At 64.4% G+C, this 55491-nt stretch carries 58 protein-coding genes (2 of these 58 only partly in view); 21 read left to right on the top strand and 37 right to left on the bottom strand.

What is annotated here, in order from left to right; all coding sequences use genetic code 11:
* The 4 genes from cysD to ACFQ24_RS21985 all read left to right on the top strand — a co-directional run.
* Positions 1-427: the end of a sulfate adenylyltransferase subunit CysD gene (gene cysD, locus ACFQ24_RS21970; protein ID WP_380915182.1), read on the top strand. 497 nt of this gene lie to the left of the window's left edge; the window shows 427 of its 924 coding nt (coding positions 498-924); its start codon lies off the left edge, out of view; the stop codon is at positions 425-427.
* 133 nt (positions 428-560) lie between these two features.
* The gene (gene cysN, locus ACFQ24_RS21975) at positions 561-2474 is read left to right on the top strand and encodes a sulfate adenylyltransferase subunit CysN (RefSeq protein WP_380915183.1); all 1914 of its coding nucleotides are present in this window, start codon (positions 561-563) and stop codon (positions 2472-2474) included.
* 23 nt (positions 2475-2497) lie between these two features.
* Positions 2498-3247: a 3'(2'),5'-bisphosphate nucleotidase CysQ gene (locus ACFQ24_RS21980; protein ID WP_380915463.1), complete on the top strand. Its 750-nt coding sequence runs from the start codon at positions 2498-2500 to the stop codon at positions 3245-3247.
* Positions 3248-3358: 111 nt separating this feature from the next.
* A complete protein-coding gene (locus ACFQ24_RS21985) occupies positions 3359-4435 on the top strand; it encodes a mechanosensitive ion channel family protein (protein WP_380915185.1) in 1077 nt (358 codons plus the stop codon).
* Here the strand turns inward: ACFQ24_RS21985 and ACFQ24_RS21990 are convergent.
* Both ACFQ24_RS21990 and tyrS read right to left on the bottom strand, forming a co-directional pair.
* Positions 4407-4763, bottom strand: a complete 357-nt coding sequence (locus ACFQ24_RS21990; protein WP_380915187.1) for a PilZ domain-containing protein — start codon at positions 4761-4763, stop codon at positions 4407-4409. The two genes, ACFQ24_RS21985 and ACFQ24_RS21990, sit on opposite strands and share 29 nt — an antisense overlap.
* Positions 4764-4837: 74 nt before the next feature.
* Complete coding sequence (gene tyrS, locus ACFQ24_RS21995; RefSeq protein WP_380915189.1) at positions 4838-6055, bottom strand: tyrosine--tRNA ligase; 1218 nt, start codon at positions 6053-6055, stop codon at positions 4838-4840.
* Positions 6056-6110: 55 nt separating this feature from the next.
* On the opposite strand from tyrS, the gene ACFQ24_RS22000 reads away from it, so the two are divergent.
* Positions 6111-7196, top strand: a complete 1086-nt coding sequence (locus tag ACFQ24_RS22000; RefSeq protein ID WP_380915191.1) for an anhydro-N-acetylmuramic acid kinase — start codon at positions 6111-6113, stop codon at positions 7194-7196.
* A 4-nt stretch (positions 7197-7200) separates the two neighbouring features.
* On the opposite strand, the gene ACFQ24_RS22005 is transcribed toward ACFQ24_RS22000, so the two are convergent.
* Both ACFQ24_RS22005 and ACFQ24_RS22010 read right to left on the bottom strand, forming a co-directional pair.
* Entirely contained in the window at positions 7201-7638 is a 438-nt protein-coding gene (locus tag ACFQ24_RS22005; RefSeq protein WP_380915193.1) for a DUF1003 domain-containing protein, read from the bottom strand.
* Positions 7639-7880: 242 nt separating this feature from the next.
* On the bottom strand, positions 7881-9056 hold the full coding sequence (locus ACFQ24_RS22010) for a vWA domain-containing protein (RefSeq protein ID WP_380915195.1): 1176 nt from the start codon (positions 9054-9056) through the stop codon (positions 7881-7883).
* 146 nt (positions 9057-9202) lie between these two features.
* Between ACFQ24_RS22010 and ACFQ24_RS22015 the strand changes: the two genes are divergently transcribed.
* Complete coding sequence (locus ACFQ24_RS22015) at positions 9203-10567, top strand: methyl-accepting chemotaxis protein (protein ID WP_380915197.1); 1365 nt, start codon at positions 9203-9205, stop codon at positions 10565-10567.
* Between the two features lie 53 nt (positions 10568-10620).
* On the opposite strand, the gene ACFQ24_RS22020 is transcribed toward ACFQ24_RS22015, so the two are convergent.
* The 8 genes from ACFQ24_RS22020 to ACFQ24_RS22055 form a co-directional block, all read right to left on the bottom strand.
* Positions 10621-11673, bottom strand: coding sequence for a hypothetical protein (locus tag ACFQ24_RS22020; protein WP_380915199.1), 1053 nt, complete (start codon positions 11671-11673; stop codon positions 10621-10623).
* An 85-nt stretch (positions 11674-11758) separates the two neighbouring features.
* A complete protein-coding gene (locus tag ACFQ24_RS22025; protein WP_380915201.1) occupies positions 11759-12172 on the bottom strand; it encodes a GFA family protein in 414 nt (137 codons plus the stop codon).
* A 34-nt stretch (positions 12173-12206) separates the two neighbouring features.
* The gene (locus ACFQ24_RS22030; protein ID WP_380915203.1) at positions 12207-13052 is read right to left on the bottom strand and encodes an AAA family ATPase; all 846 of its coding nucleotides are present in this window, start codon (positions 13050-13052) and stop codon (positions 12207-12209) included.
* Between the two features lie 74 nt (positions 13053-13126).
* Positions 13127-13807: a DUF6975 family protein gene (locus tag ACFQ24_RS22035; protein ID WP_380915204.1), complete on the bottom strand. Its 681-nt coding sequence runs from the start codon at positions 13805-13807 to the stop codon at positions 13127-13129.
* Positions 13808-13962: 155 nt separating this feature from the next.
* Entirely contained in the window at positions 13963-16011 is a 2049-nt protein-coding gene (rpoD, locus tag ACFQ24_RS22040) for an RNA polymerase sigma factor RpoD (RefSeq protein WP_380915206.1), read from the bottom strand.
* Between the two features lie 46 nt (positions 16012-16057).
* Positions 16058-17932 carry a DNA primase gene (dnaG, locus tag ACFQ24_RS22045; protein WP_380915208.1) on the bottom strand — a complete coding sequence of 625 codons (1875 nt, stop codon included), beginning with the start codon at positions 17930-17932 and terminating at the stop codon, positions 16058-16060.
* Entirely contained in the window at positions 17929-18327 is a 399-nt protein-coding gene (locus ACFQ24_RS22050) for an endonuclease domain-containing protein (protein ID WP_380915210.1), read from the bottom strand. The genes dnaG and ACFQ24_RS22050 overlap by 4 nt, the downstream gene beginning before the upstream one ends.
* 59 nt (positions 18328-18386) lie before the next feature.
* Positions 18387-18839, bottom strand: coding sequence for a GatB/YqeY domain-containing protein (locus tag ACFQ24_RS22055; protein ID WP_380915212.1), 453 nt, complete (start codon positions 18837-18839; stop codon positions 18387-18389).
* Between the two features lie 156 nt (positions 18840-18995).
* On the opposite strand from ACFQ24_RS22055, the gene carA reads away from it, so the two are divergent.
* Positions 18996-20162, top strand: coding sequence for a glutamine-hydrolyzing carbamoyl-phosphate synthase small subunit (gene carA / locus ACFQ24_RS22060; protein WP_380915214.1), 1167 nt, complete (start codon positions 18996-18998; stop codon positions 20160-20162).
* Here the strand turns inward: carA and ACFQ24_RS22065 are convergent.
* Positions 20151-20660, bottom strand: coding sequence for a hypothetical protein (locus ACFQ24_RS22065; RefSeq protein WP_380915216.1), 510 nt, complete (start codon positions 20658-20660; stop codon positions 20151-20153). The genes carA and ACFQ24_RS22065 overlap by 12 nt on opposite strands.
* A 50-nt stretch (positions 20661-20710) precedes the next feature.
* On the opposite strand from ACFQ24_RS22065, the gene carB reads away from it, so the two are divergent.
* The 3 genes from carB (at position 20711) to ACFQ24_RS22080 (ending at position 25267) form a co-directional block, all read left to right on the top strand.
* Complete coding sequence (carB, locus tag ACFQ24_RS22070) at positions 20711-24046, top strand: carbamoyl-phosphate synthase large subunit (protein ID WP_380915218.1); 3336 nt, start codon at positions 20711-20713, stop codon at positions 24044-24046.
* An 80-nt stretch (positions 24047-24126) separates the two neighbouring features.
* Positions 24127-24603, top strand: coding sequence for a transcription elongation factor GreA (gene greA / locus ACFQ24_RS22075; protein ID WP_380915220.1), 477 nt, complete (start codon positions 24127-24129; stop codon positions 24601-24603).
* Between the two features lie 4 nt (positions 24604-24607).
* Positions 24608-25267, top strand: a complete 660-nt coding sequence (locus ACFQ24_RS22080) for a rhomboid family intramembrane serine protease (protein ID WP_380915222.1) — start codon at positions 24608-24610, stop codon at positions 25265-25267.
* A gap of 62 nt (positions 25268-25329) precedes the next feature.
* Here the strand turns inward: ACFQ24_RS22080 and ACFQ24_RS22085 are convergent, their stop codons facing one another.
* From ACFQ24_RS22085 to ACFQ24_RS22105, 5 genes are all read right to left on the bottom strand, one after another.
* On the bottom strand, positions 25330-25551 hold the full coding sequence (locus ACFQ24_RS22085) for a DUF4170 domain-containing protein (protein ID WP_380915224.1): 222 nt from the start codon (positions 25549-25551) through the stop codon (positions 25330-25332).
* A 105-nt stretch (positions 25552-25656) separates the two neighbouring features.
* Entirely contained in the window at positions 25657-26232 is a 576-nt protein-coding gene (locus tag ACFQ24_RS22090; RefSeq protein ID WP_380915226.1) for a hypothetical protein, read from the bottom strand.
* Complete coding sequence (locus ACFQ24_RS22095; RefSeq protein WP_380915228.1) at positions 26225-26545, bottom strand: hypothetical protein; 321 nt, start codon at positions 26543-26545, stop codon at positions 26225-26227. The genes ACFQ24_RS22090 and ACFQ24_RS22095 overlap by 8 nt, the downstream gene beginning before the upstream one ends.
* Positions 26542-26931 carry a phage holin family protein gene (locus ACFQ24_RS22100; protein ID WP_380915230.1) on the bottom strand — a complete coding sequence of 130 codons (390 nt, stop codon included), beginning with the start codon at positions 26929-26931 and terminating at the stop codon, positions 26542-26544. The genes ACFQ24_RS22095 and ACFQ24_RS22100 overlap by 4 nt, the downstream gene beginning before the upstream one ends.
* Before the next feature lie 57 nt (positions 26932-26988).
* Positions 26989-27603, bottom strand: a complete 615-nt coding sequence (locus tag ACFQ24_RS22105; protein ID WP_380915232.1) for a hypothetical protein — start codon at positions 27601-27603, stop codon at positions 26989-26991.
* 233 nt (positions 27604-27836) lie between these two features.
* Here ACFQ24_RS22105 and eno point away from each other — a divergent pair, with 233 nt between their 5' ends.
* The 4 genes from eno to ACFQ24_RS22125 all read left to right on the top strand — a co-directional run bounded on the left by eno (position 27837) and on the right by ACFQ24_RS22125 (position 32183).
* Positions 27837-29111 (top strand): phosphopyruvate hydratase, encoded by a 1275-nt coding sequence (gene eno / locus ACFQ24_RS22110; RefSeq protein WP_380915234.1) that lies wholly within the window; start codon positions 27837-27839, stop codon positions 29109-29111.
* 78 nt (positions 29112-29189) lie between these two features.
* Complete coding sequence (locus ACFQ24_RS22115; protein ID WP_066769331.1) at positions 29190-29501, top strand: FtsB family cell division protein; 312 nt, start codon at positions 29190-29192, stop codon at positions 29499-29501.
* Positions 29502-29721: 220 nt separating this feature from the next.
* Positions 29722-30798 (top strand): pyruvate dehydrogenase (acetyl-transferring) E1 component subunit alpha, encoded by a 1077-nt coding sequence (pdhA, locus tag ACFQ24_RS22120; RefSeq protein WP_380915237.1) that lies wholly within the window; start codon positions 29722-29724, stop codon positions 30796-30798.
* Positions 30798-32183, top strand: coding sequence for a pyruvate dehydrogenase complex E1 component subunit beta (locus tag ACFQ24_RS22125; RefSeq protein WP_380915239.1), 1386 nt, complete (start codon positions 30798-30800; stop codon positions 32181-32183). Before pdhA ends, ACFQ24_RS22125 begins: the two co-directional genes overlap by 1 nt.
* A gap of 45 nt (positions 32184-32228) precedes the next feature.
* Here ACFQ24_RS22125 and ACFQ24_RS22130 read toward each other — a convergent pair whose 3' ends face one another.
* From ACFQ24_RS22130 to ACFQ24_RS22140, 3 genes are read right to left on the bottom strand one after another with little or no spacing between them, the layout of a single operon-like run.
* A complete protein-coding gene (locus ACFQ24_RS22130) occupies positions 32229-33581 on the bottom strand; it encodes a TadE/TadG family type IV pilus assembly protein (RefSeq protein WP_380915241.1) in 1353 nt (450 codons plus the stop codon).
* 16 nt (positions 33582-33597) lie between these two features.
* Positions 33598-34131, bottom strand: coding sequence for a TadE/TadG family type IV pilus assembly protein (locus ACFQ24_RS22135; RefSeq protein WP_380915243.1), 534 nt, complete (start codon positions 34129-34131; stop codon positions 33598-33600).
* The gene (locus tag ACFQ24_RS22140; protein ID WP_380915245.1) at positions 34128-34679 is read right to left on the bottom strand and encodes a TadE/TadG family type IV pilus assembly protein; all 552 of its coding nucleotides are present in this window, start codon (positions 34677-34679) and stop codon (positions 34128-34130) included. Before ACFQ24_RS22140 ends, ACFQ24_RS22135 begins: the two co-directional genes overlap by 4 nt.
* Positions 34680-34783: 104 nt before the next feature.
* On the opposite strand from ACFQ24_RS22140, the gene ACFQ24_RS22145 reads away from it, so the two are divergent.
* On the top strand, positions 34784-35404 hold the full coding sequence (locus tag ACFQ24_RS22145) for a squalene/phytoene synthase family protein (RefSeq protein ID WP_380915247.1): 621 nt from the start codon (positions 34784-34786) through the stop codon (positions 35402-35404).
* 41 nt (positions 35405-35445) lie between these two features.
* On the top strand, positions 35446-35910 hold the full coding sequence (locus tag ACFQ24_RS22150; RefSeq protein WP_380915249.1) for an EF-hand domain-containing protein: 465 nt from the start codon (positions 35446-35448) through the stop codon (positions 35908-35910).
* Positions 35911-35926: 16 nt separating this feature from the next.
* Here the strand turns inward: ACFQ24_RS22150 and trmFO are convergent, their stop codons facing one another.
* Positions 35927-37264, bottom strand: coding sequence for a methylenetetrahydrofolate--tRNA-(uracil(54)-C(5))-methyltransferase (FADH(2)-oxidizing) TrmFO (trmFO, locus tag ACFQ24_RS22155; protein WP_380915251.1), 1338 nt, complete (start codon positions 37262-37264; stop codon positions 35927-35929).
* Between the two features lie 194 nt (positions 37265-37458).
* On the opposite strand from trmFO, the gene ACFQ24_RS22160 reads away from it, so the two are divergent.
* Positions 37459-37671 carry a hypervirulence associated TUDOR domain-containing protein gene (locus ACFQ24_RS22160; RefSeq protein WP_380915253.1) on the top strand — a complete coding sequence of 71 codons (213 nt, stop codon included), beginning with the start codon at positions 37459-37461 and terminating at the stop codon, positions 37669-37671.
* Positions 37672-37709: 38 nt separating this feature from the next.
* On the opposite strand, the gene ACFQ24_RS22165 is transcribed toward ACFQ24_RS22160, so the two are convergent.
* Positions 37710-39026 carry a dicarboxylate/amino acid:cation symporter gene (locus ACFQ24_RS22165; protein ID WP_380915254.1) on the bottom strand — a complete coding sequence of 439 codons (1317 nt, stop codon included), beginning with the start codon at positions 39024-39026 and terminating at the stop codon, positions 37710-37712.
* Positions 39027-39238: 212 nt separating this feature from the next.
* Here ACFQ24_RS22165 and ACFQ24_RS22170 point away from each other — a divergent pair, with 212 nt between their 5' ends.
* Entirely contained in the window at positions 39239-40585 is a 1347-nt protein-coding gene (locus ACFQ24_RS22170) for a M20/M25/M40 family metallo-hydrolase (protein ID WP_380915465.1), read from the top strand.
* An 82-nt stretch (positions 40586-40667) separates the two neighbouring features.
* Here ACFQ24_RS22170 and leuA read toward each other — a convergent pair whose 3' ends face one another.
* The 10 genes from leuA to miaA form a co-directional block, all read right to left on the bottom strand.
* On the bottom strand, positions 40668-42341 hold the full coding sequence (gene leuA / locus ACFQ24_RS22175) for a 2-isopropylmalate synthase (protein ID WP_380915256.1): 1674 nt from the start codon (positions 42339-42341) through the stop codon (positions 40668-40670).
* Between the two features lie 225 nt (positions 42342-42566).
* Positions 42567-43157 carry a YceI family protein gene (locus ACFQ24_RS22180; protein WP_380915258.1) on the bottom strand — a complete coding sequence of 197 codons (591 nt, stop codon included), beginning with the start codon at positions 43155-43157 and terminating at the stop codon, positions 42567-42569.
* Between the two features lie 2 nt (positions 43158-43159).
* On the bottom strand, positions 43160-43783 hold the full coding sequence (locus tag ACFQ24_RS22185) for a YceI family protein (protein WP_380915260.1): 624 nt from the start codon (positions 43781-43783) through the stop codon (positions 43160-43162).
* Positions 43784-43920: 137 nt separating this feature from the next.
* Entirely contained in the window at positions 43921-44844 is a 924-nt protein-coding gene (locus tag ACFQ24_RS22190) for a hypothetical protein (RefSeq protein ID WP_380915262.1), read from the bottom strand.
* 251 nt (positions 44845-45095) lie between these two features.
* Positions 45096-45407: a PadR family transcriptional regulator gene (locus tag ACFQ24_RS22195; RefSeq protein ID WP_380915264.1), complete on the bottom strand. Its 312-nt coding sequence runs from the start codon at positions 45405-45407 to the stop codon at positions 45096-45098.
* A 222-nt stretch (positions 45408-45629) separates the two neighbouring features.
* Positions 45630-46649, bottom strand: coding sequence for a ketol-acid reductoisomerase (gene ilvC, locus ACFQ24_RS22200; protein ID WP_380915266.1), 1020 nt, complete (start codon positions 46647-46649; stop codon positions 45630-45632).
* A gap of 207 nt (positions 46650-46856) precedes the next feature.
* Entirely contained in the window at positions 46857-47372 is a 516-nt protein-coding gene (gene ilvN, locus ACFQ24_RS22205; protein WP_380915268.1) for an acetolactate synthase small subunit, read from the bottom strand.
* Positions 47372-47743, bottom strand: a complete 372-nt coding sequence (locus ACFQ24_RS22210; RefSeq protein ID WP_380915270.1) for a hypothetical protein — start codon at positions 47741-47743, stop codon at positions 47372-47374. The genes ilvN and ACFQ24_RS22210 overlap by 1 nt, the downstream gene beginning before the upstream one ends.
* On the bottom strand, positions 47740-49491 hold the full coding sequence (locus tag ACFQ24_RS22215) for an acetolactate synthase 3 large subunit (RefSeq protein ID WP_380915272.1): 1752 nt from the start codon (positions 49489-49491) through the stop codon (positions 47740-47742). Before ACFQ24_RS22215 ends, ACFQ24_RS22210 begins: the two co-directional genes overlap by 4 nt.
* Before the next feature lie 99 nt (positions 49492-49590).
* Positions 49591-50535 carry a tRNA (adenosine(37)-N6)-dimethylallyltransferase MiaA gene (gene miaA, locus ACFQ24_RS22220; protein ID WP_380915274.1) on the bottom strand — a complete coding sequence of 315 codons (945 nt, stop codon included), beginning with the start codon at positions 50533-50535 and terminating at the stop codon, positions 49591-49593.
* On the opposite strand from miaA, the gene serB reads away from it, so the two are divergent.
* Positions 50534-51412, top strand: a complete 879-nt coding sequence (serB, locus tag ACFQ24_RS22225; protein ID WP_380915276.1) for a phosphoserine phosphatase SerB — start codon at positions 50534-50536, stop codon at positions 51410-51412. The two genes, miaA and serB, sit on opposite strands and share 2 nt — an antisense overlap.
* Before the next feature lie 7 nt (positions 51413-51419).
* On the opposite strand, the gene ACFQ24_RS22230 is transcribed toward serB, so the two are convergent.
* From ACFQ24_RS22230 to ACFQ24_RS22245, 4 genes are all read right to left on the bottom strand, one after another.
* The gene (locus tag ACFQ24_RS22230; protein ID WP_380915278.1) at positions 51420-52169 is read right to left on the bottom strand and encodes a MauE/DoxX family redox-associated membrane protein; all 750 of its coding nucleotides are present in this window, start codon (positions 52167-52169) and stop codon (positions 51420-51422) included.
* A gap of 70 nt (positions 52170-52239) precedes the next feature.
* Positions 52240-52647, bottom strand: a complete 408-nt coding sequence (locus tag ACFQ24_RS22235; RefSeq protein WP_380915280.1) for a Rap1a/Tai family immunity protein — start codon at positions 52645-52647, stop codon at positions 52240-52242.
* 5 nt (positions 52648-52652) lie between these two features.
* Positions 52653-53126 carry a Holliday junction resolvase RuvX gene (ruvX, locus tag ACFQ24_RS22240; protein ID WP_380915282.1) on the bottom strand — a complete coding sequence of 158 codons (474 nt, stop codon included), beginning with the start codon at positions 53124-53126 and terminating at the stop codon, positions 52653-52655.
* Positions 53127-53138: 12 nt separating this feature from the next.
* A complete protein-coding gene (locus ACFQ24_RS22245) occupies positions 53139-54260 on the bottom strand; it encodes a DUF3089 domain-containing protein (RefSeq protein ID WP_380915284.1) in 1122 nt (373 codons plus the stop codon).
* 128 nt (positions 54261-54388) lie between these two features.
* Between ACFQ24_RS22245 and gatC the strand changes: the two genes are divergently transcribed.
* Entirely contained in the window at positions 54389-54676 is a 288-nt protein-coding gene (gatC, locus tag ACFQ24_RS22250) for an Asp-tRNA(Asn)/Glu-tRNA(Gln) amidotransferase subunit GatC (RefSeq protein WP_380915286.1), read from the top strand.
* A gap of 118 nt (positions 54677-54794) precedes the next feature.
* Positions 54795-55491 carry the start of an Asp-tRNA(Asn)/Glu-tRNA(Gln) amidotransferase subunit GatA gene (gene gatA / locus ACFQ24_RS22255; RefSeq protein ID WP_380915288.1) on the top strand. Its footprint extends 788 nt past the window's final position, so 697 of the gene's 1485 nt are visible here — the first part of the coding sequence; the start codon lies at positions 54795-54797; its stop codon lies beyond the right edge, outside the window.

A 55491-nucleotide genomic window follows, 5' to 3' on the forward strand; every position in this document is an offset into this window, starting at 1 on the left:
GGAGCTGTGGAACCTCTACAATGCCCGCAAGAACAAGGGCGAGAGCATCCGCGTCTTTCCGATCAGCAACTGGACCGAGCTAGACATCTGGCAATATATCCACCTCAACGATGTGCCGATCGTTCCGCTCTATTTCGCTGAGGAACGGCCCACCTACGAGTGGGAGGGGCAGCTGTTCATGGCCGACGATGTCGAGCGGCTTGAGCGTGTGCTGGGGCGTCGGCCGGAGATCGTGAACCGCTCCATCCGCTTCCGCACCCTGGGCTGCTTCCCGCTGACCGGCGCGGTCGAAAGCGCGGCGCGCACGCTGCCCGAGGTGATCCAGGAGACGCTGCTCACCACCACCAGCGAGCGGCAGGGCCGGGTGATCGACAAGGATGCCGGCGGCGCGGGCATGGAGAAGAAGAAGCAGGAGGGATATTTTTGACGCGCCACGTCATCCGTGCAGCGGGTGACGAAGCGTCAACCCCGGCGCAGGCCGGGGCCTCGTGCCTCCCAAGGCGCGCCCTGTTAAAGAACAACGAGATGCCAGCCTTCGCTGGCATGACGGAACGGACGATATGACCGACACCATCGCCGACCCCATCTACCAGACCGACGCGCTGATCGCGGAAGATATCGACGCCTATCTGAAGGTGCATGAGCATAAGACGATGCTGCGCTTCATCACCTGCGGGTCGGTGGACGACGGCAAGTCGACCCTGATCGGGCGGCTGCTCTACGACAGCAAGATGATCTTCGAGGATCAGCTCGCCGCGCTCGAAGCCGACAGTAAGCGGGTGGGGACGCAAGGGCAGGAGATCGACTTCGCGCTGCTGGTCGACGGCCTCGCGGCCGAGCGGGAACAGGGCATCACGATCGACGTCGCCTACCGCTTCTTCGCGACCGAGAAGCGCAAGTTCATCGTCGCGGACACGCCGGGGCATGAGCAATATACGCGCAACATGGTGACGGGGGCGTCCACGGCCGACCTGGCGGTGATCCTGGTCGATGCGCGCAAGGGCATCCTGACGCAGACGCGGCGCCACAGCTATCTCGCGCACCTGCTGGGGATCCGCAACATCGTGCTGGCGGTGAACAAGATGGATCTGGTCGGCTATGACCAGGCGGTCTTCAACCGCATCGTCATGACCTATCGCGCCTTCGCGACCGAGCTGGGCGTCACGCGCTTCACCGCGATCCCGATCTCGGGCTTCAAGGGCGACAATATCACCTTGCCGAGCGGCAACACGCCCTGGTTCAAGGGGCCGACGCTGATCGAGCATCTGGAGACGGTCGAGGTCAACAGCGCGGCCGACGCGGAAAAGCCGTTCCGCATGCCCGTCCAGTGGGTCAACCGCCCCAATCTCGATTTCCGGGGCTTTTCGGGCCTGATCGCTACCGGATCGGTGAAGCCGGGCGACGCCGTGCGCGTGCTGCCATCGGGCAAGACCAGCACGGTAACGCGCATCGTCACGCTGGACGGCGATCTTGAACGGGCGGTGGCGGGCCAGTCGGTCACGCTGACCTTCGCCGACGAGATCGACTGTTCGCGCGGCGACGTCATTGCCCTGGCCGACAATCCTCCCGAGGTCGCCGATCAGTTCGAGGCGACGGTCGTCTGGATGGCGGACGAGGAGATGTTGCCCGGCCGTCCCTATTGGCTCAAGATCGGGACGCAGACGGTCACCGCGACGGTGCAGCAGCCCAAATATCAGGTCAACGTCAACACGATGGAGCAGCTGGCGGCGAAAACGCTGGAGTTGAACGCCATCGGTGTCGCCAATCTTTCGACCGACAAGCCGATCGTGTTCGAGGCTTATGCCGACAACCGGACGCTGGGTGGTTTCATCCTGATCGACAAGATCAGCAACGCCACCGTGGCAGCCGGGATGCTGCATTTCTCGCTGCGGCGGGCGCAGAATGTCCATTGGCAGGCGACCGACGTGTCGCGCGATCATCATGCGGCGCTCAAGAATCAGAAGCCCGCCGTGCTGTGGTTCACGGGGCTGTCGGGCGCGGGGAAATCGACCATCGCCAACCTGGTCGAAAAGAAGCTTGCCCGGATGAACCGGCACACGTTCCTGTTGGACGGCGACAATGTGCGCCATGGCCTGAACAAGGATCTGGGCTTTACGGACGCCGACCGGGTGGAGAATATCCGCCGCGTGGGCGAGGTCGCGAAGCTGATGACCGACGCAGGCCTCATCGTCATCACCGCCTTCATCTCGCCCTTCCGCGCGGAACGCGACATGGTGCGGCAGATGATGCAACCCGGCGAGTTCGTCGAGGTGCATATCGACACGCCGCTGGCGGAAGCGGAGGCGCGGGACGTCAAGGGTCTTTACAAGAAGGCGCGGGCCGGGCAGCTCAAGAACTTCACCGGCATCGACAGCCCCTATGAGCCGCCGGTCGACCCCGAGATTCGGATCGACACCACCGTCCTGACGCCAGAGGAGGCGGCGGACGCAATCGTCGCGAGGCTGATCCCATGACCGGGGGCATCGACACGGCGACCATGTCCGACGCCGCGCTCGCAGCCCATCTGGCGGAAGTGGCTGGACGCATCCTTAAGGACGTGCGCGGTTCCGGCGTGTTCAGTCCCAAGGCGCTGGGCAAGGCGGGGGACCAGACCGCCAACCAGTTCCTCGTCGCCGCCATTCGGGAGGCGCGGCCGCAGGACGGCCTGCTCTCCGAAGAAATGAAGTGCGATGGCACGCGCCTTGCCATGTCGCGTGTGTGGATCATCGACCCGGTGGACGGGACGCGCGAATATGGCGAGGCGCGCGATGACTGGGCGGTGCATGTCGGGCTGGCGATCGACGGCGTGCCGGTGGTGGGCGCGGTCGCGCTGCCCGATCTGGACGGCGGCACCGTCATGCGGACGGACGCCATCGTGGAGGTTCCGCCCGCGCCTGACACGCTGCGCATGGTCATTTCCCGCACCCGCCCGGCGATGGAGGCGGTTAAGGTCGCGGATCAGCTCTGCGCCGAACTGGTGCCGATGGGATCGGCGGGGGCGAAGGCGATGGCGGTCGTCCTGGGACAGGCGGACGTCTATCTGCATTCGGGCGGTCAATATGAGTGGGACAGCATGGCCCCGGTGGCGGTCGCCGCCGCGCATGGGCTGCATTGCTCGCGCATCGACGGCGCGCCGCTGATCTACAATCGCGAAGATGTCTACCTGCCCGACCTGCTCATCTGCCGGAAGGAACATGCCGGGCGCATATTGGAGCTGGTAGCAGCTATCTCCTCCGAACCGGACTGAGCGGCGAGGGCGTCCTGCGGGCAGCGCTGCCGGCGGAACGGCCGGCCGGTCGCCTGACCGAAAACATGCCGCACCTGCGAAACAATGGCTGGCGAACGGCGTTGCCCCGCCATGACCGACATCAGCCTCTCCCACGTCTCGCTAACGGCCGCGCTGTCGATCCTTCTGTCCGTCGCGGTCGCCTTTCTGATCCACTGGATGCTCTACTGGGTCGCGCTGCGGCTGGTGCGCCGGTCGAAGCTGGAGCCGACCCTGCTGCCCGCCATCTACCATCCCACGCGATGGCTGGTGGTGGTGCTCGCGCTCGGTGCGGGCCTCAAATCCATAGAACTCGGCCCGCGCGTCTCGGATATCTGGGCGATCGGATCGCGCATGATCTTCGCGCTGCTGGTTGGCTGGCTGATCCTGCGCGGCATGAGCGCGGCCAAGACCATGGTGGAGCGCGGCGCGGACATCAGCGTCGAGGACAATCTGAAGGCGCGGCGGCAACGTACGAAGATCGGCATCCTCTACCGCATCGCGCAATGCATCGTCGGATTCCTGGTGATCGCTATGATGCTGATCGCGATTCCGGGCGTGCGGACGATCGGCGTCACGCTGATGGCGTCGGCCGGCCTTGCTGGCCTCGCGGTTGGCGCGGCGGCTCAGCCTGCGCTCAAGAACCTGATTGCCGGCATTCAGATGGCCTTTTCCGAACCAATCCGCCTGGACGATGTGGTGATCGTGGAAGGAGAATGGGGCCGGATCGAGGAGATCAAGCTCACCTATGTCGTCGTGCGCATCTGGGACGACCGGCGCATGGTGGTGCCGGTGTCCTATTTCCTCGAAAAGCCTTTCCAGAACTGGACGACCAAGACGTCGGACCTGCTCGGCACCGTCTTCTTCCATGTCGATCCCGCGGCGGACGTCGGGCGCATCCGTGAGGTGTTCGTGGACGCAGTAAAGGCGAACAGCCGATGGGACGGCCGGGTCGCGATCCTGCAGGTGACCGAGCATCGGCCCGAAGCGTTGGAACTGCGCGGGCTGCTCTCCGCCCGCAACGCCGGCATCGCCTTCGACCTGCGGTGTGAGGTGCGCGAGGCGGTGATGGACTTCCTGCGGACGCAGATGCCCGACGCTCTGGTCCGTACCCGGCAGCGGATCGAAGCGGGGGAAGGCTTTACCAGGCTGTCTGACGCGGCGGGATGAGGCCAAGCAACGCATCGTAGATGCGCGGCTCGATCGGCTCCGCGAACTCCATTCCAGCCCGATGGTCCTCCGACCAGCGGATTTCGGCGGTATAATCCTGCAGGACAGGCAGCCATATGGTGAGGCGCTCGCCTTGGGTCAGCGCGTCCTCGCTGCGGCACATGAGGCCGAAGGGCGAGATATTGATGACCCGGACACCATGGGTCCGCCCCCGCACGGTGACGTGGCTCACCATGTCGACAAGGTCGCGCCTCGCCCGCCTCTGTTCGACCGAAGGATCGCGGGAGCGCATGACATGGCCAAGGCCGGCAAGGACGGAGGAGGTCATGCGGCCAGCCTAAGCGTCCGAAAGTGGACGCTTTCCTATCAAATAGCCTTAACCAACAACTAAGGCTGGATCGCTCAGGCGACGACCAGCCCGTGCCGCTTCGCGCCGAAACTCAGCTTGTCCCCCGCCTTCACCGTCACCGCCGGATCGGTGACGACATCCCCGTTCAGCCGGATCGCGCCTTCGGCCAGCTTGCGACGAACCTCCTTGTTGGACGTCGCAAAGCCAAGGCCGGTGGTCGCCTGCACCACGGTCAGACCGTCCGCGCCCAGGCTGACGGTCGGGAGGTTGGCGTCCGATGCGCCTTCCTCGAACGTCTTGCGCGCGGTTTCGGCGGCGGCGGCAGCGGCGTCCTTGCCATGCGCCATCGCGGTCGCGGCATGGGCGAGGATCTTCTTCGCCTCGTTGATCTCCGCGCCTTCAAGCGCTTCGAGGCGGGCAATCTCGTCCAGCGGCAGGTCGGTGAAGAGGCGCATGAAGCGTCCGACATCGGCATCCTGCGTGTTCCGCCAGAACTGCCAGTAATCATAGGGCGAGAGCGCGTCGGCGTTCAGCCAGACAGCGCCCTTCGCGGTCTTGCCCATCTTGCCGCCGTCCGCCGTCGTGATGAGGGGGGAGGTCAAGCCATAGACCTGCGTCCCGTCCACCCGGCGCGACAGTTCGATGCCGTTGACGATATTGCCCCACTGGTCCGATCCGCCCATCTGCAGCCGGCAGCCGGCGCGGCGCGACAGCTCCAGAAAATCATAGGCCTGCAGGATCATGTAGTTGAATTCGAGGAAGCTCAAGGACTGTTCCCGGTCAAGCCGCAGCTTGACAGAATCGAAGCTCAGCATCCGGTTGACCGAGAAATGCTGGCCGATGTCGCGCAGGAAGGGGATATATTCCAGCGCGTCGAGCCAGTCCGCATTGTCGACCATGATCGCGTCGGTAGGGCCGTCGCCGAACGTCAGGAAGCGTTCGAACACCCGCTTGATGCTCGCCACATTCTCGTTGATCTTCTCGACCGTCAGCAGCGAGCGCGCCTCGTCCCGCAGCGAAGGGTCGCCGATCTTGCCTGTGCCGCCGCCCATCAGCACGATAGGCTTGTGCCCCGCCTGCTGCATCCGGCGGAGCATCATGATCTGCACGAGGCTGCCGACATGGAGTGACGGCGCGGTGGGATCGAAGCCGATATAGCCCGGCACAATCTCCTTCGACGCAAGGGCGTCGAGCCCTTCTGCATTGGTCACGTCGTGGATGTAGCCGCGCGTGTCGAGCAGGCGCAGGAGTTCGGACTGATAGTTGCTCATGGCGCGCGCCTGTAGCATTGCGGGCGGGAGTGTAAAAGAGGCGGAGTTCCCTGCAATGTTGGCTATCGGCCTGATGTCTGGCACCTCGCGCGACGGGATCGACGCGGCGCTGATCGAAACCGACGGGGAAGGGGCGGTCACCCCCATTGCCTTCCACGCCATGGCCTATGATGACGGCTTCCGCCTGCGGCTGACCGAGGCGTGCGCGCGCGCGATGACGATGGAGCGGCGGGACTTCGAACCGCTGATCGCGTCGGTGGAGGCGGAACTGACCGAGCGGCATGTGCAGTCGGTGGCCGACCTGCTCGGCCGTAGCGGCCATATCGCGGAGGATGTAGGCGTGATCGGCTTTCACGGGCACACGGTCGCGCACCGGCCGGAATGGGGTTGGACCTGGCAGATCGGCGACGGCGCGGCGCTGGCGGGCGCGTTCGGCATCCCGGTGGTGGGCGACCTGCGCAGCGCGGACGTGGCGGTGGGCGGGCAGGGCGCGCCGCTGCTGCCGGTCTATCATCGCGCGCTGGCGGAAGGGCTGGCCAAGCCCGCCGCGGTGCTCAATCTCGGCGGCGTCGCCAACATTACCTATATCGGATCGGACGGCACGCTGATCGCCTTCGACACCGGCATGGCCAGCGGCCTTATCGACAACTGGATGCAGGCGCATGGCGGGGCGGCGTTCGACGCGGGCGGTGCGACCGCGGCCGCGGGCCGGGTGGATGAGGTGCGGCTCGCGGCGATGATGGCGGACGCCTGGTTCGACCTGCCGCCGCCCAAGAGCATCGATCGCGAACGTTTCGGCATCGCTGCCGTGCATGGCCTTTCGATAGAGGACGGCGCAGCGACGCTGACCGCGTTTACGGCGGTCGCCGTGGCGCGCGGCGTCGATCATCTGCCGCAGCGGCCCGCAACGATCCACGTCGCCGGCGGCGGGCGCCATAATGCCACGCTGATGGCGATGCTGGCGGACCGCACCGGCGCGGATGTGAGACCGGTGGATGGTCTCGGTTGGGACGGCGACGCGCTGGAGGCCCAGGGCTTCGCCTATATGGCGGTGCGGAGTCTGAAAGGCCTGCCGATCAGCTTTCCCGGAACGACCGGCGTGCCCCAGCCGATGACCGGTGGCGAACTGTTCAACGCCTGACTCCTCACGCCCTCTGCCCAACGGCATCGAGCCGTTCGAGCAGGCGGTCCATCTTGTCATGCAGAGCGGCGATTTCCGATTCGGCGCGAACATTGGTTTCATAATCGAGTCGCGCCTCCAGCCGGTCCTTCGCCGCCTGACGGTTCTGGCTCATCATGATGATCGGGGCCTGAAGCGCCGCGAGCATGGAGAGCATCAGGTTCAGGAAGATATAGGGGAAGGGATCGAACGCGTGCTTCGCGAGGATGACGGTGTTCAGCACGGCCCAGCCGGCAAGGAACAAGCCGAACCCTATGATGAAGCTCCACGACCCGCCGATGGCGGCGACACGGTCGGCAAGCTTTTCGCCGAAGCTCAGGCGGCTGTCGAACACCTCATACACATCACGTGATGCGGGCATACGGCGGAGCGGGGCGGTGAGGAAGCGGATGGCTGCATTCATATATCACCTCTTGAAACCGACCGTGCCGATGGGTCGCTTCACGAGGTGTCAGCCGTCAGCGGCGCGCCTCTGCTCCCATCGGGACGGTCGTTCGACTATGGTCGTTACTGGACATGGTCCCCTCTCGGGAGGTTGCGGAATGTGGCTGGGTGTAGCCCCTACACCCATGCGAGATGGACCGGGCGGCCGCGCGCGTCAAGACGGCGGGGCATTACAAATTGGTCATGTCGGGGCCGAACCGCTCACCTTTTCCGCGTCAGTTCACGCATGGCGGCGTCAATGCCGTCGATGGTCAGCGGATACATGCGATCGTTCATGAGCTCCCGGATGATGCGGGTGGACTGGCTGTGGTCCCAGGCGGACCGCTGCGTCGGATTGAGCCAGACCGTCGCCGGGTAGGTACGGGTGACGCGCTGGAGCCAGACCGCGCCTGGTTCACCGTTCATATGCTCGACCGATCCGCCAGCATGGCTGATCTCATAGGGACTCATCGCCGCGTCGCCGACGAAGATCACCTTGTAGTCATGGCCATATTTATGGAGGATGTCCCAGGTCGGGATGCGTTCCGACAAGCGGCGGCGATTGTCCTTCCACACGCCCTCGTACAGGCAATTGTGGAAATAGAAGAATTCCATATTCTTGAATTCGCCGGTGGCGGCGGAGAAGAGTTCCTCAGTAAGGGTAATGAACGGGTCCATCGATCCGCCCACGTCCAGGAACAGCAGCAGTTTCACCGCATTGTGCCGCTCCGGCCGCATCCGGATGTCGAGCCAGCCCTGACGTGCGGTTCCCCGGATCGTTTCATCCAGGTCCAGTTCGTCCGCAGCCCCTTCGCGCGCGAAGCGGCGCAGGCGGCGCAGCGCGACCTTGATGTTGCGGGTGCCCAGTTCCCGGCTGTTGTCGAGATTGGCGAACTCGCGCTTCTCCCACACCTTGATCGCGCGCTTGTGGCGGCTTTCACCGCCAATGCGCACGCCTTCGGGGTTATAGCCGCCATGGCCGAAGGGGGATGTGCCGCCGGTGCCGATCCATTTGCTGCCGCCCTGATGCCGTCCTTCCTGCTCCTCCAGCCGCTTCTTCAGCGTCTCCATAATCTCGTCCCAGTCGCCGAGCGACTCGATCTTCGCCATCTCCTCGGGCGTCAGATATTTTTCGGCGACAAGGCGCAGCCATTCGTCCGGGATGTCGGCTTCCATGCCATCCGCATCCAGCACGCCCCTGAAGACCTTGGCGAACACCTGGTCGAAGCGGTCGAACAGGCCTTCGTCCTTCACATAGGTCGCGCGGGCCAGATAGTAGAACTCTTCCGGCCGGCGGGCGATGACGTCTCGGTCGAGCGCTTCGAGCATCAGCAGATGTTCCTTGATCCCGGCCGGGATGCCGGCGGCGCGAAGGGCGTCGAGAAAGTCGAGCAACATGATGGCCCTTGTCGGCCAGCCTGTCCGGCGATGCAAGTCACAGGCGCACCGTCACGGCATCGAAATATTAAGTGTTGCAGTGCATGGTTAATGCTGCACTATCCAGATGCGGGCTGAGAGTGGGGGACTTGTTGGAAAACGGGGATTTGTTGGCTGATCTTGGGGAAAGATCGGGTGACATCGCTTTGCAGTGCAGCGAAACCGCCGGCTATCTGGGCGAGCTGAATCGTCGGATACAGTGCGATGTCGCGCGGCTGGGCGATTTGCAGGAGAATATGGATCGGCTGGCGGCAAGCCAGTCGGACAGCGTCACCGCTGCGCGCGAACTGAGCGTCACGGCAGGCCGCGCCGGGCAGGTCATCGCGCAGGGGCATGATGTGATAGGCCTGTCGCTGGATGGAGTGACGGAACTGGTCCAGCATGTGTCCGGTCTCGAAAGCCACCTTCGCCGGTTCCTGTCAGTGATCGAGACTGTAGGCGGCATATCGGAGGAACTGGGCATGATCGCCCGCCAGACCCGCCTCCTTGGCATCAACGCCGCGATCGAGGCGGCGCGCGGGGGAGAAGCAACCCGCGGGTTCGCGGTCGTGGCGGAAGAGATAAGGCGGCTTGCCGAGCAAGCAGGCGAGTCAGCCGGCTCGGTTGGCGAAAAGCTGGGTTTGCTGGATCAGGATGCCCGGCGGCTGATCGGTGGGGTGGAAGATAATATCGTCCGCAGCCGGGGGGTCGGCACGCATATCGACCGGCTCCGCCTGTCGGTTGCGGAGATCGCGTCGCTCGTGGGCCAGTTCGGCGAACGGTCGAACGCCATCGTCGCCTGTACCGACGCGGCTGACGGCGATGTCGCCGCGCTGCGCGCCGGCCTGTCGCAGTTCAGCCGGTCTGCCGGCGAGAATGCGGTCCGGGTGGACGCGTCGCGGGTCCAGCTGGAAGGGCTGGAGGGGATGGCGAACGCGATGCTGGACCGCGCGGCCCATGGCCCCGGCAAGACCCGCAACAGCCGCTATATCGCGCTCGCGGAAGAGGGGAGCAACGAGGTGTCGGCGTTGATCGAGGATGCTATCGCCGGGGGGCGGCTGACCGCCGGCGATCTGTTCGACGTCGATTATCGCCGGATCGAAGGGTCGGACCCGCCGCAATATCTGAACGGTTTCACCCACTTCGCGGACGCCGTGGTTCAGCCGCTGCTCGACCGGCGGACGGCGCAGGACGATGCCATCGTCGGCTGCTGCCTCATCGACATGAACGGCTATCTCCCCACCCATGTCAGCGGGCGCAGCGCCCCCCAGCGGCCCGGCGCGCGGGACTGGAACATGGAGCATGCGCGCAACCGCCAGATTTTCATGGACGGCCAGATCCGCCGCGCCCTGGACGGGGAAGGCGACTTCTTCCTCTGCACCTACCGGCAGGATTTGGGCGAGGGGCGCTACCGTGCGCTGCGCAGCGTCTTCGTGCCGCTGGTGTTCGGAGGCCGACGCTGGGGCGTTTACGAGGTCGGCTATCTCATCTGATCCGCAGGTTCGCCACTCATCGCTCCGGCCAGCAACAGCGGCAATGCGTCAGGTCAATGCCCCGCTCTGGGCAAGCGGCTGACCGTGACGTTCCCGTTGGCGGCATAGGCGGCGACGGCCTCTGCCTGCGCGGTTTGCGGGTCTTTTCCGTCGATGATCGCGGCGACCTGCGCGGGGCTCGGTACTTTGTCGTAGGTGCCGTAGAGATCGGTCTGGCCGACCATGTGAATGGACAGCCGATATCCTCTGGCGTCCTGCGCGGGGTCGAAGGCGAGCACGGTGCCGCTGTCATCCACCGGCACGATAATCGCGCCATTGGCCTGGCCTGCCTGTTGCAGCATGTCGAAGCTGCCCTCCGCAGTGACGACCTTGCCACGAACGCAGAGCCTGTCCTTGCCGTCGCGCGGGATTCGCACATCCTGGGGCGTGGCTGCATCACCCGGCGCGGCGGGAGTCAGGCGCGCGTCAGCCGCGTCGCTGGCCGGGCAGGCGGAAAAGCTGGCGGGCGCTACCGGATGGAGCTGCGCCATATCATCGACCTGCAAGGCCGCGAGCATGCCGTCGAGGCCCGCCACAACATCAGCGCGGCGCTCGGTCGGGCCGGTGACGCGCAGCTTCACCACCCAGCGGCCGGCATGGACGAATGCCGCCGCCGTCGTCAGCGCTCCGTCCGCCGCGTCGTCGTAGACCGCGCGGATCGCCCGGTCGGGCTGACCCGCGACGGGGACGCTGGCATAAGCGGTGCGGCGGGTTTTGGTGCCGAACCGCTCCATAATCGCCTTGTCGGTCATATAAGCGGCAAGCGCCGCGTCGGCATAGGTCGGCATATAGACGTAGAGCGTCGCCTGGACCGCGCCGTCCTCCGACAGATATTGCGCATAATTGTCCACGGCGCGCCCGCCGTTGGAGGCTTCGCCGCTTTTCGTGAGGGACAGGTTGGCTATGGTCTGGGGCAGGGCGATGCCGGCGGCCGGGGCGCGGATGGCGCTTTGTGTCGGCAGCCAGGCTTCCGCTTCATCGGCGGCGTGAGCATGCGCCGCAAACATCAGGCCTGCGGACAGCAAAAGCGTTGAAATCATCGTCCGGGTGCGCGCGCGCATCAGCATCCCTCTCCAGAACCAGACCGTCTTGACGCGGCCTTGAACTAAGACAGGGACGCTACAGGCTGGACGCCCGAGCGCAAGCGGCTTTTCAGGCGACGGGCGGGATTTGTGCCGGATAATGGGGCAGATCGGGATCATGATGCGCCCAATCCGGCGCAGCGCCGGTCCAGATGACCGCCTGCGGCGCGATCAGCGAGGGATCGTCGAGCGCGCCGGCGCGGATGAAGGTCATGTGCGGCCGTGATTCGGCCAGGCTGAAGATCGGCGTCCCGCATTCGGGGCAGAAGCCCCGCCGCATCGGCGTGCCGCTGTCTGCTGTGCTGCCATACCAGCGCACGTCGCCGCTGGTCGTGACCTTGTCGGACGGGAAGGCGACATTCACGGTCGCCGATCCGCCGCCCAGATATTGGCAAAGACGACACCAGCACATGCGGGCGGCGAGCGGTTCGGCGTCGATCGTGATGCGGACCTGTCCGCAAAGGCATCCAGCGCTGTGGGACATGAAAGCTCCTTGGGATGGCAAAATGTTGGGGGCCTCAGCGTCCTTGACGGCGCGCCATGAAGGCCAGGCGCTCGAACATCATGATGTCCTGCTCATTCTTGAGCAGCGCGCCGTGCAGCGGCGGGATGGCCTTGGCCGAGTCGGTGCTCTGGAGAACGTCGAGCGGCATATCCTCGTTAAGCAGCAGCTTCAGCCAGTCGAGCAATTCGGACGTCGACGGCTTCTTCTTGAGGCCCGGCACGTCGCGGATCTCATAGAAAATGTCCATGGCGCGGGACACCAATATCTTTTGTATGCCGGGGAAGTGGACGGCGACGATCCGCTCCATCGTCTCTCGGTCCGGGAATTTGATATAGTGGAAGAAGCAGCGGCGCAGGAAGGCGTCGGGCAGTTCCTTTTCGTTGTTCGACGTGATGACGACCACCGGCCGCTCCGCCGCGGCGATCGTCTCGCCCGTCTCATAGACGTGGAAGGCCATGCGATCGAGTTCCTGCAACAGATCGTTTGGGAACTCGATGTCGGCCTTGTCGATCTCGTCGATCAGCAGCACCGGCAGGCGCGGCGATGTGAACGCCTCCCACAGCTTGCCCTTGCGGATATAGTTGGCGATGTCGTGGACCCGCGGATCGCCAAGCTGCCCGTCGCGCAGGCGGGCGACGGCATCATATTCATACAGGCCCTGATGCGCCTTCGTCGTGGATTTGACGTTCCATTCGATCAGCGGCGCGTCGAGCTCCTTCGCGATCTCCTGCGCCAGCACTGTCTTGCCCGTGCCCGGCTCACCCTTCACCAGCAGGGGACGGCGGAGCAGGACGGCGGCGTTGACCGCGACCTTCAGGTCGTCGGTTGCGACATAATCCTGCGTGCCTTCAAAGCGCATCGTCCGTCCACTCCCGTTGCTGCGTGCAACGGGACTAGGCAATGCGGGGCATCGACGCAATCGTTAAAGGAGGATCAGCCGGTCTTGGCGCGCAGGTCCGCGCGGGCCGCGAGCAAGTCCCACAGGCCGCGATGCTGGTTCAGCAACTGGCGCGCGCCGAACTGGATCGCGCGGTCGATGGCGTCATCGCCGCCGATCGCGCGCGCGACTGCCAGCGTATCGGCCCGGTCGGGCAGGGCGCATGGCTGCGGTTCGATGCCGGCGCGAATCGCCGCCATGTCGAGCACATGGCGAACCGCGCGCCAATCGAGCACCAGCGCCATGGCCGCGCCCATGGCGCATCCGCGCCGATCGGACTGGGCGAGCATGTCGAGCGCATGGCGCTGCTGGCTGACCACCGTTTCGCAATCCGCCTGGCCGGCCGTGCTGGGCGCTGGCCCGGCCGCCACCGTCACCTGCGTCAGATAGGCCCGCTCGCGGGCGAAGCCGTCCGCTGCCTCGATCAGCCACTGGCGCGCTTCATTGTCGGCGGAGCGCGTCGCCGCATGATCGACGACGCCGGGATGGCGGCCGTGCAGCAGGCAGAGATAATAGGCGGCGTCCGCCAGATCCGCGAGCGACAGCAGCGCCGAGCGCGACACGCCGGTGGCGGCGCGATTGGCATAGGCATGAGCGGCGGTGCCGTCGGCGGCCACCAGCGCTTCGAGCACCCGCGCTATGTCGCCAAACTGGTATCGCGGTGCCGCTTCGCTCATGTACGAACCCCTGTTCTGCCCTGCACCTGCAGGATGTAGGGGCGCACCATAGGGCGTCTGGGTAAACGTCCGGTATATAAACGCGAAAAGGGCGGCCTTGAGACCCGCCCTTTTGCGTCAATGATGGTTAATTTCGCTTTACCGATTCCAGCAATTTACTGGTCGAGGAAGCTGCGCATCTTGCGGCTGCGCGATGGGTGCTTCAGCTTGCGCAGTGCCTTCGCCTCGATCTGGCGGATGCGCTCGCGGGTGACGCTGAACTGCTGGCCCACCTCCTCCAGCGTATGGTCGGTGTTCATCCCAATGCCGAACCGCATGCGCAGCACGCGTTCCTCGCGTGGGGTCAGGCTGGCAAGGACGCGGGTGACCGTTTCCTTGAGGTTGGCCTGGATCGCCGCATCAACCGGAATGATGGCGTTCTTGTCCTCGATGAAGTCGCCGAGGTGCGAATCCTCCTCGTCGCCAATCGGCGTTTCGAGGCTGATCGGCTCCTTGGCGATCTTCATCACCTTGCGCACTTTTTCGAGCGGCATGGAGAGGCGCTCGGCCATCTCCTCGGGCGTGGGCTCGCGGCCCTGCTCGTGGAGGAACTGGCGGCTGGTGCGGACCAGCTTGTTGATCGTCTCGATCATATGAACCGGGATGCGGATGGTCCGCGCCTGGTCCGCGATCGAGCGGGTGATCGCCTGCCTGATCCACCATGTGGCATAGGTGCTGAACTTGTAGCCGCGGCGATATTCGAACTTGTCCACCGCCTTCATCAGGCCGATATTGCCTTCCTGAATAAGATCAAGGAATTGCAGGCCACGGTTCGTATATTTTTTAGCGATGGAGATGACCAGGCGCAGGTTCGCCTCGACCATTTCCTTCTTCGCGATCCGCGCCTCGCGCTCGCCCTTCTGCACCATGTTGACGATGCGGCGGAACTCGGGGAGCGACATGCCGGTCGCCTGCGCGATTTCCGCCACCTCGTTGCGGATGCGCTCGACCGCGCGCCCTTCGGCGGCGGCGAAGGCCGACCATTTCTTGTCGATGCCGCCCACCTTGTCGAGCCAGGCATCGTCCAGCTCGTGATTCACATAGCGGTCGAGGAAATCCTTGCGACTGACCTTGTGCCGCTCGGCAAGGCGCAGCATCTGGCCGCCCAGCGCCGTGAGGCGCCGGTTATAGGCATAGAGCTGGTCCACCAGATATTCGATCTTCTGCTGGTGGAACTGGACGCTCTCCACTTCGGCGGTCAGGCTTTCGCGCAGCGCCTGATAATCGTCCTCCGCCTTCTGGCTCAACGCATCGCCGTTCGCCATCGCGAGCATGCGGGATTCCTGCGCCTTGGAAAAGCTGCGGAAAATCTCGGTGATGGTTGCGAACTTCTCCAAAGCCATCGGCTTCAGAGTCTCTTCCATCTGGGCGAGCGAGAGGGTGTTGTCCTCCTCCTCGTCATCCTCGGTGCGGCGGGCGCGGCGTTCGGTCAGGCCGTCCTCATCCTCGTCGGCGTCGGCGGACTCCTCCTCCGGCTCCTCCTCTTCCTTGAAGCTGGGGCCTGCGGTCTTCTCGCTGATCTCGCCGTCATCGTCCTCGGCGCCTTCCTCCAGGCTTTCCGGGGCAGGATCCTTCGACAGCATGGCGTCGAGGTCCAGTATCTCGCGCAGTTGCATTTCGCCATTGTTGAGCGCGGTGGACCATTCGATGATCGCGTTGAAGGTCGTTGGGCTTTCACACAGGCCCAGGATCATCGTGTCGCGACCCGCCTCGATCCGCTTGGCGATGGCGATCTCGCCCTCGCGGCTCAGCAGCTCGACCGCGCCCATCTCGCGCAGGTACATGCGGACGGGGTCGTCCGTGCGGTCGACCGTTTCCTTCTTCTTTTCGGTGACGAGTTTCGGGCCGTCGTCTTCCGAACCTTCGTCGGTCGTTTCGTCGTCGCTGTCGTCGCGCTGGTCCTCGCCGTCTTCGCCGGCTTCCTCATTCTCGACGATGTTGACGCCCATGTCGTTGAGCGCCGACATCACGTCCTCGATCTGCTCGGAGGACATCTGGTCCTGCGGCAGGGCGTCGTTCAACTCGTCATAGGTGATGTAGCCGCGCTTCTTGGCGCGCGCGATCAGCTTCTTGACCGAGGCTTCGTTGAGGTCGAGCAGGGGAGCATCGCCGCCATCCTCTCCATCGCCCGCGCCGTTATTCTTGCTGTTCGCCTTGGTCGCCATCTATTCGCCTTGCACTTCGCAATCCCGCCGCGCGGGATAAACCAGATCAAATACCATCTTCGGGCTGCGCCAGTTCCGCCAGTCTGCGATCATGATCGGCCATCAGCGCGCGAATGCGCTGCTGTTCAGCGAAATTGGCTTCGCTGACGTCCTTCTCGAATCGCTTCGTAGCCTCCACCATCGCCGCTTCCAGCTCCGGCCCCTGCGCCATCACCCGGATAGCCTCCTCCAGATCGCGCGAAACGCGACCGGGATCGGCAGTCATCCTGTATGGGGTGAGTGAAAACGTATCGGCCCGGAGCATCCCCTTGGCCCTATTATACACTTCACCTTGCCCCAATATGGTAAGCAGGGCCTGCGTTTCAACTGTTTCTTTGTGGAAGGAGCATCGGATCATCGTCGCGAGCAGTTCCGCCAGAGCGGGATCGGCGATTCGCAGCGCCGAAAGCTGCTCCCGATGCGGCGCGATCTGCTCGGGATGCCGCAACAGGCTGGCGAGAACGGCGCGCAGCAGCCTTTGTTCCATCCCGCCTTCGCCAATTGCGCGGGCTTCGGCCCCGGCGGGCGGTGTGGGCGGTTTCCAGTTGCCCCGCTTGTCGCGCCGCCAGCGGGGCGCGCCGCCGCCGAACGAACGCGCTTCCCCGGCTGCCGTCGGGTGCCGGGCGAAGAACTTCGCGTCATAGCGCTCGCGAAATTCATGGGCATAATGGGCGCGCACGTCCGGGTGCTGGATCGCGTCGGACCGGGCGCGCAACCGCTGTTTCAGCGCCGCCTTCTGTTCGGGTGTGTCCAGCGGCGAGGCCGCGACCTCATGCGTCCAGAGCCGGTCGATCAGAGACTGGGCGCCGGCCAGCACCTCTTCCATCGCGCGCGGGCCGCTGGCGCGGATCAGGTCGTCGGGATCCTGTCCCGCCGGCAGGGTGGCGAAGCAGAGGCTGTGGCCGGGGCGCAGCAGGGGCAGGGCGCGGGTGGCCGCGCGAATGGCGGCCTTCTGGCCTGCGGCGTCGCCGTCGAAACAAAGGATCGGCACCTCCACCATTTTCCACAGCCGTTCGATCTGATGTTCCGTCAGCGCCGTCCCGAGCGGCGCAACCGATTCTGGAAATCCCGCCTGCGCCAGCGCGATCACGTCCATATAGCCTTCGACCACGATGACGCGGCCGCTCTGCCGGCTGGCGGGAGACGCCTTGTCGATATTGTAGAGCGTGCGGCCCTTGTCGAAGAGCGGCGTGTCGGGGGAGTTCAGATATTTGGGCTCACCCTGGCCCAGGATGCGCCCGCCAAAGGCGATCACCCGCCCGCGAATGTCGCGGATCGGAAACATCAGCCGGCCGCGGAACCGGTCGTAAGCATCACGCTCTCCATCCGGGTCGATCAGCAGTCCGGCCTCGACCAGCATCGGTTCCCCGAAGTCCTTGAGCGCGCTCTTCAATTTGCCGCGCGAATCGGGGGAGTAGCCAAAGCCAAAGGTGCGTCGGATCGCGTCGCTGATCCCGCGCCTGGCGAGATAGGCGCGCGCCTCGCCGCCGTCGATCCCCGCCAATTGCTCCTCGAAGAAGCCCTGTGCCGCAGCCATTGCCTCGTGCAGCCCCTTGGCCTGCTCAGCCCGTTTCGCGGCGCGGGGATCGGCGGCGGGCACCTCCATGCCCGCGCCGGCCGCCAGTTCCTTCACCGCCTCCATGAAGGGCAAGCCGCGATGATCGGTCATCCACCGGATCGCATCGCCATGCGCGCCGCAGCCGAAGCAGTGATAGAAGCCCTTCTCGTCGTTGATCGTGAAGCTGGGCGTCTTTTCGTTATGAAAGGGGCAACAGGCCTTATATTCGCGCCCCGCCTTCTGCACCTTCACCGTCTTCCCGATCAGGGTCGACAGCGACGTGCGGGCACGCAATTCGTCCAGCCATTGCGGGGTGAGGGTCATGGCTGATCGCGGAGAAAACTCCCCTCCCGCCTGCGGGAGGGGTTGGGGGAGGGCATGTTGGCGATCACGCGTTCGATTTCATCGATCACGCCTTCGATGTTGCCCAATACATCATGGTTCCAGAAGCGGATCACACGAAAACCCTGCGCTTCGATATAGCTGGTTCGCTGCCTGTCGACTTCCTCACCGTGCTGGCTGCCGTCGACTTCAATCACTAGCCCGATGGATCGAGCCACAAAGTCGCAGATGAAAGGGCCGATCGGCACTTGGCGATTGAACCGGATGCCACGCACTTTCCGTGCGCTGATCGCTTGCCATAAGGCACGTTCGGCATCCGTCGCATTGTTGCGCAGGGCACGCGCTTTCATGGTTGGGCGGGCGTAGCCTTTATCCATTGGCCTTGAACATGCCCTCCCCCGACCCCTCCCGCAAGCGGGAGGGGAAATAGTCGATCTCACCCCAGCGCAGCCTTCACCAACCCGCTGGCCTTGCTCATGTCGATGACGCAGCCGTGGCGTTCCTTCAGCACGGCCATCACCTTGCCCATGTCCTTCACGCTCGCCGCGCCGACCTCCGCCTTGATGCTCTCGATCGCGGCTTTCGTCTCTTCCTCGCTCATCTGCGCGGGGAGGAAGCTCTCGATCACGTCCAGTTCGGCCTGTTCCTTCGCGGCCAGCTCGTCGCGCCCGCCGCTCTTGAACATGTCGATCGATTCGCGGCGCTGCTTCGCCATCTTCTGGAGCACATCTACCACCACCATATCATCTTCCGGCACGGTCGATGCGGTGCGCAGTTCGATGTCGCGGTCCTTCAGCTTTGCCAGGATCAGGCGCACGGCGGCCAGCCGATCCTTGTCGCCGGCCTTCATCGCGGTGACCTGGGCGCTTTTAATCGTGTCGCGAATCATGGCGAACTTATCCTGTGTCTTGCGGAAAGAAGCAGATATAGCGGCAAAAGAGATTTTTAACAGACGTTGACCTTGGGGGATCGCGCGCCTACCTGACCGGCCGTTTAACCCGCAGCAGACGGGTTTCCGCAAAAGCATAAGAAGGAACCGCAGACCATGGCTGACGCCAAGACCCTCATTGTGCCCAAAGGAGCGACAGGGGTCGTGGTTTTCGCCGATGGCAGCGCGGTGTTCGGCCGCGGTTTCGGCGCCGTGGGCGAAGCGGTGGGCGAACTCTGCTTCAACACCTCCATCACCGGCTATCAGGAGATCATGACCGATCCCTCCTACGCCGGGCAGATCATCAACTTCACCTTCCCCCATATCGGCAATGTCGGCACCAACCTGGACGATGTGGAGGCCGACAACCCCTATGCGCTCGGCTGCATCGTCCGGCAGGATGTGACCGGGCCCAGCAATTTCCGCAATGTCGAGCCGTTCGATCAGTGGATGCGCGAGCATGGCCGCATCGGCCTTGCCGGCGTGGACACGCGGGCGCTGACTCGGCTCATCCGGGTGAAGGGCGCGCCCAATGTTGTCATCGCGCATGATCCCGAAGGCCGGTTCGACCTTGCCGCGCTGGCCGCCAAGGCGGCAGCTTGGCCGGGCCTTGAAGGCATGGACCTCGCCATCGAAGTCACCGGCAAGGAAAGCCGCCTGTGGAAGGACGGCGTGTGGAAGCTCGGCTTTGGCTATGGCGCGGGCGAAGCGACCGACGACCGCCCCCATGTCGTCGCGATCGACTATGGCGCGAAGAACAATATCTTTCGCAATCTGGTGAAGGCCGGCGCGCGCGTTACCGTGCTGCCCGCCACCGCCACTTATGAGCAGGTGATGGAGCAGAAGCCCGACGGCGTGTTCCTCTCCAACGGTCCGGGCGATCCTGCCGCGACCGGCGCCTATGCCGTGCCGGTGATCGCGGCGCTCTTGACCGAGAATATCCCGATCTTCGGCATCTGCCTGGGTCACCAGCTTCTCGGCCTCGCGGTCGGCGCGAAGACGATCAAGATGCATCAGGGCCATCGCGGGGCGAACCATCCGGTCAAGCGCCTGTCGGACGGCCTGGTCGAGATCACCAGCATGAACCACGGCTTCGCGGTCGACGCCGACACGCTCCCCGACAATGTGCGGCCTACCCATGTGTCGCTCTTCGACGGCAGCAATTGCGGCATCGAACTGACCGACAGGAACGCCTTCTCGGTCCAGTACCACCCCGAAGCCTCGCCGGGACCGCAGGACAGCTTCTACCTGTTTAAACGGTTTGTGGAGGGGTTAACGACGTGAGAATGGATCAGGAAAATGAGGGATGGCTTCTCGGTATGCTCTCACAATGTGCCTTCCCGCATAAAGTTTCAGGCTTCCCCAAAATATCGCAATGTCATCCGCGTAATCACATCCAAGAATCACATCATTTATTTGCATTGCGGCAGGGCAATATCCAACCATTACGTTAAATACGAACTTATTTTGTTGGAATATATGAGCTCCACTGGAGATGTGGCAGGAAGCATTTCGACAGTCTCTAATTAAATCGGTAACATCTCTACCACCATCTTGCTGAGAGATATCGTCCTTGAAGCATATTCGTTTTCGGTTTTTATCTAGTTTTTGAAGCAAGTCACTCAATTCAATGAGGATTTGTGTTATGCAAGGTCGAAAGAAAGGGCTCTCTGATCCTTTTGAACTTAGGATGCCGGTGTCTAAGAGATCAGCAATACTACGAATTGAAGTACGAGCATCTGTATCAAAATAGTCTGCTGGGATTGAGCCTGGTTTTCTCATTTGGAATGCCCTTTCAAGGGTGGAACGATTTGTAGGATATAGACAGTATAATGCCCAAACGCACCGACATCTCCTCCATCCTCATCATCGGCGCGGGGCCGATCATCATCGGCCAGGCGTGCGAGTTCGATTATTCGGGCACGCAGGCGGTGAAGGCGCTCAAGGAAGAGGGCTATCGCATCATCCTGGTCAATTCCAACCCGGCCACGATCATGACCGACCCGGAATTCGCCGACGCCACCTATGTCGAGCCGATCACGCCCGAAATCGTGGCGAAGATCATCGAGAAGGAGCGGCCCGACGCGGTGCTGCCGACGATGGGCGGGCAGACGGCGCTTAACACCGCGCTCGCGCTGTTCAATGACGGCACGCTGGAGAAATATGGCGTCAAGATGATCGGCGCGGACGCAGAAGCCATCGACAAGGCGGAGGATCGGCTGAAATTCCGCGACGCGATGGACAAGATCGGACTGGAGTCCGCCCGCTCGCGCATCGCCCATACGATGGAAGAGGCGCTCGACGCGCTGGAGTTCACCGGCCTTCCCTCGATCATCCGGCCGAGCTTCACGCTTGGCGGCACCGGGGGCGGTGTCGCCTACAACCGGGAAGAGTTCAAGCGGATCGTTGCCGAAGGGCTGGACGCGTCCCCCACCACCGAAGTGCTGATCGAGGAATCGCTGCTCGGCTGGAAGGAATATGAGATGGAGGTCGTGCGGGACCGCAACGACAATGCCATCATCATCTGCTCGATCGAAAATGTCGATCCGATGGGCGTCCATACGGGCGACTCCATCACCGTCGCGCCAGCGCTGACGCTGACCGACAAGGAATATCAGATCATGCGCAACGCCAGCATCGCGGTGCTGCGCGAAATCGGCGTCGAAACTGGCGGCTCCAATGTGCAGTTCGCGGTCAATCCCAAGGACGGCCGCCTGATCGTGATCGAAATGAACCCGCGCGTGTCGCGTTCCTCGGCGCTGGCGTCGAAGGCGACGGGCTTCCCCATCGCCAAGGTCGCGGCGAAGCTGGCGGTCGGCTACACGCTCGACGAGATCGAGAACGACATCACCGGCGCGACCCCCGCGTCGTTCGAGCCGACCATCGACTATGTCGTGACGAAGATTCCGCGCTTTGCCTTTGAAAAGTTCAAGGGGAGCGAACCCCTGCTCGGCACCGCGATGAAGTCGGTGGGCGAAGTCATGGCGATCGGCCGCAACATCCACGAATCGATGCAGAAGGCGCTGCGCGGCCTGGAAACGGGCCTTTCCGGCTTCAACGATGTCGACCATCTGGTCGGCGCGCCCAAGGACGACATCGTCGCCGCGCTTGCCCAGCCGACGCCCGACCGGCTGCTGATCGCGGCGCAGGCCCTGCGCGAAGGGCTGAGCGTCCCGGAAATCCATACGATCGCCAAGTTCGATCCCTGGTTCCTGGAGCGGCTCAAGGAAATCGTGGACGCGGAGAGCGAGGTGCTCGCCAACGGCCTGCCGCAGGACGCGGACGGGATGCGTCGCCTCAAATCCATGGGCTTTTCCGACAAGCGGCTCGCCTATCTGGCGCTCAAGTCCGCCAATCTGCGCGGCATGGAGCGCGGCATCGCGCGCGGTTCCGGCCTGATCCACGAAGCGGTCAAGGCCATGACCGGCGGCGTCACCGAGGACGAAGTGCGCAAGCTGCGCCACAAGCTGGGCGTCCGCCCCGTTTTCAAGCGCATCGACACCTGCGCCGCCGAATTCGAGGCGAAGACGCCCTATATGTACTCCACCTACGAAGCGCCGATCTTTGGGCAAGCGGAGAATGAGGCGCAGCCCAGCGACCGGAAGAAGGTCGTGATCCTGGGTGGTGGCCCCAACCGGATCGGGCAGGGGATCGAGTTCGACTATTGCTGCGTCCACGCCTGCTTCGCGCTGGCGGAGGCGGGCTATGAGACGATCATGGTCAACTGCAACCCGGAAACGGTGTCGACCGATTATGACACGTCCGACCGCCTCTATTTCGAGCCGCTGACGGCGGAGGATGTGCTCGAAATCCTGAGCGTCGAAATGTCGGCGGGCACGCTGGCCGGCGTCATCGTGCAGTTCGGCGGGCAGACCCCGCTCAAGCTCGCGCAGGCGCTGGAGGATGCGGGCGTGCCGATCCTGGGCACCAGCCCCGATGCCATCGACCTGGCCGAAGATCGCGAGCGTTTTGCGGCGCTGATCGACAAGCTGAAGCTGCGCCAGCCCGCCAACGGCATCGCGCGCAGCCGGGAGGAGGCGATCGCCGTCGCCAACCGCATCGGCTATCCCGTCCTCATGCGCCCCTCCTACGTGCTCGGCGGCCGTGCGATGGAGATCGTCGACGGCCAGGCTCAGCTGGAGGAATATATCGCCACCGCGGTTCAGGTGTCGGGCGACTCGCCGGTCCTCATCGACCAATATCTGCGCGACGCCGTGGAGGTGGACGTGGACGCGCTGTGCGACGGCGACGATGTCGTCGTGGCGGGCGTGCTCCAGCATATCGAGGAAGCGGGCGTCCATTCGGGCGACAGCGCCTGTTCGCTCCCGCCCTACAGCCTGTCTCCCGATGTCGTCGCGGAAATCGAACGGCAGGCCGATGTGCTGGCGCGGGCGCTGTCCGTCCGCGGCCTCATGAACATCCAGTTCGCGGTCAAGGATGGGGTCGTCTACCTCATCGAGGTCAACCCGCGCGCCAGCCGCACCGTCCCCTTCGTCGCCAAGGCAATTGGCACGCCGATAGCCAAGATCGCAAGCCGCGTGATGGCCGGCGAGAAGCTGAAGGATCTGCCGAAGATCGACCGCAACGCCATTTCGCACATCGCGGTCAAGGAAGCCGTCTTCCCCTTCGCGCGCTTCCCCGGCGTCGATCCCGTCCTCTCGCCGGAAATGAAGAGCACGGGCGAAGTCATGGGGATCGATAGCGATTTCGCGACGGCGTTTGCCAAGGCACAGATCGGCGCGGGAACCATACTGCCAACCGGCGGCACCGTCTTCATCTCGGTCAAGGACAGCGACAAGCCCGTTATCCTGCCCGCCGCGCGCAAGCTTTCTGATCTCGGCTTCACCATCATCGCGACGGGCGGCAATGCGAAATATCTGGAGGAGCATGGGATTGCCGTCCAGCGCATCAACAAGGTGGCGGAGGGCCGGCCGCATATCGTCGACAAGATCACCGACGGCGAAGTGCAGCTGATCTTCAATACGACCGAAGGATGGCAGTCCTTGAAGGACAGCAAGGCCATTCGCACGTCGGCGCTGCGGGCCAAGATCGCCAGTTTCACGACGGCGGCAGCCAGCGTCGCGGCGGCCGACGCCATAGAGGCGCTGCGGGGCCACGCCCTTGAAGTGCGGGCGTTGCAGTCCTATTATCCGCAGTCGCACGCTTGATCCCCTGCACAGGAATGAGGTTGCGGGGCGGCTCCATGGACGGGGCCGTCAGAGGGAAGTTTTGACGAAGGATTTAGGGAATGGCGACCGTCGAGAAGATGCCGATGCTGCAGGCGGGCTATGACAAGCTCAGCGGCCAGCTGCGCGAGCTGAAGGCGGAACGTCCGCTGATCGTGGACGCGATCGAAGAAGCACGGGCGCATGGCGATCTTTCGGAAAATGCCGAATATCATGCCGCCAAGGAACGGCAGGGCCAGGTAGAGGCGACCATCGCCGATCTGGAAGACAAGCTGTCCCGCGCGCAGATCATCGATCCCACGACGCTGTCGGGCGACCGGATCGTGTTCGGCGCGACCGTTACGCTGCTGGACGAGGATGACAAGCCGATCCGTTACCAGATCGTGGGTCAGGCGGAAGCCGACGCCAAGCTGGGCATGATCAGCTACAACAGCCCGCTCGGCCGTGCGCTCATCGGCCGCGAGGTCGGGGACGAGGTCGAGGTGTCGGTGCCGTCCGGGGACAAATTCTACCTGGTCGACAAAATCGAATTCATCTGATCCCGTGAAACTGCCGTCCGGCCGCACGACCAACAGCATCGCGGCGATCAATGTCGCCGTCTTCCTGCTGTTGTCCTTCGCCGGTCGGGTCGAGGACGCCGCGATTCTTGGCGGCTTCATCCCGGCGCGCTGGGGCGCGCCGGGCTTGCTGGACGGCATGGCGGCGGTGCCGTTCTGGCTCACGCCGGTCAGTTCCGCCTTCATCCATGCCGGCTGGCTGCACATCGTCTTCAACATGCTGATGCTGCTCTTCTGCGGCCGGCAGGTCGAACATGTGCTGGGATGGAGCGGGACGCTGATCCTCTATGCGATCGGCGCTTACGCGGCCTGTCTGGCGCAGTGGATCGCCGATCCGCTTTCCAGCAATCCCATGGTGGGCGCGAGCGGCGCGATCTCCGCCATCGTCGCGACCTATTCCTTGCTCTACAGCCAGCAACAGGTGCGGCGCATCGGACCCTTGTCGTCCAATGTCGTGCGGATGCTGTGGCTCGCGGCGGCGTGGATCGTCATGCAGCTGATGATCGGTTACGCTTCGGGCAGCGATCTGGCGGGCATCGGGCAGATCGCGGTCGCCGCGCACATCGGCGGCTTCATTGCGGGCCTCGTGCTGACCCGGCCGCTGCTGCGCTGGCGCTTTCGCAAACGGCCGCAGGTCATCAACTGAAGCGGCGACCCGGCACCCGTGCAGGGCGCTGGGTTCGCGGAATGTTGAAACGGATCTGAGCCTTAGCCCTGCGGCAGTTCCGGTTCCAGCAGGCGATGCAGATGCACGATGACATAGCGCATTTCGGCATCGTCGACCGTCCGCTGCGCCGCAGCGCGCCACGCCTTCTCCGCAGAAGCATAGTCAGGATATACGCCGACCAGATCGACGGCATTCAGATCCTGGAATTCCAGCGTCTGCGGATTGGTAACGCGACCGCCCATCACCAGATGCATCTTGCTCATGGCGTTTTCTATTCTCCTTTGGATGAGCGGCGACCCTTAGCAGGGCGTCCACCTGGGTCAAAGGGGATCAGGGACGGGTATCGATTGCGTTTGATGCAATCGCGATTAACTTTTGTGCAATCGTGATTTGATCGCGTCGCTCAGCGCATCGACTTTGGCCGCGACCAGCGTCGTGACTTCGTCCGCGATCTTCGACGCCTTTTCGGGCAGGTGGGCGCTTGCCACGCTGTCCTTGGCACTGACCGCTGCATCGCCCGCTGCGTTCAGCGCGTTGCTGGCTCCGCTCTTCACCGTTTCTGCGCCGTCGGCGGCGACGGCGCGCGCGGCAATCGCTGCTTCGACCAGCTTCGCGCCAGCGGTGGACGCCAAACTCGGCAATGCCTTCATCACGCGGCGGCTCTTAGGGAACATCCAGGCGACGACTGCACCGACCGCGACCGCACCCGCCACCGCGGCGATGGGGTGTTCCTGTACGATCTCGTTGGCGCGGGTGGCAACGCGCTGCGTCCGGTCGCGTACGTCGCCATAGGCGTCGCTTGCCTTCTCCCGGCCTGTCTGGATGAGGTCGGTGGCGCTTTCGCGCGCCTTTTCAGTGCCGTCCTTGATTCGGTCGGTCGTGCTGATCGCCACATCATTGGCGGCGTCGCGGACGCGGGTCAGTTGAGCGCGGATATCAGCCATCTTGGGTCTCCGATTCCTGTGTCTGGGAGTCATGCTGCCGAACGTATAAGCGGCGGAAAAGTGCCGCCAGGGGCCGCCGGCCTAAATAAAGGAGAAATGCGCCAGCCGCCGCGCCCGTTGCGACCGGGCGTTGACGCGCCTTCGCCGTCAGGTTGGTCGCGACATTGCGCACGGCACCGCTTATCCCGTCCTTCGCGTCCTGTTTGAGCGCCGCGGGGGACAGCCGCTCCTTGGCGCGGTTGGCGCTGTTCTGCAACTGCCGGCGGGCGGCGTCAGCCCGGTCGCAGGCGGCACGATAGGCGGTGTCGCTCATCGGCTGATTCTCTCCCTCATCCGGGTGATGCTTCCCTTGGCGAGCAGCAGCAGCATCAGCGCGACGACCAGCGCGCCGCCAACCACAATGAGTGTCGCCCAGAGCGGCCCCACATGCACGGCGAGCGCGAAGGTCAATCCCACCAGCAGGGCGACGATTGCCCCGAAGACCAGGATCAGGGCAACCAGCCCGAAGATCGCGGCGTTGCGGATGCCCGCGGCAACGATGCCGGCGCGGACCTTTTGCCTGTCCACTTCGGCGTCCGCATAGGCGCGGCCATCCGCGTAGAGACGGGCGAGCACGTCGCGCACGCTCTCCGCGCGCACGTCGTCCTCATGCCCGTCGGTCTCCGGCGTCACCGCCGTTTCCGCTGGCTTGTCTGTCACTCTTGGCCTCCGCCCCGCCTTGCGGGCCTGTGCGTCGGTATGTCTGAAAAGGCGGTGTCAGGCCTTGTCGTCGGAACCCTTGGCGAGCCGCATCAGCACATAGCCCACAACGGCTGCCGCGCCGATCGCCACCGCCGGGCTCTTGCGCACGAAATCGCGCGCTTCGCCCAGCAACTGATCGACATCCTTGCTGTCCAGGGAATCGGCTGCGCCCGCCACCGTCTCGGCGGCCTGCCGCGCATAATCGCCATATTGCGGACCCAGCTTCGCGTCGACCGTGCCGGCGGTATCGGCAATCAGCTTCGCCAGGCTCTGCATCGCCGTACCCGTTTTTTCCTTGGCGACACCGGCGGCGGACAGAGCGGTCTTCCCGGCCTGTTCCTTGATCGGATCGATCTGCGCCTTCCAATCCACGGCATTGATCTTGTCGACAGCGGCGCGAGCGGCCTTTTCCGCCTGTTCCTTGAGCGGCGCGACCTGCGTGGTCCAGCCATGGGCCGACGATCCATTGCCGGCCTTGCGTGTCGCGGCGGTCTTGACCGGCGGGCTCTTCACCGGGGCAGGCGCGGCGGCACCGGCGGCAGCGCCCTTCACCGGCTTGGCCTTCACGGGCTTGTCGGCGGCGGGCTTGCGGCCACGCTTGGCGGGCGGGGTTTCCGGTGTGTCGGCCATCGTCCTAATCTCCCTTTCTCAAAGGCAAGTGTCACTGCCTTCCACGGCGAAAGTCCTGCACCCCCCAATGCTTTGGCGCGGGTGCAGTTCCGTTGCCGTACCAATTAGACCATCGGCATTTTTCGTGCCCGCGCAAGCCCTGCATTGCCAAGGGCGGGGGGGCTGGCTAAGCGGGGCGCGTTTCCGAGGGGCCAGAGGGGCCGCCGTTACGACGCCAAGTGCAGGGAGCGATCATGACAGCCATTCTCGATATTCACGCGCGCCAGATACTCGACAGCCGGGGCAACCCCACGGTCGAGGTCGATGTCATGCTGGAAGACGGCAGCTTCGGCCGCGCCGCCGTACCCTCCGGCGCGTCCACCGGCGCCTACGAAGCGGTAGAAAAGCGCGACGGGGACAAGAGCAAATATCTGGGCAAGGGCGTGCTTCAGGCGGTCGCCGCCGTGAATGACGAGATTGCCGAGCAGATCATCGGCCTGGATGCCGAGGACCAGGCCGAAGTCGACGCCGCGATGATCGGTCTCGACGGCACGGAGAACAAGTCGCGCCTGGGCGCCAACGCCATTTTGGGTGTCTCGCTCGCTGTCGCGAAGGCTGCTGCCGACGCGCGCGGCCTGCCGCTCTACCGCTATGTCGGGGGCGTGTCGGCCCATGTCCTGCCGGTGCCGATGATGAACATCATCAACGGCGGCGAACATGCCGACAATCCCATCGATTTCCAGGAATTCATGGTCATGCCGGTGGGTGCGGAAAGCATCGCCGACGCCGTGCGGATCGGATCGGAGATCTTCCATACGCTCAAGAAGGGCCTGCATGACAAGGGGCTGGCGACCTCTGTCGGCGACGAAGGCGGCTTCGCGCCCAATATCGCCTCGACCCGCGACGCGCTGGACTTCATTCTCGCCAGCATCGAGAAGGCGGGCTACAAGCCGGGCGACGACGTCGTGCTGGCGCTGGACTGCGCGGCGACCGAATTCTTCAAGAACGGCAAGTACGAGATTTCGGGCGAGGGCCTGTCGCTCTCCCCGGTCGAAATGGCGGATTATCTCGCCGCCCTGTGCGCCGACTATCCGATCAAATCGATCGAAGACGGTATGAGCGAGGACGATTTCGAGGGCTGGAAGGCGCTGACCGACAAGATTGGCGGCAAGGTTCAGCTGGTGGGCGACGACCTGTTCGTCACCAACCCCGCACGCCTCGCCATGGGCATCGGCAAGGGGCTTGCCAACTCGCTGCTGGTGAAGGTCAACCAGATCGGCACGCTGACCGAAACGCTGGCGGCGGTCGATCTCGCGCACCGTTCGCGCTACACCGCGGTCATGTCGCACCGTTCGGGCGAAACGGAGGACGCGACCATCGCGGACCTCGCCGTCGCGACCAATTGCGGGCAGATCAAAACCGGATCGCTGGCGCGTTCCGACCGGCTCGCCAAATATAATCAGCTCATCCGCATCGAAGAGGAATTGGGCGACGTGGCCGTGTATGCGGGTCGCTCCATTTTTCGCTGAGTCCGTAACGATTCCGCCGGCCGCAAAATAGGCGATTTTTCGCTTGCGGCCGGCCCCTGCCTGTGATTCATCTGCTCCATGGCGCATATCGCGAAATTACGTCTTCTTCTCTTCTCGGCCTTCGGACCCGCGATCGCGCTGCTCCTGCTGCTCTTCTTCGCCGGCTACGTCGTGCTGGGGTCCAATGGCGTGCTCGCGTGGGGGGACTATTCGCGCCAGCTCCACGCCGCCAAGGGGGAGCTCAAGAAGACGCAGGAGGCGCGCGCGGAACTCAAGAACAGGGTCGATGCGCTCGATCCCCGCCGGGTCGATCCCGACCTTGCCGACGAACTGATTCGCCGCCAGCTCGGCGTCATCCATCATGACGAAGTGGTCGTACCCCTGAACTGATCAGGGTCATGCGCAAGCTTCTTTCACGGTTCGAATGGCAGAAGCAATTTTCCTGCCTTTGAGATGACGGGCAGGCTTGTACCCGCCGACAGCAACACCAAATTACAGCCAGGACGGGCGGTTTCGCCCGGATTTGCAGGGGTGCGCAGTTGCAATATATGCAACAGGACGGCTATATCGGGCTTCCTTCCATCCTACCCCACGCAAAAGGATAACAGCCTTGGCGAAACCAACGACGCCGCGTCCGACGCGCGCAAAGGCACAGGCGGCTGCACCCGCCGCCAGCGCGGACCATAACCGGCCTCGCCCCGAGACACCGTCCGACTATAAGGCCAGCAAGGAAGAGCTGCTGGAATTCTATCGGCAGATGGTCCTGATCCGCCGCTTCGAGGAAAAGGCGGGCCAGCTTTACGGTCTGGGCCTGATCGGCGGCTTCTGTCACCTCTATATCGGTCAGGAAGCGGTTGCGGTCGGCATCCAGTCGGCTCTGAAGCCCGGCAAGGACAGCGTTATCACCGGCTATCGCGATCATGGCCATATGCTCGCCTACGGCATCGATCCCAAGGTCATCATGGCTGAATTGACCGGCCGCGAAGCGGGCATTTCGCGCGGCAAGGGCGGTTCGATGCACATGTTCAGCGTCGAACATAAATTCTACGGCGGGCACGGCATCGTCGGCGCGCAGGTGTCGCTCGGCGCGGGCCTAGGTTTTGCGCACAAATATAACGAGGATGGCGGCGTATGCGTCGCCTATTTCGGTGACGGCGCGGCCAACCAGGGCCAGGTCTACGAGAGCTTCAACATGGCGGAACTGTGGAAGCTGCCGATCATCTTCGTGATCGAAAACAACCAATATGCCATGGGCACCAGCGTCAACCGCGCCTCGTCGGAGGACCAGCTCTATCGCCGGGGCGAGAGCTTCCGCATTCCTGGGCTTCAGGTCGACGGCATGGACGTGCTCGCTGTGCGCGGCGCGACCGAGGAGGCCCTGAAATGGGTTCAGGACGGCAACGGCCCCATCCTGCTGGAAATGAAGACCTACCGCTATCGCGGCCATTCCATGTCGGATCCGGCCAAATATCGCTCGCGTGAGGAAGTGCAGACCATGCGCGAAAAATCCGACCCGATCGAAGGCGCGAAGAAATATCTGGCTGACGCCGGCGTCAGCGAGGACGAGATCAAGCAGATCGATCAGGACATCCGCAAGATCGTGGCCGAAGCCGCGGATTTCGCCGAAACCTCGCCCGAACCGGAAGCGCATGAACTCTATACCGACGTGCTGGTGGAGCAATATTGATGGGTATCGCAATCAAGATGCCGGCGCTCTCGCCGACGATGGAAGAAGGCACGCTGGCCAAGTGGCTGGTGAAGGAAGGCGATGAGGTGAAGTCCGGCGACATCCTGGCCGAGATCGAGACCGACAAGGCGACGATGGAATTCGAAGCCGTGGACGAAGGCAAGATCGGCAAGATCATGATCGCCGAAGGCACCGAGGGCGTGAAGGTCGGCACCGTCATCGCCGAAATGGCGGGCGAGGGCGGCGAGGCTGCCGCGCCCGCACCCAAGGCCGAGGAAAGCGCGCCTCCGGTTGCGCCGGAAGCCGCGCCCGACGCGCCAAAGAAGGCGGAAAGCGGCACGTCGAAGCTGGCCGCCGAGACCAAGGCGTCGGTCAAGGATCCCGCCATTCCCGAAGGCACCGCCTATGTGAAGACGACCGTGCGCGAAGCATTGCGCGACGCGATGGCGGAAGAAATGCGCAAGGATCCGCGCGTCTTCGTGATGGGTGAGGAAGTGGCGGAATACCAGGGCGCGTACAAGGTGACGCAGGGCCTGCTGGACGAATTCGGGCCCAAGCGCGTCATCGACACGCCGATCACCGAATATGGCTTTGCCGGCGTCGGCACGGGCGCGGCGATGGGCGGCCTGCGCCCGATCATCGAGTTCATGACGTTCAACTTCGCCATGCAGGCGATCGACCACATCATCAACTCGGCCGCCAAGACCAACTATATGTCCGGCGGCCAGATGCGCTGCCCGATCGTGTTCCGCGGCCCCAACGGCGCAGCGAGCCGCGTTGCGGCCCAGCATTCGCAGAATTACGGTCCCTGGTATGCCTCCGTGCCCGGCCTGATCGTCATCGCGCCTTATGACTCGGCCGATGCCAAGGGGCTGCTCAAGGCCGCGATCCGGTCGGAAGACCCGGTCGTGTTCCTGGAAAATGAGCTGGTCTACGGCCGCAGCTTCGACGTGCCGCAGCTGGACGACTATGTCCTGCCCATCGGCAAGGCGCGGATCGTGCGCGAAGGCAAGGACGTGACGCTGGTCAGCTATTCGATCGGCGTGGGCGTGGCGCTGGAAGCCGCCGAGGCGCTGGCGGGCGAGGGCATCGACGCGGAGGTCATCGACCTGCGCACGCTGCGTCCGCTCGACACCGACACGGTATTGGACAGCCTCAAGAAGACCAATCGCATCGTGGTGGTGGAAGAAGGCTGGCCGACCTGCTCGATCGCGTCGGAGATCGCCGCCGTGGTCATGGAAAAGGGCTTTGACGATCTCGACGCCCCGGTGCTGCGCGTCACCAATGAGGACGTACCGCTCCCCTATGCCGCGAACCTCGAAAAGGCCGCGCTGATCGACGCCACCCGCGTCGTCCAGGCGGCGAAGAAGGTCTGCTATAAGTAAGCCAGGAGCCGGGCGGCCTTACGCGGCCGCCCGGCGTCCATATCCTTATCGAGTCAGGCGTGCAGTCGACACGGCTTTCTGGAACAGCGCCGCGAGCGATGCGGAGATGTCGTCGCCCGTCGTCACCTTGTAGAAAAGATTGGGCGATGCGCAGCTTGCCAGCGCCGGGCTGATCTTGTCAGGCGCAGCGAGATACGGATTGCGCACGTTGCTGATCGACCAACTGTCGTTCGCCGCCTCGTAGAGATATTCGGTGTAGAGCACCGCGATGCGTATGCCGCGATTCTTGATGTCCGTGCATTGCGAGGTCGGGATCGGCCCGAGCTTGCGGCCGCTCGCATTCTCGTCGCGCATGCCGTCGGTGATGAGGAACAGGATCGCCTGCGGCGTGTCGCCCGCCCGGTTCGACCCGGTGCCCGGTATCAGCGGCATGTTGGCGAGCGCACCGGTGAAGGCGGCGGTGAAATTGGTGTGCTGGTCATTGTCGTTGATGCCGCACACCGCCTGATTGTTGCGGCAGACCGTCAGAAGCTGGAGGTTCGCGGCGCTGCTCTTGGCGGTGGTCGGGCTGACCGGCGTTGTGAGGACCGGCTTGTAGGACACGTCGAAGTTCGACATGGCGAACCGATAGCTCGCCTTATTCTCTGCTGCGGTCGAAATCGCCACATCTGTCAGGTCGGCGACGGCTTCCTGCACTAGATCCATGCGCAGTTTGAGCTTCAGGTCGGTCTTGGCGATGTAATAATTGTCGACATAGGCGCCGTTCACCTTCTTCGTCCCGCCCGGGTCCGACGAAGTCGTGCTGGTCTGGTGGCAGGCGAAGGCGCAACCCGCGCCGCCGCCCTGCGACTTTGTCGCGTTGATCATCGCGGCGATTCCGGCCGTGGTGGCGGGAATGGCCATGGAGGGCGAACTGTCCACCAGCAGATAAAAGTCGATATTGGGCGCGTCGGCGGCCCGCGACGAGGATGTTCCGCCGATCGGAATGGATTGCATGCCCAATATACCACCGAAATAATTCTTCGATGTCGCGGTATAGGTGACGGTGGCCTGACGGCTGATACTGGCGCTGACGTTGTCAGTGACCGTGACCGTCAGCTGGGTATTGGGATCGAAGACCAGTCCGTTAAGGGACGACGCCTGCCCCTTGAACAGGTTGATAGCCTGCTGGCGCGCGGTGCTGGCGTTCACGCGCATCATCGGCTTCGTCACCGCCGACAGCGCGGCGGCGTCCGCGATCGCATTCATCTTGCTTTGCAGGCGTGCGGCCTGCGAATAGTCGATGACCATGCCGGTCCCCATCACCATCGGCCCGAGCGCAATGGCGAAGATCATCAGCGCATTGCCGCGCTGGCTCTGGCGGAGGCCGCGAAAGCGGGACAGGGACGGGAAGGGCATTGGCTGTGTCCTGAACCTACTGAAGATTGACGCTGTCTGACAGGCGCGGATACATGTAGATCTTGTCGGTCATGGTGATGGTCGGCACCATCGCTAGGCCAACCGAGGGCGTGTAGGGGTAGCTACTCTCCGCCAAGATCACGTAACTGTCATTCTGCGCGACGCCTGTTGGCAGAGTGACCGAGGCCCCGATGGTGCGCGCAGTGCCGTTTTGCGCACGGCTCCACGACACGGTCGCGGCTCCAGCGGCACTGACGTAGATTTGCGAGACGACGAAGGTGCCGGGCGCGGCGCTGTATGGTGCCATGATCTGATCCGAGGATCGAAGAATCGAGTCCGCCTCGGATGAACTGATCGACGTATATTGGGTCGTGAGATCTGCGATGGCCCGGGTGGCAATGCCCAGCTTCCGCTTTGCCCCGACTGCATCCGTCACCTGAAAAGTGCCCAGGAACATGAGGACGAGGATGGGCGCGGTCAGCGCGAATTCGACGGCGGCCATGCCCGCTCGGTTACGGCGGATCGCTTCGATGATGTGAGGCCGGGTCACGTCGAAGTCGTTTCGTTCTTGAAGATCAGTGTCGCGATCATCAGCCGCTTGCCGTTGGGCTGGTTGGCGACGGTGAAATTGAGCGGTCCTGCCGCGCTGGAGGCCAGATACATGATCCGCAGCCGCACGACCTCCCCATCGTCGCCCGGATCATAGGACCAGCTGTTGCTTGGCACCCCGTTGTTATAGGTGATCGTCGGAGTGGACGTGTCGGCTGCCGCCATGGTCGGGAAGGCCGCGATATCGACCATAACGTCGCTGCATTTCACGAAACTGGGCAGTTTGCCGCATACGACCGTTTTGAACTGGGCCTGCGTCGTATTGCCGGCGCGGTTCTGGCCGGTCATGACAAGCCGTGCGCTCTTTTCCGTTGCGGTTTCGAGCGTCTGCTGCGTGAACAGGGTGATGGAGACCTGGACAATGGCCAGCACGATGGCAATGAGGGGGATGACGATGAAGCCGAATTCCACCAGCGCGGCGCCGCGGTGGTCGGACTTCAAGCCTGCGAGGCTGGGCTTTGCCAATTCATGATGCGCACGTTGCTTCATCGTCTATCTGATCTTATGCCCAACCCTCGCCCGGTCAGACTGGGCCCCTTGGCTGAATACACCAAAGGTAGTTACCAATTTCTTTAGAGCTGCCGCCTCTGCCCTTGCTGCTGTGCGCCCATGCGGCGGACAGCGATCGCGCACGCGCGATATGGGCGTTCGACGCCCGGCTGGCGCAGGTCGCGCGCACCACCAGTGAGCCAACGATCGGGCGGATGCGCCTGGCCTGGTGGACCGAGGTGATCGAAGATGCCGCCGGGAGGAAGGGGCGTGGTGAGCCGGTGGTGGATGCGTTGCGCGCGGCGGGCGCTATCGGCGCGCCCGGCCTTGTCGCGCTGATCGACGGCTGGGACGTGCTTGTCGCTGAAGCGGACATCGACCGAGAAGCGCTGCGGGACTATGCGGTCGGGCGCGGCGGCGGCCTGTTCCGGGCACTGGCGGATGCGGGGGAAGCGCCAGACTGGCTGATCGACGCCGGGCAGGTCTGGGCCTTGTGGGACTTGGCGGGGCATGTGGGGGACGCGGCGCTTGCCGATGCGGCGCTGGCGCTCGCCCGCGACTTGCTGCCGGGGATGGAACGAGTTCGCTGGCCGGGAGCATGGAAGCCGCTGCGCATCGCCTTCACCCTCGCGCGGCAGGATGCACTGGCGGGGCGGGGCGCGCAGCGCGGGATGCCGCGATCGCTGGCGCTGCGGCTGCTGCGGATCGCGCTTGTCGGCCGCTAGGGTGTCGGGATAGGCTGCCCCCGAAACAGGGGACAGGCGGCATGGGACGGATATTGGCGGGTGGCATGGCGGCGCTGCTGCTGGTCGCGGGCGGCTTGTTCTGGTGGCAGGGGCGGGCGGATCGCGCGCCGCTGCCGCAACTCGCCTCAGCCGCTCCGCCCCCACCGGCCATTGAGGGCCTGCCCGAAGGCGATCCCGACGCTGTGGGCGAAGCCCCGCCCATGCCCGGCGAAGCCAGCCCCCAGACCCGCGAGCAGAAACGTTTCGCCCGTTATGACCGGAACCGCGATGGCGTGATCACCCGTGTCGAAATGCTCGGCACGCGGACAAGGGCCTTCAAGGCGCTGGACAAGGACGGCGACAACCTTCTGTCCTTCGAGGAATGGGCCGTGGCGACGGCGGACAGGTTCGGTGCGGCGGACGCGGACAAGGATGGGAAACTAACCCCTGCGGAATTCGCCGCCACCGCGCCCAAACGGCCGGCCAAGCAAAGGTGCCGGTGCTGACAGAGCAGCCTTGCGCTTACGCCACCGCACCCATCCATTCGCCGAACGAGGCGCGGGCGCGGGCGGTATAGGCTTCCTTCCGGCTCTTCTTCTTGACGTCCGCCAGCGGCGGAAAGAGGCCGAAATTGACGTTCATCGGCTGATAGTCGGCGGTTTCCACATTGCCTGTCACATGGCCGAGCAGCGCGCCCAATGCCGTGTCTGGCGGCGGCGGCGTCAGCGACCGGCCCGCTATCTCGGCCGCAGCGAAGCGTCCCGCCAGCAGCCCGATGGCGGCGCTCTCCACATAGCCCTCGCATCCCGTCATCTGCCCTGCAAAGCGGATATGCGGCGCGGATTTCAGGCGCAGCGTCGGGTCGAGCAGCTTGGGGCTCTGGATGAAGGTGTTGCGGTGGAGGCCGCCCAGCCGGGCGAACTCCGCCTTCTCAAGCCCGGGGATGGTGCGGAATAGCTCCACTTGCGCGCCATGCTTCAGTTTTGTCTGGAAGCCGACCATGTTCCACAACGTGCCGCTGGCATTGTCCTGCCGCAACTGCACCACGGCATAGGGCCAGCGACCGGTGCGCGGATCGTCCAGACCCATGGGCTTCATGGGGCCATGGCGCAGCGTTTCCGGCCCGCGCGAGGCCATCACCTCGATCGGCATGCAGCCCTCGAAATAGGGGGTGTTGGCCTCCCATTCCTTGAATTCGGTCTTCTCGCCGTCCAGCAGCCCTTGGACGAACTCCTGATACTGGTCCTTCGTCATCGGGCAGTTGATATAATCCTTGCCCTCGCCGCCGCCGGGACCGACTTTGTCCCAGCGGTTCGCCATCCAGCATTTGTCCATGTCGATGCTGTCGAAATGGACGACCGGCGCGATCGCGTCGAAAAAGGCGAGATGCTCCATGCCCGCCGCCCGGCCGACGCTTTCCGCCAGTGCCGGCGCGGTCAGCGGCCCGGTGGCGACGATGGTCATGCCTTGCGTTGGCAACGTGTCGATCCGCTCCCGCACGATCTCCACATTGGGATGCTCCGACAGCGCGCGGGTGACGCCGTCGGAAAAGACATGGCGGTCGACCGCCAGCGCGGAGCCGGCGGGCACCTTGGCCGGCTCGGCCTGGGCCATGATGAGCGAGCCCAGCCGCCGCATCTCCTGATGCAGCAGCCCAACGGCATTCTTGTCCGCGTCATCGGATCGGAAGCTGTTGGAGCAGACCAGTTCGGCAAGCCCATCTGTCTGGTGCGCAGGCGTCATGTCTCCGCTGCCGCGCATTTCCGAGAGGCGCACCTTGATGCCGGCCTGAGCCAACTGCCACGCAGCCTCCGACCCGGCGAGCCCGCCGCCGATGATGTGAACCTGATGATTGGACATTGTTCGCTTAACTTCGCACTTTTCCCGCAGAATCGGCAATTTCCGTTCGCCGGTAGGATATATTGCTGCGTGATGCGAGCAGTATAGCGGCGCGCGGACCTTGTTGGACACCCTGCATGGGCTTTGGTGCAGTCACGGAACTTCGGCCCATGCCATCCGGTTGCTTGCCGTCAGGCAACGCAAGGAGAGTGACGATGGCGAAGCAGTTGAAGAAGGGCGACAAGGTCGAGTGGGACACGAGCCAAGGCAAGACCAAGGGCACGGTGGAGAAGAAGCAGACCAGCACCACCCACATCAAGGGGCACAAGGTCGCCGCGACCAAGGATGACCCGCAATATATCGTGAAGAGCGAGAAATCGGGCAAGAAGGCGGCGCACAAGCCTTCGGAATTGAAGAAGGCGAGTTGACCAGCGGAGGCCGCTCAGAGATGGTGCGGCCCTTGGTCCTATTCGGCGGGAACCACCAGCGCCTCGGGCGGCGTCGCGCTATAATATGCCCCCTCGTCCAATATTCCCTCCCGCTTGGCGACGATCACGCCGACCAGCACCTGCCCCGCCACATTGACGGCGGTGCGGCCCATGTCCAGAATCGGGTCGATCGCGAGCAGCAGCCCCGCACCCTCCAGCGGCAGGCCCAGCGTCGATAGCGTTAGCGTCAGCATCACGGTCGCGCCCGTCAGGCCGGCGGTCGCCGCCGACCCCAGCACCGACACGAACACGATCAGCGCATAGTCGATGGCATGAAGCTGGATGCCATAGAAACCTGCGACGAAGATGGCGGCGAGCGCAGGATAGATGGACGCGCACCCGTCCATCTTGGTCGTCGAGGCAAGCGGAATGGCGAAGGCGGCATAGCCCTTTTCCACGCCCAGCCGTTCGGTCACGGTTTCGGTGACGGGCAGGGTGCCGACCGACGAGCGCGACACGAAGCCAAGCTGGATCGCCGGCCACGCCTTGGCGAAGAAGGCGCCGGGCTTGAGACCGTTGGCCAGCAGCAGCGTCGGATAGACGACCAGCAGGACGAGCGCGAGGCCGAGATAGATGGCAGCGGTGAAGGTGCCAAGCTGCGCCAGCGCGCCCCAGCCGTAGGTGGCGATGGCAGTGCCGATCAGCGCCGCCGACCCGATCGGCGTCAGGCGGATGACCCAGCCGAGCAGCGCCCGCACCACCGCCAGCAGCGAGCGCACGAACGCCAGGAAGGGCTCCGCCCGGTCCCCGACCTTCAGCGTCGCAAGGCCCACGGCGATGGAGATGACCAGCAGTTGCAGGATGTTGAAGCTGACGCTGGTGCTCGCCGATCCGTCCGTAACCTTGGTACTGGCCGACAGCGCCACGCTGTTGCCGGGGACGAGGCCCTTCAGGAAATCGAGCCAGCCGCCGACCGAATCGGGCGCCTTTGCCGCCAAAGCCGCGCTCGACACGCCGACACCCGGCTGCACGATGACGCCGATGGTGATGCCGATGGCCACGGCGATCAGCGCGGTGATCGCGAACCAGAGCAGGGTCTGTCCGGCGAGGCGCGCGGCATTGTCCAGCGCGCGCAGATTGGCGATGGACGCCACGATCGCGGCGAACACCAGCGGCGGCACGATGGCCTTGAGCAAGGAAACGAAGATGGAGCCGACCGTCTTGAGCGTCGTCGCCAGCCAGTTGAGATCGCCGTCCGGCCCCGCGCCGATCTGCCGCGCGACAAGGCCGAGCGCCAAGCCCACGACCATGCCGGCCAGCACTTGGAAACCGAAACTGCGATAGTTGAGGGCCATGCGTCTTCTTCCTTTGAACGCCCGCTATATCGGATGCGGAACATCCCAATGCGCGCAAGCAATTCTTGACGGGTGTATAACATGGATAAGGTGGCCCTCTTTCCATGACGCACGGTCAAACGGATTGGCCGCGCCGATCCGCTATGCCACAGATGTCCCTTCATGCCAGCAGGGAGTATGGACGGATGAGACTATGGGGCGCGGCGCTGGCGATGGGGATGATGATTCCGGCCATGGCGGGAGCGGCCATGACCGACGCGGACGCCGGGGCGGCCAAGGCGATCCTGCTGCGATCCATCGCCTTCCGCACGGTCGAAGGCGCGGGGCAGGTGCCGGCGCTGGCGGCCTATTATGCCGATGTGCTGAAGCAGGCCGGGTTTGCGGACGCAGACATCGTCATCACGCCCATCGGGGAAACGGCGACGCTGGCCGCGACGATCCGGGGCAGCGACCCGAAGCTCAAGCCCATGGCGCTGATCGGCCATATGGATGTGGTAGCGGCCAACCGGGCGGACTGGACGCGCGATCCCTTCGTGCCGGTGGAGGAGGGCGGTTACATCTTCGGGCGCGGGTCCGAAGACAATAAATATGACGTGGCGATGATGGTCGCGACGCTCGCGCGGCTGAAGAAGGAAGGCTGGACGCCGCGCCGCACCGTCATCCTGCTCCTGTCGGGGGACGAGGAAACCGACATGAAAACGACGCGGGCGCTCGCGGCCAGATATAAGGGCGTCGAACTGCTGCTGAACGGCGACGGCGGCGGCGGGTTGCTGGACGAGAGCGGCAACCCCGTCCTCTATCAGTTGCAGGCCGGCGAGAAGACCTATGCCGATTTTGAGATCGGCTTTACCGATCCGGGCGGACACAGCAGCGCGCCGACGCCTGGGAACCCCATCTACCGGCTGGCGCGGGCGATCGAGCGCATCGCGGCCCATCGATTCCCGCCGATGCGCAACGAACTGACCAAGGCGTCCCTTTCGCTCTCCGCCGACCGGATCGGCGGAGAGGTGGGAGAGGCGATGCGGCGCTATGCTGAGAGTGGTGACAGTGCCGCGGCGGAGCTGTTGTCGGGGCGGCCCGAATTTGTGGGGCAGGTGCGCACAACCTGCGTCGCCACCATGCTCTCGGGCGGCCACGCGCTCAACGCGCTGCCGCAAAGCGCCAAGGTCAGCGTCAACTGTCGCATCTTTCCCGGCGTGAAGATCGAGGCGGTGAAGGCGCAACTGGCGAAGGTGGTGGCCGATCCGGCGGCGACCATCACCACGCTGGGCGATCCGCTGGCAAGCGACGCTTCGCCGTTGCGGGCCGACGTGCTGGCGGCGGTGCGCGACGCGGTGAAGGCGCGGGGGCAGGACATTGTGGTCATGCCGGCCATGTCCGCCGGGGCGACGGACAGCCTCCATTTCCGGGCACTGGGCGTGCCCAGCTACGGGGTCGCCAGCCTGTTCATGAAGGCGGAAGATGGCTTCGCCCACGGCCTCAACGAACGAGTGCCGGTTGCCGGCATCCCGGCCTCGCTCGACCAGTGGGAGCGGGTGGTGCGGGCGCTGGCGAAATAGGGCCTGCCCTTCCGTTCTTTTCGAGCGAAGGCGAGAAACGGTAAGCGCTTCTCGACTTCGCTGGAAGCGAACGGAGGATATATTACCCCCGCACCGCGATCCCGTTCGCGGCGGACAGTACCGCCTTGACCGATGCGGTCGCCACATCGCTGTCGGTGCCCACCCCAAAGACGGTGCGGCCGTCGGGCGTACGGCATTCGACATAGGCGGCGGCGTTCACGTCGCTGCCCGCGCCGATCGCATGTTCGCTATAGTCGGCAATCTCCAGCTCCACGCCGAATTCGTCGCGCAACGCCGCCAGCACGGAGGAGAGCAGGCCGTTGCCGCGTCCTGACACCGACCGCTCGCTCCCCTTGTGGCCGATCTTGCCGGTGAAGATGCGGTCGCCTGCCTGCCCGCCCTCATGATAATCGATCAGGGCATAGGGCTGTTCGCCCGTCAGGCAATAATGGCTCTCGAACGCCTCGCCGATGTCGGCGGCGTTGAGCTCGCGGCTGCTGCTGTCGGCCAGCGCCTGCACCACCCTCGAAAAGTCCGCCTGCATCCGCTTGGGCAGCTTGTAGCCCTTGTCCTGTTGCAACACCCAGGCGACGCCGCCCTTGCCCGACTGCGAATTGACGCGGATCACGGCTTCATAGTCGCGGCCCAGATCCTTGGGGTCGATGGGCAGGTAGGGCACGTTCCAGATCTGGTCGTTGCGCGCTTCCTGCGCGGCGAAGCCCTTCTTGATCGCGTCCTGATGGCTGCCGGAAAAGGCGGTGAATACCAGTTCGCCGGCATAGGGGTGGCGCGGATGGACGGGCAGCTGGTTGCAATATTCGACCGTCTGGATGACTTCGTCGATGTCGCTGAAGTCGAGGCCGGGATTGATCCCCTGCGTGTACATGTTGAGCGCCACGGTCACCAGGTCGCAATTGCCGGTGCGCTCGCCATTGCCGAACAGGCAGCCTTCGACGCGGTCCGCGCCGGCCATGATCCCCAGTTCGGCGGCAGCCACCCCGGTGCCCCGGTCATTATGCGTGTGCAGCGAGATCACTACGCTGTCGCGCTTTGAGATATTGCGGCAGATCCATTCGATCTGATCGGCATAGATGTTGGGCGTCGCGCACTCGACTGTCGCGGGCAGGTTCAGGATCAGCGGCCGCTCCGGCGTGGGCCGGAGAATCTCCATCACCGCCTCGCAGCATTCCAGGCTGAAATCCAGTTCGGCAGTGGAGAAGGTTTCCGGGCTATATTCAAAGTGCCAGTCCGTGTCCGGCTGGGCGGCGGCATGGTCGCGCAGCAGCTTGGCGGCGTCCACGGCGATCTGGCGCACCTGCGGCCGTTCCATCTGGAACACGATGTTCCGCCAGGCGGGCGAGATCGCGTTGTAGACGTGGACGATCGCCTTCTTCGCGCCGCGCAGCGATTCGAACGTGGTGGCGATCAGGTCCGCGCGCGCTTGCGTCAGCACCTGCGGGATTACATCGTCGGGGATCGCTCCGTCGCGCACCAGGCCCGATATGAAGTCGAACTCGGTCGCGCCCGCACTCGGGAAGCCGACCTCGATCTCCTTGACGCCGACCTTCACCAGCAGGTCGAAGAAGCGGCGTTTCTTTTCCGCGTTCATGGGGTCGATCAGCGATTGGTTGCCGTCGCGCATGTCGGTCGACAGCCAGCGCGGCGGAGCAGTTATCACCCGTGACGGCCATTGCCGGTCGGGCAGGTCCACCTGCGGGAAGGGACGGTATTTCAGAGAAGGGTCGGTCAGCATCATGGCATCTGTTCCTGCGCGGCGCGCGCCTGCGCGTCCGTTGGGTCGACTTGACTATGTGTAGGGTGCCCTTAGGCGGATCGACGCTGCCCTTAGCCGGAAGGCAGCCAAAATGCCACGCCTAAGGGCGTGTAAGTCGTAGCAGGGTAAGAAGCGCCTGGCTGTGCATGAACACGCCCATAACCCCATAGCGGCGGCAGGGTAAAGCCGTTTCTTTCGCGCCGGCGGTCAGGAGCGACGGAAAATTGCGTCCACCGCCAAGTCCACCTTGTCCGCCACGAAGGGCCGGCCAAAGCCCATGCCGAACCGGCTTCGTTCCACGGCCATGGTTCCGGTGAAGTGAAGCGTCGACAGGCCGGGCGCTTCGTCGGGCGTCACGCCCACCAGATGAACGGTCAGGGTCACGGGCTGGGTCTGGCCATGCATGGTCAGTTCGCCGTCGATCTTCGTTTCGCCATGGAGATCGACGAGCGGGGCTTCCGCGGCGCTGAAGCGGACGGTGGGATATTGGGCCATGTCGAAAAAGCTGCCGCCCTTCAGCATCGCGTCCGTCGAACCGTCGCCGGTCGTCATGCTTTCAAGCGGGAAGCTGATGTCGATGGCTGCGCGGTCCGGCCGCGCGGGGTCGATCGTCACGGCTCCGGTTGGGGCACGGAAGTCGCCCTCATATTTGCCGACGACCGCCTTCACATGGAAATGCACGCTGGTCGATTGCGCGTCGACGGCATAGCGGCCGGGCGGGTAGAGAGCAGGGGAGGCCGCGGCGGGCGCGAGCAACATCACGCCGATCAGCGTAGCTGCCCGCGCGGCCATGTGCATGATCACTGCTTTTCGAAGCCGGCGATCACCTTGAGCGCGATCGCGTCGCTGACCAGCGGCACGGCATAGCCCATGCCGAAGTCGCTGCGCTTGATCGTGCCGGTGGCGACGAAGCCGATATTTTCCTTCTTGCTCATAGGGCTGGGGCCGACGCCGTAAAATTCGGCGTCAAGCGTAACCGGCTTGGTCACGCCATGCAGGGTGAGGTTGCCGGTAATCTCCGCGCTGGTCGCGCCTTCGGGCTTGACGCTGGTCGACACGAAGGTCGCGGTCGGGAATTTGGCGGCATCGAAGAAGTCGGGCTTCAACAGATGCTCGTCCAGCTTCGCGACGCCGGTGCGCAGGTTGGCGATCTGAAAGGTGACCTCGACCTTCGAATTGGCGGGGTTCGCCTTGTCCAGCGTCAGCGTGCCGGTCGGCTCGGCGATGGTGCCGGCATTGTTGGTGAAGCCCATATGATCCCAGGCGAACACGACCTGCGTGTGGCCGCCGTCCACCTTGTACGAACCGCCGGTGACCTTCGCCGCATCCTTGGTGCCGGGCGCGCTGGTGGGCATCTGGGCGATGAGGGCGGAGCCGCCGGCAAGCGCAACAAGGGCGGCGGCGGGGATCAGGAATTTACGCATGGATTCAGGGACTCCGAAACGCTCAAGGGACGCTGCAACATAGCAGCGTCCCGCGATTGATCCAGAGCCGTAACGGCGAACGGATCGTTTCCGTTCCGCATCCGGATCGGGTGGCCGGTCCGGGCGGCGGAGCGCAGTCAGGCCAGTTCCACGCGCAGGTGCCGGTCGGACAATGGACTGTCCATCTCGTCCGACGCTTGGGGGACGGCGCCGGCATGCGCACCAGCCAGCCTGGGCAGCGCCAGCAGGCTCAAGGCATAACCGATGATGGCGCTGCCGCCATAGCCGACGATCGGCGTCGGATAGTTGCCGATCGCAGCCGCGACGATCGCCCCCGTCCAAGCCGCGCCGAACGCAGCGTAGACGGCCCGGTTGCCCGCGTCCCGATGCCATCCGACCAACGCCGGGACCAAAAGCGTCGCTAGGCCGACCCACACCGCCATGCCTGCGACCGCGTGAATGTCGAAGGAGGAGTAGACGATCTGGTCGACATAGGGCGACGTCGGCAGCGTGTCGGCGCGCGCAAGCGTTACTGCAAAGCTGGCTACGCTAGCGGCCAGCGCCACCAAGACATGAGTGTCACGGCGCAAGGTCGCGATCGCGGCGAGGCTGAGTACAAGCATGCCGGCCATCGCCCGATCGGGTTGCACCGCCATGGCGGCAGCGGCGGCAACGATGCTCGCCGTCGCCAGCGTGCTGCGGGATCGCGAGAAGGCGACCAGCATGACGGGCAAAAGGATCAGGCTGGGTTGAATGACAAACCCGCTCAGCCTCACCCAACGGGCGGCGCCATCCACATCGGCCCCGACCAGCGCCGTCGCGAGCAGCGCGATCGCCCCTGCGGCGCTTGCCGCGCCAGCCCATTGCTGCCCCGCCGTCGCCAGCCGACCGGGCATGGCAAGCACGGCCAGCCCGATCGCCAATGCTGCGACATTGATCGCGAGATAGCGCGCCGGCGCGCCGGCCAATGCCAAATAGAGGAGCCCGAGTGCGACGGCGCAGACCGCGCAGACGATTCCCAATGTGCGAGGGCGCCGCGTCAGGGCGTGGGCTATGGTCATGGTGATCGTTCCTCCGCGAAAACAGCCGCCGTACCGGATGAGCAGCATAAAAAGCTGGGGCAAACGCGATGCGACCGCCCGCGGCATGAGGCCGAACAGGCTGTCGAGCGCGAACAGGAGCGCCTTGCTATCGTCCGGGATGCTGGCGACCTCGCACCGGACCGCCCATCCCCAAGATGCAAGGGACGGCGGCAATATCGCAAGCAGCGCACGGCAGGCCCGATCGGCGAGGCGGCGGCGAAGCCCGGCCCTCACAGGGTAGCTTCCCGGCGCTGCGCCGCTGCCGTTGCTGCCGGTTCAGGAGGATTGGCGCGGGCGAGTTGATCGCCACGCGCGGTCAGTCGATAGGCATGCCGCGGCGGTCGACCGCCTTCGGCCGGCTGCTGCCATTCCGCTTCAAGATAGCCCTGCGCTTCCAGGCGGATGAGAAGCGGATAGAGCGTGCCGGACTTCACGCCGGCGAGCCGCGCCAGTTCATAGCCGTGGCACCATTGGCCCCCGGCGTCGAGCAGCACCGCAAGAACCATGCGGGCATGAGGCGAGAGCGCACGCGATCGAGTCATGTGCATTAAATCTACTTAGGTAGATTTAATGTCAAGCGGCCATTCTGCCGCCGATCGGGCCGGTAGCACCCCGCCCGCGTCCTTTGCTCGAAGTGAGAGTAGGGCAGGGCCTCACCAAGAAAACGGGGTCGAGCACGCCGGTCATGCCCATGCATGACCGGCGTCCCGACCCACTTTCAGACGCTAAGCTGCGTCACTCTCCCGCGAGGGGAGCAAGCAAACTCAATTCTTTTCCTGATCCACCAGCTTGTTGGCGCTGATCCAGGGCATCATCGCGCGCAGCTTTGCGCCGGTTTCCTCGATCGGGTGGCGCTGCGACGCAATACGGCTGGCCTTGAGTTCAGGCTGGCCCGCGCGGTTGTCGAGCACGAAATCCTTGACGAAGCGGCCCGACTGGATGTCGGCCAGAACGCGCTTCATTTCCTTCTTGGTTTCCTCGGTGATGATGCGCGGGCCAGTCTTGATGTCGCCATATTCGGCGGTGTTGCTGATCGAATAGCGCATGTTGGCGATGCCGCCTTCATACATCAGATCGACGATCAGCTTCAGTTCGTGGAGGCATTCGAAATAGGCCATTTCAGGCGCATAGCCCGCTTCCACCAGCGTCTCGAAGCCCGCCTGCACCAGCGCGGTCGCGCCGCCGCACAGCACCGCCTGCTCGCCGAACAGGTCGGTTTCGCATTCCTCGCGGAAATTGGTTTCGATGATGCCGCTGCGGCCGCCGCCCACGCCCGAAGCGTAGGAGAGGGCGATGTCATGCGCGTTGCCGGTCGTGTCCTGGTAGATGGCGATCAGGCAGGGGACGCCGCCGCCCTTCAGATATTCGCCGCGCACGGTGTGGCCCGGGCCCTTGGGCGCGATCATGATGACGTCGACGTCCTTGCGCGGCTCGATCAGCCCGAAATGCACGTTGAGGCCATGGGCAAAGGCCAGCGCCGCGCCGGGGCGCAGATTGTCGTGCACGTCTGAGGCGTAGATCGCGGCCTGATGTTCATCGGGGGCCAGGATCATGAACACGTCGGCCCATGCGGCGGCTTCGGCATTGGGCAGCACCTTGAAGCCCGCGCCTTCGGCCTTCCTGGCACTGGGAGAACCGGGGCGCAGCGCGATCGCCACTTCGGCGACGCCGCTGTCGCGCAGGTTCTGCGCATGGGCGTGGCCCTGCGAACCGTAGCCCAGGATGGCGACCTTCTTGCCCTTGATCAGGCCGATGTCCGCGTCGCGGTCGTAATAAACCTTCATGTCTTGTCTCTTCCCTCGAACATTGTCCTCGCCCCTTCAGGGGAGAGGATATGAAATCTTGGTTCGGCGAAGCCGGACCTAGATGAAGTTGGAGAGGGGGGATCGGCGCGACATGGCGAGTTCGCGGTCCCCCTCTCCCAGCTGCGACCAGGCGGTCAGCCGCCAAGTCTTCGCAACCCTCTCCCCGGCGGGGAGAGGGAGCTATGTCTAATTCGCCTCTTTGCCTCGCAGCAGTCCGACGACGCCGGTGCGGCCGACTTCGACAAGGCCGATCTGGCGCATGAGCGCAACGAAATTATCGACCTTTTCGGTGGTGCCGGTGATTTCGAAGACGAAGCTCTCGATCGTCGTGTCGACCACCTTGGCGCGGAACACGTCGGCAAGGCGCAGCGCCTCGATCCGATCCTCGCCCGTGCCCGCGACTTTCACGAGCGCTAGTTCACGCTCGACGAAGGGGCCGGCGTCGGTCAGGTCCGTCACCTTGTGTACCGGCACGAGCCGGTCCAGTTGCGCGATGATCTGGTCGATCACCTTGGGCGGTCCGCTGGTCACGATGGTGATCCGGCTGATCGCATGATCGTCGGTGATGTCTGCCACGGTCAGGCTGTCGATATTATAGCCGCGCGCGGTGAACAGGCCCGCGATGCGCGCCAATATGCCCGCCTCGTTCGAAACGGTCAGCGACAGGACGTGCCGCTGGCTCAACTCTTCCTGGATATGCATCAGAGGGTTCCGTGATCCTGATGGTCATCGCCTGCGGCATGGCCCGGATCGGGCTTGTCATGCCGCTGCGAAATCATGGCGACGAAGGCGAAGTGCCATTCGCCGTCTAGCCGGTGGGCGAGCCGTACCGGAAAGCCGGCGACCGCGTCGAACATCCGCTCCAGCCGCTCGCCCACATAGCGGGGACCGACCAGCAGCGTCGCAATGCGCCGCTTGTTGAAATCGAAGCCATGGTCGAGATGGACCTCCCACTCCTCATTGTCGGGATCGACATGATCGGTGGTCCATCCGGTCAGCTCGGTCGTGCCGGCCTCCCGCTCGAAATCCCATGGCTCGCTCACATGGATGCGAAGCTTCAGATGCTGCGTCACACCAGTGCCTTCGCTTCGTCCGACATGACGCCCGCGATCTGGTTGGGATCCAGCAGCATGTCGGTATGCGCCGCGCCCGACGGGATCATGGGGAAGCAGTTGGACAGCTTCGCCACCCGGCAGTCGACGATCACCGGACCTTCGGTTTCCAGCATCTGGCGGATGCCGCTTTCCAGTTCCTGCGGCCCTTCGATCCGGATGCCGGTCCAGCCATAGGCTTCGCCCAGCTTCACGAAGTCGGGCAGGCTGTCGGAATAGCTGTTGGAATAACGGCTTTCATAGGTCAGTTCCTGCCACTGGCGCACCATGCCCATATATTCATTGTTCAGGATGAAGATCTTGACCGGCAGGCGATACTGGCTGGCCGTCCCCATTTCCTGGATGTTCATCTGGATCGACGCGTCGCCCGCGATGCAGATGGAGAGGCTGTCGGGATTGCCCATCTGCGCGCCGATCGCCGCCGGGAAGCCGTAACCCATGGTGCCAAGGCCGCCCGAGGTCAGCCACTTGTTCGGCGCCTCGAACCCGAAATGCTGGGCCGCCCACATCTGGTGCTGGCCGACTTCGGTGGTGATGATGACATCCTTGCCGGTGGCGACACATGCCTTGTACAGGTCCGCGATCGCGCGCTGGGGCATGATCTCGACGCCGTTTTCGGCATAGTCCAGGCTTCGCTTGGCGCGCCAGCCGGCGATCCTTGCCCACCAGTCGCCAAGGTCGCCCTTTTGATGGCCGCGCTGCTTCCAGAGCGCGATCATGTCGTCCAACGCACTAGCGACGTCCGCGACGACCGCAACGTCCACGTCGACGATCTTGTTGATGGAACTGCGATCAATGTCGATGTGGACCTTGCGGCTGTTGGGCGCGAACGCGTCCAGCCGGCCGGTCACGCGATCGTCGAAGCGCGCGCCGACACACAGGATCAGGTCCGCCTGGTTCATCGCCCAATTGGCTTCATAGGTGCCGTGCATGCCCAGCATCCCCAGCCATTGCGGGGAGGAAGCGGGGAAAGCGCCAAGGCCCATCAGCGTGGAAGTGACGGGCGCGCCCGTCAGCGCCGCGAGTTCGCGCAGCAGGGCGGACGCCTGCGGCCCCGAATTGATGACGCCGCCGCCGGTGTAGAGGACGGGCCGCTCCGCCGCTGCCAGCATCTCGACCGCTGCGTCGATGGCCGCCGCGTCCGCCCTGGTCTGCGGGCGATAGCTTGCGTGGACCTTCGGCTCGGGCCGTGCGTAGGGCGCGGTCGCGATCTGGACGTTCTTGGGAATGTCGATGACGACCGGACCGGGACGGCCGGTGGTGGCGATATGGAACGCCTCATGGATGACCTGCGCCAGCTTCGCCGGGTCTTTGACCAGATAATTATGCTTGGTGCAGTGGCGCGTGATGCCGACCGTGTCGGCTTCCTGGAAGGCGTCAGTGCCGATCAGCTGCGTGGGCACCTGTCCGGTGATGACGATCATGGGGATCGAATCCATCAGCGCGTCGGTGATTCCGGTGACGGCGTTGGTCGCGCCCGGGCCGGACGTGACGAGGACGACGCCGGGCTTGCCGGTGGACCGCGCATAGCCCTCCGCCATGTGCGTCGCGCCCTGTTCGTGGCGGACGAGTACATGCCGGATCGTGGGATGATTGAAGAGCGCGTCATAGATGGGCAGCACCGCGCCGCCCGGATAGCCGAACACGACCTCGACGCCCAGATCGACCAGGCATTCGACCAATATGTCCGCGCCGCTCTTTTCGGCCACGTGGGAACTCCTTCACTGTTGCGGGGTGCGGCTTTGCGCCCCTGTGCCGCCAATGGCAAGGCGCCTGCCTCTAGTGGACATAAAATGGCAGGTCAAGCGCTATCGTTGTAATTTAATTACTAATTCGTCAATGATGTCATCACCAATCTTTCGCGCCTCGCGCGGCCAGTGCGGCGGGCTTTGGTTCGCGAACCAGGTATATTGCCTCTTGGCATATTGGCGGGTGGCGATGCGGCCGCGTTCGATGCAGCTGTCCACATCGCTGTCTCCTTTGATGTACGCGGCAATCTCCGGCACGCCGATCGCGCGCATCACCGGCAGCGCGGGATCAAGATTGCGGGCAAGCAACGCCTCTACCTCCGCCACCGCGCCCTGTTCCATCATGAGCGCGAAGCGCCGGTCGCACCGTTCGATCAGCCAGTCGCGCGGCGGCAGCAGGACCATGGGGCTGAGGGCGATGCGATGGCCGATCCCGCCCTCCTTGTGCGCCTGCCAGCTTTTGAGGGTCCGCCCGGTGGACCGGACCACTTCCAGCGCACGGGCCACCCGCGTCGTGTCCGCTGGCGCGAGGCGGGCGGCCGCGTCCGGGTCTTCGCGGCCAAGCGCCTCGTGCGCCGCCTCTACCGGCATGGCGCGCACAGCCGCCCGGATGTGGGGGTCGATGTCCGGCACTGGCGCGATGCCGTCCAGCAGCGTGCGGATATACAGCCCCGTCCCCCCCACTAGCACCGGCAACTTGCCTTCGCCATGAGCCGCCTCGATCTCCGCCTTCGCCTCGGCCGCCCAGCGCGCGGCGGTGCAGGCTTGCGCCCCGTCGATATGGCCGAACAGCCGGTGCGGCACGTCGCCCATTTCCTCGAGGGAGGGGCGGGCCGAGAGAATGGCGAGATCGGCATAGACCTGGCTGGCGTCGGCATTGATGACGGCGCCGTCGGCGCGCTTGGCAAGCTCTATGGCGAGCGCGCTCTTGCCGCTGGCGGTCGGCCCGGCAATAAGCGCGACCCGTGGGCGGGATTCGCCGGGACTGGGTTCGGGAGTAAGCATGTTCGTCGCGACCTTAGTGGCAAGTGGCTCCATGGGGCAGGGGGATATTGCTGAAGCGACGGGCCGGCTCGCCGCCGCCGGTTGCACCCCCGTCGACGGCGTCTGGCTTGACGAGGGGAAGGCGGCCGACATCTTCTTCGGCACGGACCCCGTCACTGCCCGCGCCGTGTTGACCGACATTGGTGAAGCCATCGACGTCATTGTCCAGCCCGCCGCCACGCGGGAGAAGGCGCTGCTCATCGCGGACATGGATTCGACCATGATCACGGTCGAGTGCATCGACGAATTGGCCGACTATGCCGGGATCAAGCCGCAGATCGCCGAAATCACCGAGCGGGCGATGCGCGGCGAACTGGATTTTGCAGGCGCGCTCAACGAGCGGGTCGCGTTGCTGAAAGGGCTTCCCGACAGCGCCATCGACCAATGCCGCGCCGAGCGCGTCAGGATCATGCCGGGCGCGAAGGCGCTGGTCCGCACGATGAAGGCGCGCGGCGCGCGGACGCTGCTGGTGTCGGGCGGCTTCACCCGCTTCACCGACCCGGTGGCGGAGGAGATCGGCTTTGACGCCAATGTCGCCAACGTGCTGGAGATCGCCAATGGCGCGTTGCTGGGCACCGTGGCGACGCCCATCGTGGATGCGGCGCGCAAGCTGGCGGAGCTTGAGGCAGCGATTGCGGGCGGGGTCGACCGGGCGCTGACGCTGGCGGTAGGCGACGGCGCGAACGACATTCCGATGATCCAGGGGGCTGGCCTTGGCGTCGCCTACCACGCAAAGCCCAAGACGCGCGCGGCGGCGGCAGCGGAGATCGTTCATGGCGATCTGTCCGTACTGCTCTACGCGCAGGGCATCGGATCGGCGCAGTGGGTGCGGGACTGAGGATCCCTTACATTGGAGCGAGCAGCATCCACAGCGCCATTGCCAGCATCATGAGATTTTCGGTCAGCGACACGAAACCCAGCGGAACGTTGCTGTTGCCCCCGACGCAGGCGCATTTGAGCGTGCGCCTGTCGATATAGACGGCCTTGATGACCGATGCCGCGCCGATCCCGCCGATAAAGGCGGCGACCGGAATGGAAATCCAGTCGAACACGCGCATCAGCATCAGGAAGCCCGCGCCCAGTTCGAGGAAGGGGTAGGCCTGTCCATAGGGCGGCACGCGGCGAGCAAGCAGGTCATAGTTCAGGAACATCGTTGCGAAGCGATCGACATCCTGCAGTTTCAGCATCGCCAGCAGCATCATGGCTGCCGCCACGAACCGCTCCAGCGTGAGGGTGGACAGCAGGGCCGTTCCCGTCAGCCAGCCGATGGCCCCCGCCAGCAAAGCGGCGACAGCGAACACGGTGAGCACCGGCACATAACTTGTTGCTGAGGGATCGCGGACCTTTAGGCCAAGGAAGCGGCGCAGATCGTCATGACCGCCGATGCGTCGCCCGTCGATGAACGTCTGGGGCGTCGTCGCCACGCCATGTTCTGTCTTGAACGCGTCGGTTTCGGCGCGCGTCTTCAGCCAGTGATCGTCCACCACATAGCCATGGCGCCGCAGCAGCCATCGCGACTTGATCCCATAGGGGCAGATATGGTCGGCCATGACCATGCGATACAGGCTGGCGGTTTTGGGGGCAGGGCTGGTCATATGCTTGGCTCGAACGACAAGCGAACGGACGCTTTCAAGGTTCCGAACTGATCGTAACGTGCCGGCGGCATCAGCGTCTTTTGCGGCTGGGCTTCTTCTTCCCTTGGGGCGCGGCCTTGCACGGCCAGGCCTTGCGGATGGCGGCGAACACCTGGGACGAGGCGGAGTTGGCGGCCCGGTCCTTCGGGTTCCTGCTCAGATAATCGACAGTCGTCTTGCGCAGGTCGCTGATGGTCACGTTCGCCGGGATGCAGCTTTTGAGGCCATTGGCCTCCCGCGTCGTGTTGAACGCGTCCACCGCGCCGCTGATATAGCCCACGCATTCGTAGGAGCGTTCGAAATAATCCTTGCTGTCCTTCGGCGTCGAGCAGGTCTCATACAGCGCGTCGCCGCCGTAGAAGCCGGCCTGCGCGGGCAAGGGGAGGAAGGCCAGGCCCGCGATTGCCGCGCCCATGCCCGCCACCGTCGAAATCTTCATGCCTTTCACTCCATTCCTGCCACAAGGCCGTCGATCGCGCCCTGAAGGATGTAGCTCGCTGCCAACTTGTCCACCAGTTCCTCGCGCCGCGCCCGGCTGGCATCCACCTCCAGCAAAGTGCGGGTCACGGCCTGCGTCGACCAGCGTTCGTCCCACAGGAGGATGGGATGGCCAAGGTCCGCGATATTGTGGGCGAAGGCGCGGCTCGCCTGGGCGCGCGGAGAGCTGCTGCCGTCCAGGTTGAGCGGCAGGCCGATGACGATCCCCTTCACCTGCTGCTGTTCGATGAAGGCGGCAAGGCCGATCTTGTCCTTGCCGAACTTGCCGCGCGTCACCGTATAGGCGGGGCTTGCGATCGTCCATGCCGCGTCGCAAAGGGCAAGGCCGATCGTCTTCGTCCCCACATCCATGCCGATCAGCCGGCCGCCCTGCGGCAGTGCGGCGCGAAAGGCCACGCGATCCGTCGTCACCAAAGTCATGGGCGCGCCCTGTCATTTATGGACGAAAGCCGCCAATCTTTTCTGCGCATCTGCCCGCACGTTGCCCCAGAAAAGGGCATAGTCATAGACGTGGTAGTTATTGCCGGGCAGGGTGAATGGCCCCATGTCCACCGGCTCCCCGATCATCAGCACGCCGCTGGTGTCGCAGCGGGCGGGCACCACGCCCTTCAGCAGCTTGGGCGGCTTGCCTTCCTCCCGCGCGTCCAGCGTGCCCTTGTTGGCGCTCGCCGGAGCCGATCCGTTGAACGCGCCGGTGATGGGATTGGTGCAGAGCATGTGCGTGCCCTTGCGGGGTTTGCCGGTATAGCCGGTCTTGCGCTCGAAACTCTCCACCACGGCGGACGGATCGGCCGGTTCGGCGTAGCTTTGCCAGCTGACGATGCAATGCGCCTGATGCTGGTCGGCGCAGGCGGGAAGACCGAGCGCCGGCAGGTCGGCCTCCACCGACACCGGCCAGCCCACCGCATAGACCGCCGCCAGCCGGTCCGCCACGGGCTTGCCCGCCACCTGCTCGCGCAGCAGCCGCAGCAGATGGCCCGATCCCTGGCTGTGCCCGGCCAGGATCAGCGGCCCGGTCGGATTGGCCTTCAGGAAGGTGGCGAAGGCCTGCGCGACGTCGCGATAGGCGGCCGCCAGCGCTTCCTCGCCGGCCGGCTTGTCCGTCAGGAAGGCGCCATAATTGGCTTGGCGATAGCGCGGCGCCCATACCGCGCCCGCGCCATTGAACGCGCTCGCCTGGTTCGCGACGAACCGGCGGGCGGTGGCGTCCGCATCCTTGTCGTCCAGCCGGGCGTTCCAGTGCGCGTCGCCGAAGGTGGTGATGTAGCTGGTGGGATGGATGAAGAAGATCGCTGCCTTCGGGCCTGCGGCTTTAGAAGGCGCGACACCTTCCGGGGTCCAGAGCGCGGGATTGTTCTTCACGATGTCGGGCCGGGCGATCCACATGCCGGCCTCGACATAGGCGTCGGCGGGGAGCGGCTGAAGCTGGGTAAAGGGCTCGCGCGGGACCATCACCATGCGGATCAGTTGCATGCCCCAGACGCGGTAGACCAGCAGCGCGGCGATCACCAGCACCACGAGCGTGGCTATCACATAAAGGAATTTCCGCGCCACCTTCCGCTCTCTCCCGGTCCTGTGGACGGACGGCCCCATCCGGCTCTCTGTCTGGCGCATGCGTTCCGCCCGCGCAAGGCCTGCGAAAGCGTCTTGAAGGGAAGGTGCGCGGATGGTAGCGGCGGCCCATGTCGATAGACCTTCAGACCGTGAAAAAGATCGCCAGCCTGTCGCGCATTTCCGTGACCGAGGCAGAGGCGGAGGCGATGGTGCCCGAACTCAACAACATCCTGGGCTGGGTGGAGCAACTGGGCGAGGTGGACGTGACTGGCGTGGAGCCGATGACCGCCGTGATCCCCAATCAGCAACGGCTGCGCGACGATGTCGTGACCGACGGGAATGTCCGCGACAAGGTACTCGCCAACGCGCCGCAGGCGGAACATGGCTTCTTCGCGGTGCCCAAGGTGATCGAGTGACGCCAACGGCGGCGCTCGATCATCCTGAACTTGTTTCAGGATATCGTGCCTTGATGATGGACCTGGCCCTGGGGGCCAAATGGATGCTGAAACACGTTCAGCATGACGGGCTGTAAAAATGACCAATCTCACCGATCTTACCGTAGCCGAAATCCGCGATGGCTTTCGCGCCGGCGATTTTTCGGCGCGCGAAGTGGCGGAGGCGTTCAACGCCAATGTCGCCGCCGCAAAGGCGCTCAATGCCTTCATTGTCGAAACGCCGGAAAAGGCGCTGGAGGCGGCCAACGCCGCAGACCGCGCGAAGGCAGCCGGGGAGCCGCTCGGGCCCCTGGCAGGCGTGCCGATCGGCATGAAGGATCTTTTCTGCACGGAAGGGACGCAGACCACCGCGGCGTCGCACATGCTGGAAGGCTTCACGCCGACCTATGAATCGACCGTGTCGGGCAAGCTCTGGGCGGCCGGCGCGGGGATGCTGGGCAAGCTCAATCTCGATCAGTTCGCCATGGGCTCCTCCAACGAGACGAGCTATTTCGGCAATGTCATCTCGCCCTGGCGGCGCAGCGACGGCGGCAATGCCGCGCTCGCGCCCGGCGGTTCCTCGGGCGGTTCTTCCGCCGCCATCGCGGCGCGGCTCTGTCCGGCGGCGACCGGCACGGACACGGGCGGCTCGATCCGACAGCCTGCAGCCTTCACCGGCATTTCCGGCATCAAGCCGACCTATGGCCGCTGCTCGCGCTGGGGCATCGTCGCCTTCGCCTCCTCGCTGGATCAGGCCGGGCCGATGGCGCGGACCGTGCGCGACAACGCCATCCTGC

The organism is Sphingobium olei (assembly GCF_042678845.1).
Classification (GTDB): Bacteria; Pseudomonadota; Alphaproteobacteria; order Sphingomonadales; family Sphingomonadaceae; genus Sphingobium; species Sphingobium olei.

Bases quoted from the DNA above. Each gene is read 5' to 3' on its own strand.
- cysN (WP_380915183.1), top strand. From the start codon at position 561: ATGACCGACACCATCGCCGACCCCATCTACCAGACCGACGCGCTGATC.
- ACFQ24_RS21980 (WP_380915463.1), top strand. From the start codon at position 2,498: ATGTCCGACGCCGCGCTCGCAGCCCATCTGGCGGAAGTGGCTGGACGC.
- ACFQ24_RS21985 (WP_380915185.1), top strand. From the start codon at position 3,359: ATGACCGACATCAGCCTCTCCCACGTCTCGCTAACGGCCGCGCTGTCG.
- ACFQ24_RS21990 (WP_380915187.1), bottom strand. From the start codon at position 4,763: ATGACCTCCTCCGTCCTTGCCGGCCTTGGCCATGTCATGCGCTCCCGC.
- tyrS (WP_380915189.1), bottom strand. From the start codon at position 6,055: ATGAGCAACTATCAGTCCGAACTCCTGCGCCTGCTCGACACGCGCGGC.
- ACFQ24_RS22000 (WP_380915191.1), top strand. From the start codon at position 6,111: ATGTTGGCTATCGGCCTGATGTCTGGCACCTCGCGCGACGGGATCGAC.
- ACFQ24_RS22005 (WP_380915193.1), bottom strand. From the start codon at position 7,638: ATGAATGCAGCCATCCGCTTCCTCACCGCCCCGCTCCGCCGTATGCCC.
- ACFQ24_RS22010 (WP_380915195.1), bottom strand. From the start codon at position 9,056: ATGTTGCTCGACTTTCTCGACGCCCTTCGCGCCGCCGGCATCCCGGCC.
- ACFQ24_RS22020 (WP_380915199.1), bottom strand. From the start codon at position 11,673: ATGCTGATGCGCGCGCGCACCCGGACGATGATTTCAACGCTTTTGCTG.
- ACFQ24_RS22025 (WP_380915201.1), bottom strand. From the start codon at position 12,172: ATGTCCCACAGCGCTGGATGCCTTTGCGGACAGGTCCGCATCACGATC.
- ACFQ24_RS22030 (WP_380915203.1), bottom strand. From the start codon at position 13,052: ATGCGCTTTGAAGGCACGCAGGATTATGTCGCAACCGACGACCTGAAG.
- ACFQ24_RS22035 (WP_380915204.1), bottom strand. From the start codon at position 13,807: ATGAGCGAAGCGGCACCGCGATACCAGTTTGGCGACATAGCGCGGGTG.
- rpoD (WP_380915206.1), bottom strand. From the start codon at position 16,011: ATGGCGACCAAGGCGAACAGCAAGAATAACGGCGCGGGCGATGGAGAG.
- dnaG (WP_380915208.1), bottom strand. From the start codon at position 17,932: ATGACCCTCACCCCGCAATGGCTGGACGAATTGCGTGCCCGCACGTCG.
- ACFQ24_RS22050 (WP_380915210.1), bottom strand. From the start codon at position 18,327: ATGGATAAAGGCTACGCCCGCCCAACCATGAAAGCGCGTGCCCTGCGC.
- ACFQ24_RS22055 (WP_380915212.1), bottom strand. From the start codon at position 18,839: ATGATTCGCGACACGATTAAAAGCGCCCAGGTCACCGCGATGAAGGCC.
- carA (WP_380915214.1), top strand. From the start codon at position 18,996: ATGGCTGACGCCAAGACCCTCATTGTGCCCAAAGGAGCGACAGGGGTC.
- ACFQ24_RS22065 (WP_380915216.1), bottom strand. From the start codon at position 20,660: ATGAGAAAACCAGGCTCAATCCCAGCAGACTATTTTGATACAGATGCT.
- carB (WP_380915218.1), top strand. From the start codon at position 20,711: ATGCCCAAACGCACCGACATCTCCTCCATCCTCATCATCGGCGCGGGG.
- greA (WP_380915220.1), top strand. From the start codon at position 24,127: ATGGCGACCGTCGAGAAGATGCCGATGCTGCAGGCGGGCTATGACAAG.
- ACFQ24_RS22085 (WP_380915224.1), bottom strand. From the start codon at position 25,551: ATGAGCAAGATGCATCTGGTGATGGGCGGTCGCGTTACCAATCCGCAG.
- ACFQ24_RS22090 (WP_380915226.1), bottom strand. From the start codon at position 26,232: ATGGCTGATATCCGCGCTCAACTGACCCGCGTCCGCGACGCCGCCAAT.
- ACFQ24_RS22095 (WP_380915228.1), bottom strand. From the start codon at position 26,545: ATGAGCGACACCGCCTATCGTGCCGCCTGCGACCGGGCTGACGCCGCC.
- ACFQ24_RS22105 (WP_380915232.1), bottom strand. From the start codon at position 27,603: ATGGCCGACACACCGGAAACCCCGCCCGCCAAGCGTGGCCGCAAGCCC.
- eno (WP_380915234.1), top strand. From the start codon at position 27,837: ATGACAGCCATTCTCGATATTCACGCGCGCCAGATACTCGACAGCCGG.
- ACFQ24_RS22115 (WP_066769331.1), top strand. From the start codon at position 29,190: ATGGCGCATATCGCGAAATTACGTCTTCTTCTCTTCTCGGCCTTCGGA.
- ACFQ24_RS22125 (WP_380915239.1), top strand. From the start codon at position 30,798: ATGGGTATCGCAATCAAGATGCCGGCGCTCTCGCCGACGATGGAAGAA.
- ACFQ24_RS22130 (WP_380915241.1), bottom strand. From the start codon at position 33,581: ATGCCCTTCCCGTCCCTGTCCCGCTTTCGCGGCCTCCGCCAGAGCCAG.
- ACFQ24_RS22140 (WP_380915245.1), bottom strand. From the start codon at position 34,679: ATGAAGCAACGTGCGCATCATGAATTGGCAAAGCCCAGCCTCGCAGGC.
- ACFQ24_RS22150 (WP_380915249.1), top strand. From the start codon at position 35,446: ATGGGACGGATATTGGCGGGTGGCATGGCGGCGCTGCTGCTGGTCGCG.
- trmFO (WP_380915251.1), bottom strand. From the start codon at position 37,264: ATGTCCAATCATCAGGTTCACATCATCGGCGGCGGGCTCGCCGGGTCG.
- ACFQ24_RS22160 (WP_380915253.1), top strand. From the start codon at position 37,459: ATGGCGAAGCAGTTGAAGAAGGGCGACAAGGTCGAGTGGGACACGAGC.
- ACFQ24_RS22165 (WP_380915254.1), bottom strand. From the start codon at position 39,026: ATGGCCCTCAACTATCGCAGTTTCGGTTTCCAAGTGCTGGCCGGCATG.
- ACFQ24_RS22170 (WP_380915465.1), top strand. From the start codon at position 39,239: ATGGGGATGATGATTCCGGCCATGGCGGGAGCGGCCATGACCGACGCG.
- leuA (WP_380915256.1), bottom strand. From the start codon at position 42,341: ATGATGCTGACCGACCCTTCTCTGAAATACCGTCCCTTCCCGCAGGTG.
- ACFQ24_RS22180 (WP_380915258.1), bottom strand. From the start codon at position 43,157: ATGCACATGGCCGCGCGGGCAGCTACGCTGATCGGCGTGATGTTGCTC.
- ACFQ24_RS22185 (WP_380915260.1), bottom strand. From the start codon at position 43,783: ATGCGTAAATTCCTGATCCCCGCCGCCGCCCTTGTTGCGCTTGCCGGC.
- ACFQ24_RS22190 (WP_380915262.1), bottom strand. From the start codon at position 44,844: ATGACCATAGCCCACGCCCTGACGCGGCGCCCTCGCACATTGGGAATC.
- ACFQ24_RS22195 (WP_380915264.1), bottom strand. From the start codon at position 45,407: ATGACTCGATCGCGTGCGCTCTCGCCTCATGCCCGCATGGTTCTTGCG.
- ilvC (WP_380915266.1), bottom strand. From the start codon at position 46,649: ATGAAGGTTTATTACGACCGCGACGCGGACATCGGCCTGATCAAGGGC.
- ilvN (WP_380915268.1), bottom strand. From the start codon at position 47,372: ATGCATATCCAGGAAGAGTTGAGCCAGCGGCACGTCCTGTCGCTGACC.
- serB (WP_380915276.1), top strand. From the start codon at position 50,534: ATGTTCGTCGCGACCTTAGTGGCAAGTGGCTCCATGGGGCAGGGGGAT.
- miaA (WP_380915274.1), bottom strand. From the start codon at position 50,535: ATGCTTACTCCCGAACCCAGTCCCGGCGAATCCCGCCCACGGGTCGCG.
- ACFQ24_RS22230 (WP_380915278.1), bottom strand. From the start codon at position 52,169: ATGACCAGCCCTGCCCCCAAAACCGCCAGCCTGTATCGCATGGTCATG.
- ACFQ24_RS22235 (WP_380915280.1), bottom strand. From the start codon at position 52,647: ATGAAGATTTCGACGGTGGCGGGCATGGGCGCGGCAATCGCGGGCCTG.
- ruvX (WP_380915282.1), bottom strand. From the start codon at position 53,126: ATGACTTTGGTGACGACGGATCGCGTGGCCTTTCGCGCCGCACTGCCG.
- gatC (WP_380915286.1), top strand. From the start codon at position 54,389: ATGTCGATAGACCTTCAGACCGTGAAAAAGATCGCCAGCCTGTCGCGC.